54 protein-coding genes and 1 pseudogene (2 of these 55 cut by a window edge) are annotated in these 57,671 nt (G+C 36.0%); 26 read left to right on the plus strand and 29 right to left on the minus strand.

Features of this window, described 5'->3' with window-relative positions; translation table 11 throughout:
- From VUJ46_RS08575 to VUJ46_RS08630, 12 genes are all read right to left on the minus strand, one after another.
- On the minus strand, positions 1-47 hold the start of the coding sequence (locus VUJ46_RS08575) for a TonB-dependent receptor (RefSeq protein WP_326984570.1). Its footprint begins 2,200 nt before the window's first position; only the first 47 of its 2,247 coding nucleotides appear in the window; the start codon lies at positions 45-47; its stop codon lies off the left edge, out of view.
- A gap of 667 nt (positions 48-714) precedes the next feature.
- Complete coding sequence (locus VUJ46_RS08580; RefSeq protein WP_326984571.1) at positions 715-1,596, minus strand: urea transporter; 882 nt, start codon at positions 1,594-1,596, stop codon at positions 715-717.
- Positions 1,597-1,724: 128 nt separating this feature from the next.
- Positions 1,725-2,426 (minus strand): hypothetical protein, encoded by a 702-nt coding sequence (locus VUJ46_RS08585; RefSeq protein WP_326984572.1) that lies wholly within the window; start codon positions 2,424-2,426, stop codon positions 1,725-1,727.
- A gap of 114 nt (positions 2,427-2,540) precedes the next feature.
- Positions 2,541-3,329 (minus strand): urease accessory protein UreD, encoded by a 789-nt coding sequence (locus VUJ46_RS08590; protein WP_326984573.1) that lies wholly within the window; start codon positions 3,327-3,329, stop codon positions 2,541-2,543.
- The gene (ureG, locus tag VUJ46_RS08595; protein ID WP_326984574.1) at positions 3,330-3,968 is read right to left on the minus strand and encodes an urease accessory protein UreG; all 639 of its coding nucleotides are present in this window, start codon (positions 3,966-3,968) and stop codon (positions 3,330-3,332) included.
- Between the two features lie 295 nt (positions 3,969-4,263).
- Positions 4,264-4,953, minus strand: coding sequence for an urease accessory protein UreF (locus VUJ46_RS08600; protein WP_326985085.1), 690 nt, complete (start codon positions 4,951-4,953; stop codon positions 4,264-4,266).
- Between the two features lies 1 nt (position 4,954).
- Complete coding sequence (gene ureE / locus VUJ46_RS08605) at positions 4,955-5,464, minus strand: urease accessory protein UreE (RefSeq protein ID WP_326984575.1); 510 nt, start codon at positions 5,462-5,464, stop codon at positions 4,955-4,957.
- 1 nt (position 5,465) lies between these two features.
- A complete protein-coding gene (locus VUJ46_RS08610) occupies positions 5,466-6,101 on the minus strand; it encodes a hypothetical protein (protein ID WP_326984576.1) in 636 nt (211 codons plus the stop codon).
- Between the two features lie 83 nt (positions 6,102-6,184).
- A complete protein-coding gene (gene ureC, locus VUJ46_RS08615) occupies positions 6,185-7,906 on the minus strand; it encodes an urease subunit alpha (protein WP_326984577.1) in 1,722 nt (573 codons plus the stop codon).
- A gap of 2 nt (positions 7,907-7,908) precedes the next feature.
- Positions 7,909-8,277 (minus strand): urease subunit beta, encoded by a 369-nt coding sequence (ureB, locus tag VUJ46_RS08620; protein WP_326984578.1) that lies wholly within the window; start codon positions 8,275-8,277, stop codon positions 7,909-7,911.
- A 13-nt stretch (positions 8,278-8,290) separates the two neighbouring features.
- A complete protein-coding gene (ureA, locus tag VUJ46_RS08625; protein WP_326984579.1) occupies positions 8,291-8,593 on the minus strand; it encodes an urease subunit gamma in 303 nt (100 codons plus the stop codon).
- A 155-nt stretch (positions 8,594-8,748) separates the two neighbouring features.
- Positions 8,749-9,111, minus strand: a complete 363-nt coding sequence (locus VUJ46_RS08630) for a hypothetical protein (RefSeq protein WP_326984580.1) — start codon at positions 9,109-9,111, stop codon at positions 8,749-8,751.
- A gap of 407 nt (positions 9,112-9,518) precedes the next feature.
- On the opposite strand from VUJ46_RS08630, the gene pruA reads away from it, so the two are divergent.
- From pruA to VUJ46_RS08645, 3 genes are all read left to right on the plus strand, one after another.
- Positions 9,519-11,144 (plus strand): L-glutamate gamma-semialdehyde dehydrogenase, encoded by a 1,626-nt coding sequence (gene pruA, locus VUJ46_RS08635; protein ID WP_326984581.1) that lies wholly within the window; start codon positions 9,519-9,521, stop codon positions 11,142-11,144.
- A gap of 234 nt (positions 11,145-11,378) precedes the next feature.
- Complete coding sequence (locus VUJ46_RS08640; RefSeq protein WP_326984582.1) at positions 11,379-11,570, plus strand: cytochrome C551; 192 nt, start codon at positions 11,379-11,381, stop codon at positions 11,568-11,570.
- A 203-nt stretch (positions 11,571-11,773) separates the two neighbouring features.
- Positions 11,774-11,971: a hypothetical protein gene (locus VUJ46_RS08645; RefSeq protein ID WP_326984583.1), complete on the plus strand. Its 198-nt coding sequence runs from the start codon at positions 11,774-11,776 to the stop codon at positions 11,969-11,971.
- A 107-nt stretch (positions 11,972-12,078) separates the two neighbouring features.
- On the opposite strand, the gene VUJ46_RS08650 is transcribed toward VUJ46_RS08645, so the two are convergent.
- Positions 12,079-12,972, minus strand: a complete 894-nt coding sequence (locus VUJ46_RS08650) for a hypothetical protein (RefSeq protein WP_326984584.1) — start codon at positions 12,970-12,972, stop codon at positions 12,079-12,081.
- 316 nt (positions 12,973-13,288) lie between these two features.
- Positions 13,289-14,125, minus strand: coding sequence for a helix-turn-helix domain-containing protein (locus VUJ46_RS08655; protein WP_326984585.1), 837 nt, complete (start codon positions 14,123-14,125; stop codon positions 13,289-13,291).
- A gap of 225 nt (positions 14,126-14,350) precedes the next feature.
- On the opposite strand from VUJ46_RS08655, the gene VUJ46_RS08660 reads away from it, so the two are divergent.
- Positions 14,351-15,511: a thioredoxin family protein gene (locus tag VUJ46_RS08660; protein WP_326984586.1), complete on the plus strand. Its 1,161-nt coding sequence runs from the start codon at positions 14,351-14,353 to the stop codon at positions 15,509-15,511.
- A 122-nt stretch (positions 15,512-15,633) separates the two neighbouring features.
- Here VUJ46_RS08660 and VUJ46_RS08665 read toward each other — a convergent pair whose 3' ends face one another.
- Both VUJ46_RS08665 and VUJ46_RS08670 read right to left on the minus strand, forming a co-directional pair.
- Positions 15,634-16,764 carry a hypothetical protein gene (locus VUJ46_RS08665; protein WP_326984587.1) on the minus strand — a complete coding sequence of 377 codons (1,131 nt, stop codon included), beginning with the start codon at positions 16,762-16,764 and terminating at the stop codon, positions 15,634-15,636.
- Positions 16,765-18,240: 1,476 nt separating this feature from the next.
- On the minus strand, positions 18,241-19,263 hold the full coding sequence (locus VUJ46_RS08670; protein WP_326984588.1) for a 3-oxoacyl-ACP synthase III family protein: 1,023 nt from the start codon (positions 19,261-19,263) through the stop codon (positions 18,241-18,243).
- A 72-nt stretch (positions 19,264-19,335) separates the two neighbouring features.
- On the opposite strand from VUJ46_RS08670, the gene VUJ46_RS08675 reads away from it, so the two are divergent.
- The 7 genes from VUJ46_RS08675 to VUJ46_RS08705 all read left to right on the plus strand — a co-directional run bounded on the left by VUJ46_RS08675 (position 19,336) and on the right by VUJ46_RS08705 (position 26,215).
- Positions 19,336-20,235, plus strand: a complete 900-nt coding sequence (locus tag VUJ46_RS08675) for a magnesium transporter CorA family protein (protein WP_326984589.1) — start codon at positions 19,336-19,338, stop codon at positions 20,233-20,235.
- A 340-nt stretch (positions 20,236-20,575) separates the two neighbouring features.
- Positions 20,576-22,162 carry a patatin-like phospholipase family protein gene (locus tag VUJ46_RS08680; RefSeq protein WP_326984590.1) on the plus strand — a complete coding sequence of 529 codons (1,587 nt, stop codon included), beginning with the start codon at positions 20,576-20,578 and terminating at the stop codon, positions 22,160-22,162.
- Between the two features lie 34 nt (positions 22,163-22,196).
- Positions 22,197-23,087, plus strand: coding sequence for a hypothetical protein (locus VUJ46_RS08685; RefSeq protein WP_326984591.1), 891 nt, complete (start codon positions 22,197-22,199; stop codon positions 23,085-23,087).
- A 262-nt stretch (positions 23,088-23,349) separates the two neighbouring features.
- The gene (locus tag VUJ46_RS08690; RefSeq protein WP_326984592.1) at positions 23,350-24,828 is read left to right on the plus strand and encodes an FAD-binding oxidoreductase; all 1,479 of its coding nucleotides are present in this window, start codon (positions 23,350-23,352) and stop codon (positions 24,826-24,828) included.
- 3 nt (positions 24,829-24,831) lie between these two features.
- Entirely contained in the window at positions 24,832-25,332 is a 501-nt protein-coding gene (locus VUJ46_RS08695; protein ID WP_326984593.1) for a DUF2199 domain-containing protein, read from the plus strand.
- A gap of 78 nt (positions 25,333-25,410) precedes the next feature.
- Positions 25,411-25,653, plus strand: a complete 243-nt coding sequence (locus VUJ46_RS08700; protein WP_326984594.1) for a hypothetical protein — start codon at positions 25,411-25,413, stop codon at positions 25,651-25,653.
- Between the two features lie 52 nt (positions 25,654-25,705).
- The gene (locus tag VUJ46_RS08705) at positions 25,706-26,215 is read left to right on the plus strand and encodes a hypothetical protein (RefSeq protein WP_326984595.1); all 510 of its coding nucleotides are present in this window, start codon (positions 25,706-25,708) and stop codon (positions 26,213-26,215) included.
- A 175-nt stretch (positions 26,216-26,390) separates the two neighbouring features.
- Here VUJ46_RS08705 and VUJ46_RS08710 read toward each other — a convergent pair whose 3' ends face one another.
- Together VUJ46_RS08710 and VUJ46_RS08715 are read right to left on the minus strand one after the other, a co-directional pair.
- Positions 26,391-26,942: a DNA-3-methyladenine glycosylase I gene (locus VUJ46_RS08710; protein WP_326984596.1), complete on the minus strand. Its 552-nt coding sequence runs from the start codon at positions 26,940-26,942 to the stop codon at positions 26,391-26,393.
- Positions 26,939-27,259, minus strand: coding sequence for a MazG-like protein (locus tag VUJ46_RS08715; RefSeq protein WP_326984597.1), 321 nt, complete (start codon positions 27,257-27,259; stop codon positions 26,939-26,941). Before VUJ46_RS08715 ends, VUJ46_RS08710 begins: the two co-directional genes overlap by 4 nt.
- Positions 27,260-27,564: 305 nt before the next feature.
- Here VUJ46_RS08715 and VUJ46_RS08720 point away from each other — a divergent pair, with 305 nt between their 5' ends.
- The 6 genes from VUJ46_RS08720 (at position 27,565) to VUJ46_RS08745 (ending at position 33,499) form a co-directional block, all read left to right on the plus strand.
- Positions 27,565-29,172: a helix-turn-helix domain-containing protein gene (locus tag VUJ46_RS08720; protein WP_326984598.1), complete on the plus strand. Its 1,608-nt coding sequence runs from the start codon at positions 27,565-27,567 to the stop codon at positions 29,170-29,172.
- A gap of 298 nt (positions 29,173-29,470) precedes the next feature.
- Positions 29,471-30,292, plus strand: a complete 822-nt coding sequence (locus VUJ46_RS08725) for a hypothetical protein (protein WP_326984599.1) — start codon at positions 29,471-29,473, stop codon at positions 30,290-30,292.
- A gap of 39 nt (positions 30,293-30,331) precedes the next feature.
- Positions 30,332-31,186 (plus strand): hypothetical protein, encoded by an 855-nt coding sequence (locus tag VUJ46_RS08730; RefSeq protein WP_326984600.1) that lies wholly within the window; start codon positions 30,332-30,334, stop codon positions 31,184-31,186.
- Between the two features lie 186 nt (positions 31,187-31,372).
- Positions 31,373-32,047 (plus strand): hypothetical protein, encoded by a 675-nt coding sequence (locus tag VUJ46_RS08735; protein WP_326984601.1) that lies wholly within the window; start codon positions 31,373-31,375, stop codon positions 32,045-32,047.
- Between the two features lie 10 nt (positions 32,048-32,057).
- Positions 32,058-32,432 carry a hypothetical protein gene (locus VUJ46_RS08740; RefSeq protein WP_326984602.1) on the plus strand — a complete coding sequence of 125 codons (375 nt, stop codon included), beginning with the start codon at positions 32,058-32,060 and terminating at the stop codon, positions 32,430-32,432.
- 47 nt (positions 32,433-32,479) lie between these two features.
- Positions 32,480-33,499 carry a TQO small subunit DoxD gene (locus VUJ46_RS08745; RefSeq protein ID WP_326984603.1) on the plus strand — a complete coding sequence of 340 codons (1,020 nt, stop codon included), beginning with the start codon at positions 32,480-32,482 and terminating at the stop codon, positions 33,497-33,499.
- Between the two features lie 384 nt (positions 33,500-33,883).
- Here the strand turns inward: VUJ46_RS08745 and VUJ46_RS08750 are convergent, their stop codons facing one another.
- The 3 genes and pseudogenes from VUJ46_RS08750 to VUJ46_RS08760 all read right to left on the minus strand — a co-directional run.
- On the minus strand, positions 33,884-34,039 hold the full coding sequence (locus VUJ46_RS08750; protein ID WP_442784945.1) for a hypothetical protein: 156 nt from the start codon (positions 34,037-34,039) through the stop codon (positions 33,884-33,886).
- Between the two features lie 18 nt (positions 34,040-34,057).
- Positions 34,058-35,398, minus strand: coding sequence for an IS5 family transposase (locus VUJ46_RS08755; RefSeq protein WP_326981209.1), 1,341 nt, complete (start codon positions 35,396-35,398; stop codon positions 34,058-34,060).
- 121 nt (positions 35,399-35,519) lie between these two features.
- Positions 35,520-35,888: pseudogene (locus VUJ46_RS08760) on the minus strand (NAD(P)H-dependent oxidoreductase); the annotation flags it as partial.
- 89 nt (positions 35,889-35,977) lie between these two features.
- On the opposite strand from VUJ46_RS08760, the gene VUJ46_RS08765 reads away from it, so the two are divergent.
- On the plus strand, positions 35,978-36,334 hold the full coding sequence (locus tag VUJ46_RS08765) for a winged helix-turn-helix transcriptional regulator (RefSeq protein ID WP_326984604.1): 357 nt from the start codon (positions 35,978-35,980) through the stop codon (positions 36,332-36,334).
- A 224-nt stretch (positions 36,335-36,558) separates the two neighbouring features.
- Here the strand turns inward: VUJ46_RS08765 and VUJ46_RS08770 are convergent, their stop codons facing one another.
- The 5 genes from VUJ46_RS08770 to VUJ46_RS08790 form a co-directional block, all read right to left on the minus strand.
- Positions 36,559-38,133, minus strand: coding sequence for a DHA2 family efflux MFS transporter permease subunit (locus VUJ46_RS08770; protein WP_326984605.1), 1,575 nt, complete (start codon positions 38,131-38,133; stop codon positions 36,559-36,561).
- Positions 38,134-38,723: 590 nt separating this feature from the next.
- Positions 38,724-39,827, minus strand: coding sequence for an HlyD family secretion protein (locus VUJ46_RS08775; RefSeq protein WP_326984606.1), 1,104 nt, complete (start codon positions 39,825-39,827; stop codon positions 38,724-38,726).
- A 19-nt stretch (positions 39,828-39,846) separates the two neighbouring features.
- On the minus strand, positions 39,847-41,160 hold the full coding sequence (locus VUJ46_RS08780) for a TolC family protein (RefSeq protein ID WP_326984607.1): 1,314 nt from the start codon (positions 41,158-41,160) through the stop codon (positions 39,847-39,849).
- Positions 41,144-41,770 (minus strand): TetR/AcrR family transcriptional regulator, encoded by a 627-nt coding sequence (locus VUJ46_RS08785; protein ID WP_267405261.1) that lies wholly within the window; start codon positions 41,768-41,770, stop codon positions 41,144-41,146. Before VUJ46_RS08785 ends, VUJ46_RS08780 begins: the two co-directional genes overlap by 17 nt.
- Positions 41,771-42,068: 298 nt before the next feature.
- Positions 42,069-43,187 carry a DNA polymerase III subunit gene (locus tag VUJ46_RS08790; RefSeq protein WP_326984608.1) on the minus strand — a complete coding sequence of 373 codons (1,119 nt, stop codon included), beginning with the start codon at positions 43,185-43,187 and terminating at the stop codon, positions 42,069-42,071.
- Between the two features lie 261 nt (positions 43,188-43,448).
- Between VUJ46_RS08790 and mdlD the strand changes: the two genes are divergently transcribed.
- The 5 genes from mdlD to VUJ46_RS08815 all read left to right on the plus strand — a co-directional run bounded on the left by mdlD (position 43,449) and on the right by VUJ46_RS08815 (position 49,374).
- Positions 43,449-44,768 carry an NAD(P)-dependent benzaldehyde dehydrogenase MdlD gene (gene mdlD / locus VUJ46_RS08795; protein WP_326984609.1) on the plus strand — a complete coding sequence of 440 codons (1,320 nt, stop codon included), beginning with the start codon at positions 43,449-43,451 and terminating at the stop codon, positions 44,766-44,768.
- A gap of 121 nt (positions 44,769-44,889) precedes the next feature.
- A complete protein-coding gene (locus tag VUJ46_RS08800) occupies positions 44,890-46,230 on the plus strand; it encodes an IS5 family transposase (protein ID WP_326981209.1) in 1,341 nt (446 codons plus the stop codon).
- A gap of 205 nt (positions 46,231-46,435) precedes the next feature.
- Positions 46,436-47,728, plus strand: a complete 1,293-nt coding sequence (locus tag VUJ46_RS08805) for a hypothetical protein (RefSeq protein ID WP_326984610.1) — start codon at positions 46,436-46,438, stop codon at positions 47,726-47,728.
- Between the two features lie 2 nt (positions 47,729-47,730).
- The gene (lptC, locus tag VUJ46_RS08810; RefSeq protein WP_326984611.1) at positions 47,731-48,324 is read left to right on the plus strand and encodes an LPS export ABC transporter periplasmic protein LptC; all 594 of its coding nucleotides are present in this window, start codon (positions 47,731-47,733) and stop codon (positions 48,322-48,324) included.
- Positions 48,325-48,330: 6 nt separating this feature from the next.
- Entirely contained in the window at positions 48,331-49,374 is a 1,044-nt protein-coding gene (locus tag VUJ46_RS08815; RefSeq protein WP_326985086.1) for an anhydro-N-acetylmuramic acid kinase, read from the plus strand.
- 29 nt (positions 49,375-49,403) lie between these two features.
- On the opposite strand, the gene VUJ46_RS08820 is transcribed toward VUJ46_RS08815, so the two are convergent.
- Entirely contained in the window at positions 49,404-49,793 is a 390-nt protein-coding gene (locus tag VUJ46_RS08820; protein WP_326984612.1) for an SRPBCC family protein, read from the minus strand.
- A 40-nt stretch (positions 49,794-49,833) separates the two neighbouring features.
- Between VUJ46_RS08820 and VUJ46_RS08825 the strand changes: the two genes are divergently transcribed.
- Complete coding sequence (locus VUJ46_RS08825) at positions 49,834-50,445, plus strand: NUDIX hydrolase (RefSeq protein ID WP_326984613.1); 612 nt, start codon at positions 49,834-49,836, stop codon at positions 50,443-50,445.
- Here VUJ46_RS08825 and VUJ46_RS08830 read toward each other — a convergent pair.
- The gene (locus VUJ46_RS08830; protein ID WP_326984614.1) at positions 50,438-51,709 is read right to left on the minus strand and encodes a UDP-N-acetylmuramoyl-tripeptide--D-alanyl-D-alanine ligase; all 1,272 of its coding nucleotides are present in this window, start codon (positions 51,707-51,709) and stop codon (positions 50,438-50,440) included. The two genes, VUJ46_RS08825 and VUJ46_RS08830, sit on opposite strands and share 8 nt — an antisense overlap.
- A 65-nt stretch (positions 51,710-51,774) precedes the next feature.
- The gene (gene gldJ, locus VUJ46_RS08835) at positions 51,775-53,376 is read right to left on the minus strand and encodes a gliding motility lipoprotein GldJ (RefSeq protein ID WP_326984615.1); all 1,602 of its coding nucleotides are present in this window, start codon (positions 53,374-53,376) and stop codon (positions 51,775-51,777) included.
- 163 nt (positions 53,377-53,539) lie between these two features.
- On the opposite strand from gldJ, the gene porU reads away from it, so the two are divergent.
- Positions 53,540-57,442 (plus strand): type IX secretion system sortase PorU, encoded by a 3,903-nt coding sequence (gene porU / locus VUJ46_RS08840; RefSeq protein ID WP_326984616.1) that lies wholly within the window; start codon positions 53,540-53,542, stop codon positions 57,440-57,442.
- 59 nt (positions 57,443-57,501) lie between these two features.
- Positions 57,502-57,671: the start of a type IX secretion system outer membrane channel protein PorV gene (gene porV, locus VUJ46_RS08845; protein WP_326984617.1), read on the plus strand. The gene runs 994 nt beyond the window's last position; the window shows 170 of its 1,164 coding nt (coding positions 1-170); it begins with the start codon at positions 57,502-57,504; its stop codon lies off the right edge, out of view.

Genomic DNA, 57,671 nt, shown 5'->3' on the forward strand with positions numbered 1-57,671 from the left:
TGAAAGGTAAGTGCCAGAAATACGGCTGCTATTTTAGTAATTTTCATTTTTTAAAGTTTAAATTTTCTGTAAAGTTTACAGTGTTTTTTATGATCTTATTTTTTGTTTTAATCGCAAAGGCGCTAAGATTTTTTGCATTTCTTCCGTTTTTTAAGGCGCAAGGATTTTATCTGCGATAAAATTTAGCACTACACAATTTTCTAAGAATGAGTGATCCGCGATAATTAATTGTGAAATTTGTGCAAAATATTAGTGTCATTAGTGTTTAACAAACAATTTTTGGATTAAAAGTGTAAAGTTTACAGCGTATCTTATTTTATGATCTGATTTTTTGTTTTAATCGCAAAGGCGCTAAGATTTTTTATATTTCTTTCGTTTTTAAGGCGCAAGGATTTTATCTGCGATAAAATTTAGCACTACATAATTTTCTAAGAATGAGTGATCCGCGATAATTAATTGTGAAATTTGTGCAAAATATTTGTGTCATTAGTGTTTAACAAACAATTTTTGGATTAAAAGTGTAAAGTTTACAGCGTATCTTATTTTATGATCTGATTTTTTGTTTTAATCGCAAAGGCGCTAAGATTTTTTATATTTCTTTCGTTTTTAAGGCGCAAGGATTTTATCTGCGATAAAATTTAGCACTACGCAATTTTCTAAGAATGAGTGATTTGCGATAATTAATTGTGAAATTTGTGCAAAATATTTGTGTCATTAGTGTTTAACAAACAATTTTTGGATTAAAAGCGTAATCCAGGTTCCTACCACGAAAGGGAAAGTCAATACACCTCCGACAATATCCAGAACATTATTATCCACTAGAAAGTCGTCGATGGCAACCGTTATTACAACAGCAACCAATACCCAGATTCCGTCTTTCTTTTTGAATCCGGAAAAAGTAATGGCCGAAAGAACCGCATTGAAACCAAACAATCCCATGTGAATTTTATCAATCGATTCACCGTTTATATGCGAAAGATATGCACCTAAGACAGAACCTGCAAAACCATATAATGCGGCAGCCGGAGAATTGATGAATACGGCAAGAAAAAAGATAATTCCTGAAAGAACTCCACCCTGGAAAATTACTTCTCCAAAACCGTTGGTGCAAGTCAGAAAGTCATCATAATCTACATTTCCGGCCGGAGCTGCAAGCATATCTGAAGGCGGAATCTGCGTAAAATGATGCAATACAAAAATGCAAACCCACGTCACAATAATAAACGGAAATGTAAACACCGGAATTTTTCTTTTAATAAAAAAATGCTGAATGACGCTCGCCAAAGCACTTCCGATAATGATCAGAATCCAGATTAAAATCGTAGCCTGAAAAACAAAAGCCAACGCAACCCCAACCAATGCCGCACTGAAACCATACAAACCGGCATCTATTTCAGCTTTATCATATTTTAGCTTCATAGCGGTGAAAGTTCCGACTGCTGTTGAAAGTAAAACTGCTACTCCACCCTGCCAACTTCCAAGAAAAATCCCGATAATGAATAAAAGACCTGTCCATCGGTTTTCCTGAAGCATGATCTGCCCGACACCTTTTAAAACGTTATCTATAAAAGGGAATTTTTGAAAAAATTTATCCATAGTTTTATTTGTTCAATGTTTAAAATTTAATGTTCAATGTTTTGGTGTAGAAAAAGAATTGGAAAGCGTTATTTCAAAATCGGTCTTCATTCACTTCCGGCCTCTGACTTCTCTCCTCCTTTCTCAATCTACCATCCTAAAAACACCATTCCGATTCCACAAACCGTTACTACCGCTCCACTCACGACGCCCATGTATCGTTCTAATTTGTCGGTATTGAATAACGTTGAATATCCGTAACGTCCTAATAAAACCATTCCGAGCATCGTTAAAACTGTGGTTGTAGTAAATGAAGTCACCAATACCAAAATCTCTGAAGTAGAATGTTTTACCCCTGAATAAAATAACAGTGGAATTAACGGTTCGCTTGGTCCCATCACGAAAATCATGAAAAGAACAAGCGGCGTTACTTTGATTCTTTTTTGAGGCATCACCATTTCTGTGTGGTTGTGTTCATAAACGTACACATCGTCGCCCATGACATCGAAATGCTTGTGAGGTTTATTTCTGATCGCCTGAATTAATCCGTAAATCAGATAAATTCCACCAAAAGCCAGTAATGCCCAACCTGAAAAATTTCCTCTCAAATCCTGAAACCATGAAATTTTATTCAATTGCCATCCTAGAAACACTCCGACGAAACCGAGAATTAGTGAACTGAAAACGTGTCCGAATCCACAAACTACGGTAAGAATCGCGGTTTTCATGCCGCTCCATTTTTTTGATTTTGAAATCACAATGAAGGGTAAATAATGATCGGGACCCGATGCGGTGTGTATAAATGCTATTGAAACGGCACTGATTAATAGCGCCCAAACTGTACTGTCCATTTAATTTATTTTAAGTTTTGGCTAAAGCCAATCTTGAATTTTTTAAATTTTGATAAATGGGCTAAAGCCCATTCCTATTGAATAGATTCACAGAATTAATCGTGAACATATTTTTTAATTCAAATCCCAAAGGATCTCCTGAACGTGCAGGAAAAAATTATACATCACCTCACCGCCATGTCCCAAAGCTCTTACAACAAATCCGCTTTCCTCCATCGCTGAAACACCGACTTCCATTTCTTCTTTAAACTGTTCTGCGGATTGAACGATGGTTTCAATCAAATGATCTTTTTCCACATCAGATTTTGTACTGTAAAAAATCAATGTTCCCTGATGCGTGTATCCTTCGAGGTTTCCGATGCTGTTGATAGGAATTAAATCCGGTTGAATCAAGACATTATCTTTAACGATCAATTTATTTTCGTGATAAATTTCCATCAGATTCTGGAAACGTTTTAATTTAAAAACTTCTCCATAATGCTTTCTCCCGCAGGTAATGATTTCGCTGATGATAATCTGACTGTTTTTCCCAATGTGAATTTTAGCATGACTTTTAAAATTCGAATCTTCATGCGGAACAATGGGATGCGGAACGTAAGCAAAAGACGTTTCATCTTCCATCAACACATTCAGTTCCTGAACGGCTTTATCTTTCATATTGAACAATCTCTGATACGACTGCGACTGCAATTGCAGCGAAGAACCTTGCTCTAAACTGACATCCAAATGGTAATGGTCTCCATCCAAAATCCCGGGAGAAGAGCTCATCACCATCTGATACAGTTTGTTGTCTTCCTTACGCTGTCCCACAGAAACCACCCGGAACGGAAGTGAAACGTAAAGGTCTTTTACATACGACTTTCCTCCCTTGAATCCTGCAATTATACTTAGACGACTATCCATTTATCTTACCAAATTCGGTTCTTCAATATCTTCTAAAAGAGCATATTTTTTAATCCAGCCGATCACTTTCTCCAGACCTTCTTCGGTTTTCAGATTCGTAAACACGAACGGACTTCCGTTTCTCATTCTTCTCGCATCATTTTCCATCACTTCAAGGCTGGCTCCAACATGTGGCGCAAGGTCGATTTTATTGATAATCAATAAATCTGAACGCGTAATTCCGGGACCTCCTTTTCTTGGAATTTTTTCTCCTTCCGCAACATCAATGATGAAAATCGTAACATCAGCAAGGTCAGGACTGAACGTTGCAGACAGGTTATCACCTCCACTTTCGATCAATACCAATTCGATATCCGGAAAACGTGCCGCCAATTCGTCCACCGCTTCCAAATTCATACTTGCATCTTCACGAATCGCTGTGTGAGGGCAACCTCCCGTTTCTACCCCAATAATTCTATCATGAGGAAGAAGGCTGTTTTTTGCCATAAATTCAGCATCTTCTTTGGTATAAATATCATTGGTAATTACTCCCAAATCATATTTTCCGTACATTTTTCTGCTTAATCTTTCCAATAAAGCTGTTTTTCCAGAACCTACAGGTCCTGCAACCCCTACTTTTATGTATTTTCTATTTTCCATTTTTTAATTTTTTTTGTTTTTAACGCTAAGTGCGCTAAGATTTTTTTGATTTTTGTTATGAATATTTTCGTTCGCAAGGGCGTTCCACTCAGCAATGAAACAGTAAGTTGTTAAAAATTATTCTCAATCATTTTAACTTCCAGCATCCATTTCCTAACTTCCTTTCTTCAACCCTTTTCAAACCACCCCGTCAAAAATTTCTTTGAAATTTTCGCCACCCCTCCAGAGGAGGGGAATTTTTCGGTCTGTTAATTAAATTGACAATGAAGTGAATTGACGATTCGCCATTCACTTTTTATGACATATACAATCGTGAATATAATCTCTCATGTTGCATACATCTGATGTCGAAAGAGGTGTTGCATAATCCTACTAAATCTCTGTCGATTTCGATAGTTTCTGAAACCGTTTTTTCCATGACAGAATACAATGAGAATAAAATATCCTGACCGTCCAGCTGACCGAGTGGAACTAATTTTACCGCATTTGTGATCATTCCGGCAACTGACGTGTAATAAAACCCGAGCAAAGCTTCGTACAAAGGAATATTCATTAAAGCGGCATACATTCCGAACACAATACAGTAATGGGATTTGGCTTCACGATTTTTCACCGCTTTTTCGTATTGCTCTACCAAAGAAAAACTTTCTCTTCTTTTAAAGATTTTGATTAATCTTAATCCTAATTTCTGGCTTGCTCCACGAATTTCTTTTGGACATTTTAAAGCGTTGCATTCATTATCAAGATTTAATAATAATGCTAAATCTCCTTGGTGAGCCGCTTCATAAGCCATTTTCATAAAAGCTCCGTCATTGTATTTCAAATTGTACTGAAGCATATTCTGAACGAATTCTTTTGCCGTCACACGATCATGGACAATTCTCTGCTGAACAAAAGTTTCCAATCCGTTGGAATGCGTGTAACCGCCAATTGGCAACGTAGGATCGGACAAATGCAGCAGTCCTGATAAAAAGTTTAAATTCAAATTATTCATCTTTTGGGGCTGCCATTTTTAAGATTTTAGTAAATATTGTGGAACCTAAACTTCCATGTCCGTGAGGTTCTACGTTCGATTTCAAAAGATTCAGCAGCTTTACAAACTGTCTTTCCGGCTTAAAACCGCTTGCTTCCAGCCATCTGTACATCGGCATTTCGAAAGGCAGCAACACTTTATCCTCCTGAATAAAAAGTGGAATATGCTTATTCCCGATTTCATAGCAAACCGTTCCCATTTCCAGCAAAGAAGCCGGCGACATAAGAATCGCTTCTGTTTCTAAAACGTTGATAGCAATTACCTTTTCATCATCTTCAAAAAGAATATCACCTTCTCTCAAACGCTGACCTTCTCTCAGAAATTTGATGGCAATATCTGTCCCGAATCTTGTTTTTTTACGCTGAATTCTCTTCGTGGTTTCAAACCATTCCAAATCAAGAAAATCTACCGGTTTTGTGGTCGGATTCTGAGCCAGATTGCCTATTGTTTCGTTAATTATCATTTTATTTTGATTTTTTTCTGAAGTCGAAATTTTTAGAAATTCCCACTCCGAATGTTGAACCGCTGATTCCCGCGACATAGCTTTTCGTCCAGCCTTCTTTGGCTTTCGTCTGCAACATCGATAATTCTGCAAATTTGAATTTCAATGCCCAACCGCTGCCTAACAAAATTCCGATCAAAGGATAAGCACGAAGACGATATCCGTTGAAGTTTTCCATAGATTCTGCTGTTGCGGTAACCTGCTGTCCCCAAACATAATGCGCATCGATCTGAGCAATTAAGACAAAGTATTTTCCGAGCATTAATGACGGACTGTACCAGATTCCGGCTTCATTCTGTTTGTAAACAACATTGTGATCGACGGCGTTTTGTGAGTATGCATAATTCACCCCGACAAGGTCATTATTATTGATGAAATAACCCACTCCAATCGGCGCGCTTGAAACCGTACTGCTGCTGCTCGAAGGCGTCGTCACTTTTGAATAATCCAAAGAACCATACACCATAAACTGACCTTTTGGACCTTCCTCATCACTTTTAATTCTCATTCCGCCCAGAAGCTGTCCGTTCATTTTTCCTGAAAACATCGACAAGCCGGCTATTGCAAGGGAAAAAACTGCTTTATTTAATTTTTTCATTTAAATCTTACTTCTGTTGTTATTTATAATTTTCTTTGATAGAAACCTTATAGGTTTTGAAAACCTATAAGGTTTGGTTATTTTTAGAATAAATAATACAGTTGTGTAAGTGGCAGTTTTTCTGCAGGTTCACAAGTGATATATTCACCGTCAACCGTCACTTTATAATTTTCAGGATTCACTTCAATTAATGGAGTTTTATCGTTGTGAATCAAATCTTTTTTAGAAATATTTCTACAGTTTTTCACCGGAAGAATCATTTTTTCCAACTTATATTCGGCAATTGTTCCGTTGTCGATCGAAATCTGAGAAACGAAATTGGCGCAAATTCCATATTTTGCTCTTCCGTGTGCCCCGAACATATTTCTGTAAATAATTGGCTGTGGCGTTGGAATAGAAGCATTCGGATCCCCCATTTTCGCGGCGATTACGAATCCTCCTTTTACAATCATTTCAGGTTTAACTCCGAATAATGCAGGCTTCCAGATCACCAAATCCGCTAATTTTCCTTCTTCAATAGACCCTACATATTCAGAAATTCCGTGAGCGATTGCCGGATTGATCGTATATTTCGCAACATATCTTTTCGTACGGTAGTTGTCGTTATCCGTTCCTTGATCTTCCGCTAAAGCACCTCTCTGATCCTTCATTTTACTTGCCGTCTGCCAGGTTCTCGTAATCACCTCACCCGGTCTTCCCATCGCCTGAGAATCTGAACTCATGATGCTGAAAACACCCATATCGTGAAGAATATCCTCTGCTGCAATGGTTTCCGGACGAATTCTGGAATCTGCAAACGCCACATCTTCAGGAATATTTTTACTTAAATGGTGACAAACCATCAACATATCCAAGTGCTCATCGATCGTATTGACCGTATAAGGACGAGTTGGGTTTGTAGATGCCGGAAGCACGTTCGGGTACATCGCCGCTTTGATGATGTCCGGTGCGTGACCTCCACCCGCTCCTTCCGTGTGGAAAGTGTGGATTACTCTTCCGTTGATCGCTCTCATGGTATCTTCCAAGAAACCTCCTTCATTCAATGTATCGGTGTGAATGGCCACCTGAACATCGTATTTATCAGCCACTTTTAATGCAGCATCAATGGTTGCGGGTGTTGCTCCCCAATCTTCGTGAATTTTTACACCTAAAGCTCCTGCTTCCACCTGTTCTTCAAGCGGTTCTTCTGCTGAACAGTTTCCTTTTCCGAAAAAACCTAAATTCATAGGATATTCTTCAGCCGCTTCCAGCATTTTCTGCATATTGAATTTTCCCGGAGTTACAGTTGTTGCATTGGTTCCGTCATTTGGACCTGTTCCGCCACCGATCATCGTTGTGATTCCGCTGTATAAAGAAGTTTCGATTTGTTGAGGACAGATATAGTGAATGTGAGTGTCAATTCCACCTGCTGTTACAATATATCCTTTTCCGCCGTGAACTTCTGTGGAAGCTCCGATAATCATATTTGGAGTAACTCCATCCATGGTATCAGGATTTCCGGCTTTTCCAATTCCGACGATTTTACCGTCTTTGATTCCGATATCTGCTTTTACAATTCCCCAGTGATCGATGATTACGGCACCTGTGATGCAAAGATCAAGAACACCTTCGCTTCTTTTTGCCGTAACGTTTTGTCCCATCCCGTCACGAACGGTTTTTCCTCCTCCAAAAACAGCTTCATCACCGTAATGAGTGAAATCTTTTTCAATTTCAATGATGATTTCCGTGTCTCCCAGTCTGATTTTATCTCCAGCTGTCGGACCTAATATATTGGCGTATTGTTTTCTGTCTACGTGTAAGCTCATAATTACTGATTTTTAAAGTTTAACTCTTCCACTTTGGCAAGGCTGATTTTTTTCTGATCTTCAGAATCTACCTGTCCGTCTACCAAATTATTGAAGCCCATTGCTTTTTTAGTACCTCCTATTTCTACCAATTCTATTTCTTTTACCTCTCCCGGCTCGAAACGAACGGCTGTACTTGCAACGATATTTAATCTTTTTCCAAACGCCCTTTCTCTGTCGAAGCTCATGGCTTTATTTACTTCAAAAAAGTGGAAATGAGAACCCACCTGAATCGGTCTGTCTCCTGTGTTGGTTACTTTTATTTTTACAGTCTCTCTGCCTTCATTGCAGATAATTGTACCTTCTTTTACGAAAATTTCTCCTGGTATCATATCAATCAAGGTATTAGCGAATTGGATTGTGAACAGTTACAAGCTTAGTACCGTCCGGGAAAGTAGCTTCAATTTGTACGTCGTGGATCATCTCTGGAACGCCCGGCATTACATCGTCTACAGTAAGAAGATTTGCGCCTTCCTGCATAAGATCTGCTACTCTTTTTCCGTCTCTTGCGCCTTCCAGCAAAAAGTGACTGATAAGGGCTATAGATTCAGGATAGTTTAGTTTCAGCCCTCTGGCTTTTCTTTTAAGAGCCAACTCGCCTGCTAAGAACAGCATGAGTTTTTCCGTTTCTCTCGGTGTTAAATGCATAATTTTTTAATATTTAAAATTGAACATACGGTATCCTGTCTGCCTCATCGAAAAGGCAAATTTGAACTCCATGTAAAGTTGAAAAATTGGTAATGAATCTTACAGATCTGTATAGAAATACAAATCAAAAAGAATCGATAAAATAGGTGAATAGATTAGCAGCCCGCGATTTGCAGAGAATGATACAAAATGTATCTCGGAGCCGAAATGTACGTGCGGTTTTGAACGGCTGCCACCGGTTTGTGGAATAATGATTCAGCGAAGAAATAGCTTAACCAAATTTGTCCAAGAATTGAATAATCAAATTTTACTTTTTCGACATCATCCCCATCGGGTGACTCTTGGATTTCGGAAATGCTATATATTTCCGTTTGGCCGTTATTGTCTGATTTCTGTAAAAAATGATTCTTTAAAGAACTGTCAGGGTAAGAGTTGCTATGCCCCTTCTGCGTCAGAAAACTGACACACAAAGTTGCAAAAAACAACACCAATGAAAATAATAAAAATCTTTTTTTCATACCCTTTAAAAGTATGGTGTAAAATTAGAACATTCTGAAAGGGCAGCCTATCAAAAAGATTATTTAAAATGTTCAAAATCGCAACAAATGAATTTTATTGTCAACGTTTTATTAATGACAAACCTTTTAGCATTAAGGATCTATTAATATAAGCAATACTATGACAAGCCCTTGATAAATCTACTCTAAATCAACAATAAAAAGAAGCTATTTTGTATGTTTTAATTGAAATATCAGAAGGAAAACACCCTACTTACTTATATTGTGTGTCTCGAAAAATGATATTTTTTAAACATAAAATATCAATACTATTGTTTTTATATCAAGAAGCTGTATTTTTTCTTTCCTTTAATTATCGTAAATTTGTATACCAACATATTTTTAAAATTAAAATAATAAAACGTAATATGTCAAAAGCAATTTCGCAAGTACCATTTGCAGTAAATGAGCCGGTAAACTCTTATGCACCGGGAACTCCAGAAGTAAAAAGCCTTATCGCTCAATACAAAAAAATGTGGGCTGAGAAGACAGAAATCCCAATGATCATTAACGGTGAAGAAGTAAAAACCGGTGATACGGTTCAGCTTCAGTCGCCTCAGGATCATGCTCATGATTTCGGGTTTTACCACAGAGGAACAATGCAACATGTGGATGATGCCATCAACGCTGCATTGGCTGCAAAAAAAGAATGGAACGAGCTTGGTTGGGAACACCGTGCTGCTATTTTCTTAAAAGCTGCTGATCTATTGGCGGGACCTTACAGAGATGTAATCAACGCAGCTACAATGATCGGACAATCTAAAAACGTTCATCAGGCTGAAATTGATGCTGCTTGTGAGTTCATCGATTTCTTAAGATTCAACGTAGAATTCATGACGGAAATGTATTCCGAACAGCCGGTTTCTGATGCAGGAATCTGGAACAGAGTTGAATACAGACCATTAGAAGGATTCTGTTTTGCGGTAACTCCGTTCAACTTTACAGCGATTTCAGGAAACTTGCCAACTTGTATGGCAATGCTTGGAAACGTAGTGGTTTGGAAACCATCTGACAAGCAAGTATATTCTGCAAAAGTAATCATGGATGTTTTAACTGAAGCGGGTCTTCCAAAAGGGGTAATCAACATGATTTTCACGGATGGAAAAGAAACTGCTGAGAAAGTTTTGGCACACAGAGATTTCGCAGGTCTTCACTTCACAGGTTCTACAAAAGTATTCCAGGGAATGTGGAAAATGATCGGTGATAATATCCACAACTACAGAACGTACCCAAGAATCGTTGGTGAAACTGGTGGAAAAGATTTCGTGATCGCTCACCCTTCAGCAAATGTAGAAGCTGTTGCTACTGCTTTGGTAAGAGGTGCTTTCGAATATCAGGGGCAAAAATGTTCTGCGGCTTCAAGAGCTTATATTCCTCAGTCTCTTTGGGCTGATGTGAAAAAAGTAATGGAAACTCAGATCGCTTCTATTAAAATCGGTTCTCCGGAAGATCCTTCAAACTTCGTAAATGCGGTAATCGACAAAAATTCTTTCGAAAAATGTAAAGGATATATCGACAGAGCAAATGCTTCAAACGAAGCAAACGTTGTGATCGGTGGAAATGTTGATGATTCTAAAGGATGGTTTGTAAACCCAACAGTTATCGAAACGACTAATCCTCAGTACGAAAGTATGGTAGAAGAAATCTTCGGTCCAATCTTATCAATCTACGTTTATGAAGATGCAAAATGGGCTGAAACTCTACAATTGGTAGATTCTTCTTCTCCTTATTCATTAACAGGTTCAGTTTTCGCACAAGACAGATATGCTGTAAATGAGGCATTCAAAGCATTAGAAAATGCGTCTGGAAACTTCTACATCAATGACAAACCTACAGGTGCAGTTGTTGGTCAGCAGCCTTTTGGTGGTGGTAGAGCTTCTGGAACTAATGATAAAGCAGGTTCTAAAATGAACTTACTGAGATGGACTTCTGTAAGATCTATTAAAGAAACTTTTGTTTCTCCTAAAGATTATAAATACCCATATCTTGGTTAATAAGTAATTAGTAATGGGCAATGAGTAATTGTTGTTCGTAAAAATACAGCCTCGGAATTTCGGTTTCGGGGCTTTTTTGTTTTTGGTTGATAGTTGATAGTTGATAGTTGATAGTTGATAGTTGATAGTTGAAAATTAACAAATTTTAAATCACTTTATTAATATTTTAGTAATTCAATCTATCTCTTAGGAATAATAATTGAACATTTACAAAAACACCAAAAAATAAATATTATGAAAAAGTTATTAGCAGTCCTTGGATTAGGAATCATCGCAGTAAGTTGCGGAACAAAGGAATCGTCTATGTCAACAAGTAATACAGACTCAACAACTGTTATACAAAGTGCTCCCGCTACTACAGATTCAGCGGTCATGAGTACGACACCTGACACCATTAAAGCAGATTCTGCAACAACTGTTAAATAATAAAAGTTTAACCTAAAATAGAAAGTCCGTAGATGAAAGTTCTGCGGATTTTTTGGTTTAGGGTTTAGGGTTTAGGGTTTAGGGTTTAGGGTTTAGGGTTTAGGGAAATTACTTTTTACTTTTTACTTTTTACTTTTTACTTTTTACTTTTTACTTTAAATCATTATATTTGATTAATACTAAACATCAAAAATATTTAGACTATGAAAAAATTATGGATAGTTGTCATTGTAGGGCTTTTCTTTTTGGAAAGCTGCGCCGATAAAAAGGAAAACAGAGAAGAGTTTAAGGCAGAACATAATAAAGATTCTATCAGAAATAGCATGGGAGATTCGGCGGTTGCCCATTCAGAACCTATTCCTGCTGACACCGCTAAAAAAGACAGCACAAAAACGAAATAGAAATAAATCCGCAGAAAAAAATCTGCGGATTCTTACTTAAAAAAACTTGACTGAAAAATCGGGCAATCAACCCCGATTGTTGTATAGAAATTTAAATTCTATTAAAATTATTCGCCCAGATAGATAAATGTATTTACAACCAAATACGCAGATCTGTTATCCATGGCATTTCCTGTTCCTCCTGTCGGAATGGTAGCTATTCCCGCCAAAGCATGGGTATGTGCCCCTGAATTGGCCGTATTTCCCAGCATTCCCACTCCACCCCATGATGTTGGTGTTGAATTCCCCTGATAATGCCCTGAGCCATTATTTCCGATACTGGTTCCACCTAATAAAAATCCACCATCTGTGGAGGCATGATTGTGTGTTCCGGCACTTTCTGCAATACCGCTGATAACCCCTGTAAGATTAATATTCGGTAAATTTGAACGGGTAAGAACCAAACTGTTGTTTCCGCCTTCACTTCCAATCATTTCATTTCCACTTCGTGTTTTTAGAACCCTATCTGTTGCATCCGGCAGGATCGAGGTAAATCCTAAGCTCGTTGCTGAGCTTTGCGCCGTTGAGGATAAGGTTGAAACAGACCTTCCGTTGAGCAGATACCACCCATCGTGATCTGTAGTCTGTGCAGAGCTTTTAATATCGCCCCAAGACTGTACATTCAGTTTCTTGGGATCCCCGGAAATCATTTTCTGCCATGATATTCCGTCAAAATAATACAACCCTGCGGCTGTAATATTGATGGTTTTAGCACTTGATGTACTCACCGGAGCTGTTGCAAAAACAATTACTCCTGCCTGTAGGCTTGTATACCTATCATCCCCCATTCTTATCTGGTCTCCAGTAAGCCTGGGAGGTAAAATACCTTCTGCCGTGGACCCGTCAGTTTTTTTAGCCACGACATCTAAGCTCGCCACTGGGTTAGCTGTATTGATTCCGATCTGCGCATAGGCATAGTTCGACAACACAGTCGCCAGGACGATTTTTAAAGTTGTTCTCATCCGTTTAACTTGTTACTAGTTTAAAAGTAGTTTCATGGTTGATACAAAATACAGGTCAGCGCATTTTATACCCTTTAGTAGTTCTTAGTTTAGTGTTTAGGTGGTAATACAAGACATATTCTTTTAAACAAGAATAATTTTCCCGGAAAAAATGTGACAAACTGCAGAATATTGCCAGTCCCGTAAAACCTTTGCAAATATATGACAGCGAACACCTTATGAAAAACAAATGTTTATCCGTTTTCAGGAAAATGAAAAGAACAATTATTTCAGGCATCAGTAATTCTAATTATTTTCAGGAAAATGAATAACCGGATTAATGATTTTTATCCTCTAAATGTTTGATGAAAGCAGAAGGAGAGAAATCTGTAACTGCCTTAAAGACTGATGCAAACTTACTGTGTGAAGAGAAGCCACATTCATCTGCCAGGATGCTTATTTTGTACTGGCGGTACTTTTCATCACCAATCAGTTTATTTACGATATAATTTACCCTTAGACGGTTCACATAGGTCTTAAAATCTGAGCTTTTATACTGATTGATTACATAAGACAGATATTTTGTATTGGTATTAAGCTCCCCGGCAAGAAAAGGAAGCGACATGTTCTTATTATTATACAGATTTCCCTTCTCAAAATCTTCCAAAAGTTCAAGCAGTTTGGTTTCTGTTTCGGAAGTCATAAGCGACTCATTTCTCCTTTTGACATCATCGTTCTGTCCCACTTCTACAACAGAAATATTCGAAAAATCATCAATTTCCACGACTTCTTTATCATATGAAAAATTGATGCTCTTTTGATTTCTGATAATGTTTTTAAATTTAGCGAACTGTTTTTTCTGTTTAGAATTATAAAATAAATAGAGTCCGATTAGTGATGCCACTAAAATGAGAATCACCACATTTTTTATGGAATTTATCCTATTCTGTTCTTCCTGTTGAATCATAAATGTATCAAAAGTCTCTTCAATATTTCTCTGAAGATGACTTTGATTTCCCATGAGTTCAACCGAGTCATTTTTTTGAATTGGGTGAGAAGGTTTTTTCTCCTGAGATGAAATGGAGACCGTAAAAATTAATAAAAAAGTAAATTTGAGAAAATTTTTGAGCATTAATAATAAATTATTACTTTTTGTTGTATAATAATTCATCATTTTCATAGTTCTTAGTATTGTTTTTTGCAAAAATACTAATATTTTATTTTTCAGTGAAATATGTATGTTATTTAATTTTTTTTATTGTTAAAATGAAATTATAAATCAAATTTTGACATTTGACGATTCTTATATAAAAATCAACAATAGATTGTAACTATTTAAATAGATCATACGACTTATGTGTCATCTTAATTATTACATTTGTAACCATTAAAAAGTATTATGAAAAAATTAGCAATATTCTCTTCATTATTTATAGGAGCATTGGCTTTTGCACAAGGGATAAAATTTGAAGACAGCAATTTCGCAACGATCCTTGCTAAGGCAAAAAAAGAAAATAAACTGGTTTTTGTAGATGCCTACGCTTCGTGGTGCGGACCTTGTAAACTGATGGTAAAAAATATTTTCCCGCTTCAGTCAGTCGGAGATTATTACAACTCACATTTTGTGAATGCAAAAATTGATATGGAAAAAGGGGAAGGAATTGGTTTGGCGAAGAAATATAATGTGAAGGCATTTCCAACGTATCTTTTCATTAACGGCGATGGAGAGGAAGTTCACAGAACATTAGGTTATGTTGAAGAGAATGATTTCATACAATTTGCAAAAGATGCAGGAGATCCTTCAAAAAGATTAACTTCTTTAAAGCAAAAATTTGAAGATGGAGAAAAAGATCCTGAATTCTTAAAAAATCTTGCCGGTCTTACGATGTATAATGATGCTGCATTTTCAAGTAGAGTTATGGAGCGTTATTTTGCAGCAAAAACGGAATATGACCAAGATGATATCCAGATGTTATTAATGGGCGCTCAGAATATGGATAGTCCGTTATATAAAATTTTCCAGACCAAAAAAGCTGAGATTTCAAAGGTTATTACTCCTGAAAAATATGCAGATCTCGATAAAAATATCAAGATTACCAATATCTTTAAAAAGTCTTACAACACGGATACAAAAACCTGGAATGACACTTACTTTTTAACGGAAGCGCAAAAGTTTTTACCAAAAACAGAAGCTGAAACCATCTTAAAAAAGGCAAGAGCCAACAGAGCATTACGCGCGAAAGATTTTCCAACTTACGAGAAACTGACATTGGAATTGTACAAAGATACTTCTGCAAACAGTTCAGAAGAGCTGAATTCTCTGGCCTGGAATTTCTTTGAAAATATAAATACAAAATCATCTTTGGAAAAAGCGGTGGCATGGGCACAGGAATCTGTTAAAAAGAATGAAAACTATGCCAATACGGACACTTTAGCCAATCTTTACAATAAAGTAGGCGATAAGAAAAATGCCAAACTTTGGGCTGAAAAATCTATTTCTTTAGCTAAAGCAACAGGACAGGATTCTGCAGACACTGAAAAATTGCTGGAAACTTTATAGATTATTTTAGATTTTTACGACCGGCCACCAATAAAATTTAAAGAATTTCATCGTTTTCACTGAATTAAAAAAATCCGTAGATGAGGAGTCTACGGATTTCGTGTTTGTGTTTTTAGAACCTTTTAGTTATTTTTAACAATCACCTGTATTTTGGTTAGCATGGCTTCTGTATCCCCATTATAACCAGAATAAGCCGAAGGCAGATAATTCACAATCTGATTCCCTGCCCAGGAAGAATACTGTACTTTAAACTGATAAGTCCCTGAAGGCAAAGTCACCGATTTCAGAAACGTTACAGGGGTAGGTAGATTTTTCAAGCTTCCTCCATCTCCTGAACTTGTATAGGCCGATGAAATTTTAACGCCATCCTGAACCAGACCGAATGCGCCCTGTGTGGCAACCCCTGTTGCTGTTGTAGCCGAAACGGCATATCCCATAACACTGAATACAAAAGTTTGGGTAATCCCCGTTGGTACGGTGAGTGTAAGAGTTGCTCCTGGCACATCTGCCGTTGTTCCTGCATTCACCGTTTGTGCTGTCGTTCCCTGTACATAATAGACATTGGCAATATTTCCACTAGCAGAGGCTACCGACTGCCAGCTGGGAGCAGTACTGGCACCATTGGAAATAAGTACTTGTCCCGCTGTTCCTGAGCTTCCAGCTGTAGTGGCATTACCGCCTACATTAAGCTCGTTGGTGATCTGTAAACCACCGTTAACATGTAATTTTTTCTGCGGAGTTGAAGTCCCTACCCCTACACGGCTATTTAAAGCATCTACCGATAAAGTTGTTCCCGCCACAGAAAATGCATTAATGATGTCTGCATCAAAAGTAAGCGTATTACCATTATGATACACCGTTCTGTTATCCTCAAGATCACCATCTACTGTATAGATATTAGAATAATTCCCCCCACTGTTGGTCCCAAGATCAAAATTATCAGCCAGCTTGGCCCAAACACTTCCATCAAAGTAATAATAGCCGGTATCTGTAATATTTACCGCTATACCACTCGCTGAACCTGTAGCAATACTTTCCACATAGACCATCGTGGACAAAGGGATATTTAACATACTTTGAGCTCTTTCCCTATCTACTCGGGGTATTAAAAGACCATCCACCGTAGAAGCGGTTCCTGTACTCGTCTTAGCAACAACATCAAGAGTAGCTCCTGGCGTTTGTGTTCCAATCCCAACTTGAGAAAACAACCCGATAGGAACAAGGCTGACTGCAAGTAATAAATAAATTTTCATTTTTTTAAGTTTAAATTAGTTAATGATTAAAAGAATTTCCTGATAAATATACAATATTATTTAACTAAAACAAGAATACCTCTACAAATTAATCATAAATTAACACATACAAAGTGTAAATTTACAACAAAAACAGCGTATTCATAAACATTTAGCAATATTATATGAATGTTTATTTTTTTTAATATTAATTTTCAATTACTTTTTAACAAATTTCATCCTAAAAGGAAAGTGGTCTATATGAGGCTGTACAAACAGCTCGCCCCCATCCATAAAGTACCCGGTAGCTCCACCGTATCATGATCTCCCAGTCGTAATCGGGAAAGAAAAAAGCAAAGTAAAACCCATCTGCAAAAGCTTCAGCGGAAGAAGAAATTTGAAAGCCCCTAAAATTAAATTTCTAAGATCAATGACCAAATACAAGACTGATTTACCTTCATTTGTCAGCTGAAAGGGCGATCAACATTCATTATCATACAGAACTAAGATATTTTTGGATCAGTATCAAAACTTGGGGAGAAATTGTTTAGATGTGTTTTTTGCCACGAATGCACGAATATTTTTATTTCCCACAGATCGAACAGATTTTCACAGATGATGATGATAGTATTTTTTTGCTTAATCTTCGTGATCTTTTACAGGTAGAACGGTTTGGTGAGCCTTAAAGCGGTCAGTTGTACAACAGCTTCCTGCTTTGTGTTCAGATAATCAACGAATTCAATATGGCTATCATTTGCTGAGTAGAACGCCGTTGCGAACGGAAAATAATCAGCATTAAAATAATTAAATCCTAGCAACCTTGGCGTTAAAAATAACGATTAGCTACGAATGCACGAATTTTTTATTTCCCACAGATCGCGCAGATTTTCAAAGATGATATTGTTGATTTTCTTTGTTTATCTTTTCCTGTCTTTTATAGGTAGAACGGTTGGGTGAGACTTAAAACGGGAGTTGTCAAAAAACTTGTGTTGGCTTTGTATTCAATATGCAAAGTGTAAGGAAAAAATATGGACCATTTTCAAAATCTGCGAGAGCAAAAAATTCACCTTACATGATCTAAACTTTTTTGCCTAGTCCCCAACTTTTGTACTTGATTCATATTTTTAAGCAAAAATATAAACCGCAGATTAATCTGCGGTTCTTTATGTCGATACCGTATCAAAAAAATAGGCTCTTTACAGATATTCTTATTCAACAGGCTGCAGAAACAAACGTACAGTTTTATGAATTGGATATTTTGAGAGCCGGCAAAGCCTCTGTTGGAGCAGTAAGGAAAGCCCCCTTTTTATCCTGTTAATCTACAGAAATCATTAAAAAAGATGAGTTATTCTTCATTATTTAGTGAAGAACGATAAGTTAAATTTCCCTTTAATGCCTGCCAGTCAATAAATCGCTTAATTCAACATATCAGTCAATTTGTACTCAGCAGTATAGATCAAATAAAATAGTAATACACGTATAATGGTGTTCTACCTATTAATACTCAAACAGAACACTTCCCCAAGTGAAACCACTTCCGAAAGCTGAAAGAAGAACCAAATCTCCTCTTTTTACTTTTCCTGCTTCAATCGCTTCACTTAACGCAATCGGAATAGATGCTGCCGTTGTATTTCCGTATTTTTGGATGTTGTTGAAAATTTTCTCATCCGGCAGACCAAATTTCTGCTGAACGAACTGGGCAATTCTCAGATTCGCCTGGTGAGGAATGAACATATCGACATCATCGATTGTTTTTCCGGCTTTATCTAAAGCTTCCTGCATTGTTTCAGGGAATCTTGTTACCGCATGCTTGAACACAAAATTTCCGTTCATGATTGGGTAAACTTCCTTATCCGTTACATTTTCAGGATCTTTTCTCATTCTGTCGCTCCACCCGAATTTAGAACCCGGGAATTGCGTACACAAATCATCGGCATATTTTCCTTCAGAATGCATATTCATGGCTAAAATATCTCCTGCATTTTCATCTTCTGTCGCAGAAAGAACAACCGCTCCCGCCCCATCTCCGAAAATAACAGAAACACCTCTTCCTTCATCAGAAAAATCTAGTCCGAAAGAATGAACTTCGGCCCCAACCACTAAAATATTTTTATAAGTTCCCGATTTAATGAAAGCATTTGCCACACTCATCGAATACACAAAACCTGAACACTGATTTCTCACATCCAACGCTCCGATGGTATCGCAACCCAGCATATCCTGAAGCAGAACGCCACATCCAGGGAAATAGTAATCCGGAGAAAGCGTTGCGAAAATAATATAGTCGATGTCTTTTGAAGTTAAACCCGCATTAGCAATCGCTTTTTCAGCAGCTTTATATCCTAAAAAAGCACTGGTTTCCTGAGAATCATATCTATTTTTTCGGTGTCTTCTTTCTTTAATTCCCGTTCGCTCCGTGATCCATTCGTCATTGGTGGTCATTAATTTTGCTAGATCATCATTGGTAACAACATTATCCGGCACATAAAATCCGATCCCTTTTATTGTACTTTTAATCATATAGTTTTTTAATTTTGGCAAAGATAAACTTATTTAACACATAGTATTTCAAAATATTAGTATTTTTACTTTATGCCAATTGATACGATTTACAGAGATTCCCAGTGCGAATGGGTAGATGTAGAGGCTCCTACGCAGGAAGACCTGAAATTTCTTCACGAAAGATACGAGATCAACAACCTTCTTCTGGAAGATACGATGGACCCGAATCACTTACCGAAATACGAAGAAGACGGAAACGTAAAATTTTACCTTCTTCGTGAAAGCACCGAACTGGAAAGGAAAAACCTTAATACCATAAGCGATATCAGCACGAAAATCGGGATTTTTCTGATCAATAATACCATCATTACCATTCACAGGATGAAGACAAAAAGTATTGTTGAAACAAAAAAAAGACTTTCTAGTTCAAAAGGTGAAACGACCTCGCAAAATATTGCGTTGATGATGGCTTTGCTGATTATGAAAAGTTTTGATGATGAATCGGTAAGTCTTTTGGAAACGATGGATAATATTGAAAACGAAATTTTCCTGAAAAATACAAATCATACAAATCAAATCCGAAGATTGTATAAGCTGAAGCGAAAATCAGGATTAAATTCAAGAGTTTTGACGATTTCTACCGATGCGATTGATAAATTTAAACTTCTCGGTTTACAGGATTCTGAGGTCGTCGATTTAAAAGATAAACATAAAGATGTTGTTGCCGATTTTGATCATCTGAATATTCAGATTACCAACTTAATCGGGATGTTTTTGGCACTTTCAGACCAAAAAGCGAATCAGGTAATGAAAGTTTTAGCAATTTACTCAGTTTACTTTTTACCAATCACTTTTATTGCCGGCGTTTACGGAATGAATTTTGACAATATGCCGGAACTGCATACAAAACATGGCTATTTTTATACTTTAGGTCTGATGGCTTTGGTTGTGATCTGTACTTTCATTTATGCGAGGAGGAAACAGTGGTAGATGCAGATGGGTTTGAGCGTATTAGGGTGTGAGCGTATTAGGGTTTGAGCGTATTAGGGTTTGAGGGTATTATAAAGTGATGATTTAAATGAGTTTGTTTAAACTAATTTTTATTTAACCACAAAAGGAACAAAAGAAATATAAAATGCATATTATTAGATATTAAAAGTACTCAAAAGAATAAAAATCAAAGATTTTTGAAAACTTATGGGCTCTTTTTTCCAGTTCATTAATAAGCTTTAAACAGAAATACTTAAATCTTTTGGCTCTTTTGCGGTTAAATAAAAAGTTTAAATGAAAAAGTATTTCGGATAACCAAAAAAAAAGAATAAAAACAACCATGAAACCTGAAACTCTGCAATCCATTCTCGAAGAAAATACGCTTTCGACAGTATCAAAAGAGAAATTGCAGGCGCTGTATACCAATATTTCCGGCAAAGAGTTTTCTGATCTTCTGGATGCCAATGGCAATCAGTATGTAGAATTTGTGCAGGAAGGCGGTGGCGTTTGGGGAAGTGCACTCGTGGGTTATCTTTACGGACTTGAAATTTTTGGAATTCGGTTTCTGAAAGTAGCGGGAACGAGTGCAGGAGCCATTAACACCATGCTTATTGCCGCCTGTAAAACGAAGGAAGAACAGAAAAGTGACGTAATCAAAGAGATTCTTTTCAACTGGAATTTTGCAGATTTTATGGATGGTAAACCGTATGTAAGGACGACGGTTCATTCCATTTTGAATAATAAAAATTTCATTAAAATCAATAGTATTCTGGCTATTGTTCTGATGATCATTTTGGTGGCAATTCCTTTTATTACGCCTTCGGAAACTACTTTGCGCGCAAAACTGCTGTTTCTCGTTCCGTTAATTCCTGTGCTTATTGCTTTGATCTGCTTTAAAAAATTCTATAATGATTTTAGAAAACACAACAGCGGACTGAATCCCGGCAATGCTTTTCTCAACCAAATGACGGAGGTGATGAACGGTTTCGGAATCAAAACAGTTGCTGAACTAAACGAAAAATTTGTTCAAAAAGAACACAAAATGAACCTCGATTACCGTTATGGGAATCAGCAGGAATACTATAATAATGCTTTACAGAACATTGAAGAAATCAGAGAAAATAATAAAAAGCATATTGACGAAACGCGTTATAAAATTTTCTACGAAAGTATTGCCAATAATAATTATTATAAAGACAATCCGTTTTATCAGTTAAAATCAGAATATATTGTCGTAACTACAGATATTAATGCTAAAATTAAGGTTGAGTTGCCTACGATGGCCAATTTATATTGGTCTGAAGAGGAATTGAAACACATTAGTCCGGCAGAATTTGTCCGCGCCTCGATGTCGGTGCCATTCTTTTTTGAGCCGTTTCAAAAAACAATCAATAAGAATGATGATTCTGTAAAATATGCCTGGAAATTCTGGATGAATACGGAGAAAGAGAATATTTATCCGGTCGGAGTTTTTATTGATGGTGGAAGTATTTCGAATTTCCCGATCGATCTTTTTCATGACAGTGAAGTGTTTTATCCGAGAATGCCTTTGTTTGGCGTTCAATTAACAAGCAACTCTGATCTTGCTTCTGACAAAGGAAAAACCAGCGAACAAATCATGAAAACTCCATTTTCATACGCAGGAAATATCATCAATACCATGCAGGGTTTTAACGATAAATCTTTTTTAACCAAGCATACTTTTTATCATCTCTACAGCATTCAATCTGTAAATTGTGGCGACAGCAGCTGGCTGAATTTTTTCATGAAAAGAGAAGAAAAAGAAGATCTTTTTAACAGAGGATTCCAAGCTGCCCTTGATTTTCTTAATCAGTTTGATTGGCAAAAGTACAAATGCGAAAGAATGATGCTTTCTATGAAGGAGAAAAAGATTTTGAAGGAAGAGGATACGAAGACGGTGGGGTAAGGAATTTTGAGTATTTTAGCTAAAATTAATATTCATGTCATTCAAAATTTTCAGTGAACTTAGTGAAAATCAAATTGAGTCTGATATATCTTCATATTTAGGATATATTACTCCATATTGGAAAAAAAGATATAGATTAATTTCTGTAGATGAGCAAATTACTGGTGCAGATAAGCTATTTGATAGATTTGTTCCTATTTATTTTCAATTTAAAGTCTCTCAAGGACTCAAACCCAATGCCACGATCTTAGAACAATTTAAAAATAAACCTTTAGCAAAAATAATTAAATTTAGAAATGATAATAACTACATAACCGATCCAATATTATATTTTCAACTCAGAAAAAAAGCAAAAACAGCAACTGATTTACAACACAATATTTTATATAGACTGAATTCTGAATCATTTCAACATGCTGTTTATATTGCTCCTTTGACTTTAGATTCTCAAGAGTATGAAAATATGTTAAATGAAAGATGGTTTTTTAGATTCATAAACAATCCATTAATTCGGAAAGACTTATCTATCAATGATACATTAGAAAGAGTCAATTATGAATTTAGATCACTTCCATTTTTAAGGCACCATATTGCTATCCCTCCCCATAAAACAACAGATACCCATAATCATCATTATTCTTATTCTAAAAGTGGAGGTGATGTAATTTGGCATGGTGGTGAAATTCTCAACAAAGACTATAGATTATTTAATTTTTTATTAAATATTTTAAACGATTTTCATCTTAATGAGAAAAATGAGAAATCGCAAATCAACATAGGTGAATATTTAGATTATTTACAAAAAGAACTGAATGTACACTTGAATTCACCAGATAATTATTTCAAATTATTATATTTATCAGAATTTTTAAAAGAAACATATAATATTAAATTAATGTTTTTATATGATACTTTTGAATATTAATTCTAATCAAAAAAACTTTAAACATGACTATTTATCTTAACTGCGAGAAACCAGAACAACCTAATGGCAACATTAAATGTAAAACTTGTAATATCGAATATAAATTTGAATTTGATTCAATTAAAACCCCTTATAAAGAATCTGGAATTTTAAAATGCGAATGTGGAGCTGATTTAGTTAGATGGAGTTCAACTGTAGAACCTTTCTTAGTTAAAATCAATAATTAGATTTTAATTTTTCATATCAGCCGTATGTTTATCAAATGAAGAAAAAATACCTTTTAATTCTCGGAGCATTATCGGTTATAGCCCTAATCTTTCTTTCAATTCCCGTTGTCCATGTTTTTAAAACCAAATGGAGCGAATCTGATTTTCAAAAAACTGAAATTCCGAAAGGGTATACAAATGATGCAAGTCAACTGAATTTAACAAAAGTTGATACTATAATTCAGGTTCCCAAAAACAAAATAGAAATTGAAAACCAACTTCGACAGATTTTAAAATACGCCAAAGAGAAAAACCTGAAAGTTTCCTTAGCAGGCGCGCAACACAGCATGGGTGGCCACAGCATTTATCCCAACGGAATTTTGTTGAATATGCTTCCCTACAAACAAATGGAGCTCGATGAAAAAAATAATATTCTGACGATTGGTTCGGGTGCACTTTGGGAAGATGCGATCAAATTTTTAGACAAACACGGAAAATCAATTTCAGTGATGCAGGCTTTTAGTTCGTTTTCTGTGGGCGGTTCGATGAGTGTGAACGGTCACGGTTGGCAGAAAAATCTTCCGCCGATTTCTTCGAGCGTGGTATCATTTACCCTGATGAATCATAATGGCGAAATTCTAAATTGCAGCAGAGCAGAAAATCCTGAACTTTTTAAGCTGGCTATCGGTGGTTATGGACTTTTCGGGATTATACTTGATGTAAAATTAAAAGTGGTTGACAATCTTGCTCTGCAATTCAAATATGTAAGATTAAATTCTGAAAACTACGTTCAATACTATAAAAAATTCATTTCAGATAACCCGAATGTGAATCTTGTTTTTGGAAGATTAAGAATCTCTAATAAACATTTTCTGGAAGAGGCAACCATTAATTATTTTGAAAAAGTAAACGAAAAACCACTTTCTCTTCCTGCTCAAAATCTTAAAAATGAAGAGACTAAACGTCTCGTTTTCCGAAGCACTGTGAACAGTGAGTATGGAAAAAGACTTCGATGGGATCTGGAAACCGGAATGAATAAAATTAGCAAAAACACCGTATTTTCCAGAAATGAATTACTAAACGATCATGTTTCTCTAATCGAAAACAAAGATCCAAATTCAACCGATCTTTTGCAGGAATACTTTATTCCCGAGAGAAATTTTAATCAATTCATCAAAGACATTAAACCAATTCTTAAAAATTCAGAATTAGATTTGTTGAATATTACGATACGCGCCGTAAACAAAGATGAAGATAGCTACCTGAACTATGCCAAAGAAAATGTTTTCGGATTTGTATTTCTTTTTAACCAAAATAAAACTACTCAGCAGGAACAGGCGATGAAAATATTAACAAATAAATTGGTTGACATAACGATTATAAACGAAGGAACATTTTATCTTCCTTACCGTTTACATATTGACAAAGCCAAAATGAGAAAAGCTTATCCTCAGGCAAATTCATTTTTTGAATTGAAAAGAAAATATGATCCACAGGAGATTTTCGAAAATAAATTTTATCTTCACTATAAATAAAAAATGATGAAGTATATCTGCAAATGCTGCGGAGAAGAAAAAGAAGATTGGCCGGCAATAGCTTATTCCGCGCCTTATCCTTATTTTAATTTATCTGAAGAAGAAAAGGAAAATTCAGGGCTAACCTCGGATTTTTGTGTTATTAAATACAGTGATGAAACTTGTTTCTTCATTCGGGCAGTTCTTGTTCAAAAAGTGAATAACAGCTGTCAGAATCTTGAATACGGAATTTGGGTTTCTCTCAGTGAAAAAAGCTTTAATGATTACATTGAAAATTATGAAAATAAAACATTTGAAGGAGGATATTTTGGATGGCTTGCCAACTACACTCCTGATTATGATTTTAACAATAGCATTCCTACCGATGTAATGGTAAATAATGCAATAGGAAGACCCTTTATCTATCCTCATGAAAGCCATGAACATCCATTTGTATACGATTTTCACAACGGAATTTCCAAAGAAGAAGCAGAAAGAAGAATTGATATGGTATTAAACCGATGAATTGGATTATTTCAAAAACAACAATGGAATTTCATACCCATCCATTTATTTAGAAAATTTCACTAAAAAATATATCAAATGAAAAGAAAATTATTTGCCCGATACTTTCTCTTTACTGGTTTTTTAATGATTATTGTAGCCCTTTTAATGCTGATATTTGGAGTGAGCATGTTTACCTCAATAGGAAATTTCTCCAAATTTATCATTCAACTTTCAGAACTTTGCTTTATTTTTTGGCTTCCAGCACTTACCTTGGGAGTAATTTGCTGTATCCTTGGAGTAGCTTTAAAAGTATCTCAATCTAATTCAGATAAAAATTAATTTGGCATTGTCCTTTTTCGTAAATTTAATCACACCAAAAAAACAATATTCCATGAAAAACTTATTTTACGTATTCATTTTCTATATTTTCAGCACAATTACGAATTATGTCAATGCTCAAAAAATTACGGACGGTCAAACCCTTGAGGTCAATGGTATGAGTGTAACCTTTTCTATTTTAAATAAAGAAAGCATTGAAGCAGGTGGAAAGCCCTATGATCGCTATAAAGTTTCAGCTTCAGTAAAAAACACATCCGACAAATCTTATAACATCAGATTGTCATCGTTTCCGCAAATCGTTTCTAATATCGGGCTTGTAGAATTAGACTGCATCAATGCAACAGGAGCTAAACTGACCTCTAAAAAAATCCAGCTGAAAATGAAAGCTCAGATCATTAATGTTACGTATTCAGCCTATGATAAATCGGGAAAGTTTACCAATAGTATTATTCCGGTAACGGGAAGCTATTATTTTGATTCGGGAGACACTATTAATGACGATGCTATTTTCATTGTTCCGCAAGGGGAAAAACCTGATGTGACAGTAAGAAATTTAAGATAAATAAACTTCAGCTTTAAATTCCCCTCCTCTGGAGGGGTGGCGAAAATTTCAAGGAAATTTTTGACGGGGTGGTTTAAACAGGCACATCATATATTTGTCTGCATCCACTACCCCATCTTTTTGTTTTCCCATTTCAGCGAAGGAGAATTTCTGATCCCATATTGTGAAATAAAGCTTATCCTTTCATCCACATCGGCTTATGCTTCAAAACCTCATCATAAACCGGACAACTTTCATCATGACATCCTTTTAAATAACCGGTACTCATCAAAAATTCATTCACAATTTCGCCACCGGTAAACTTGAATGTTTTTTTGAATAATTTCATCCAATCCTGTAACGGTTTGGGATGATGATGCTCCAGCCATTTTTCGAAAGAACCGAATTCTTTTTGCAATTCAATAATTGTTTTTGCATTTTCAATCGCGGCATTTACCTTTAACTTATTTCGGATAATTCCGGGATCACTCAATAGTCTTTCGCGATCTTCTTCTGTGTAAGCAGCCACTTTTTCAATATTAAAATTATCGTAAGCATTTCGGAAACCCTCTTCTTTTTTGAGAATTGTTTCCCAGCTCAGTCCTGCCTGATTAATTTCCATGACCAATCTTCCGAACAGTTCATTATCATCATGAATCGGAAATCCGTAATGATTGTCATGGTAATTTTTATGAAGCGCTCTTCTGCTTTCGGGCTCCATTCCGTTGATGGCTAAACAATAACTCATTTTAAAATATGTTCTGTTTTGGTTAAAAAATTCTCTACAGCATCTTTTATATCGATGCTGGTTCGGTCTGCTAAGATAATCAACCACCAGATATTTTCGCCTAATTTATGTTCCAGTTCTTCGGCTGAGTTCTTTTTAGACCATGTTTTTTCGTGTGACATTACATTTCTCCCAATCAGTCCGGCATCGGTAAGGTAGCCTAAAGCATCTTGCTCAGCCGTCCATTCTTTTCCGTTTTGCTGAATTTCTAATTGATGATATTTTTCTCTGATTTTAAGAGAACGCTGTATTATCTGATCAAAATTATTGTTTTCCATAAGTTCTGAATTTTAATAAAATCATGCTACTTTTTAATGAATATTTCATTGAAAATAACAGCCATTTTACGTTTGAATAACAAAGATAAACCTGACTTGTGACAACTATCTGTCAGTAACAAAATTTAAACTCAAAATAAGATAAATCATCTATAAATGACATTTAAAGTAAATTAAATATCTGATTCAACATCACTTATAGTATTTAACAAAAAATTCAAACATAAAGGAAATTTTTAACCATATATTTGTTAATAATTATTTACTACAATAAATATTTCAAATTTACATTACTTAATCAAACTATGTCTAAAAAAATACTCTTACTTATCATTCTGTTTTCTACGATGATATGGGCACAAAAAGATAATAATACTTTCGATAATTTATATCGCAAAACTTTAACAGAAACAGCAAGTAAAGACATACCTCGTGCATTAAAAATAGCAGATTCATTAATTAATGCCGCAAAAACTCCGGAAATTAAAGGAAAAAGCTTGATGCTGGCTTCTCAAATTTACTTACAGAAAGTGCAGTATGAGAAGAGTATAAACTATGCAGAACAAGCCAAAGATATTTTAAATACTACCGAAAATTATGAGTTACAGGCTAAAATACGGGGGCTTCTTTCTAATGTTTATCGACAAATGTCGCTCAATCATAAATCGACAAATTACTTAAATGAAGGCTTAAAAATTGCCGATAAAATAAAAAACCAACAAAAAAGAGATCATACAAAAGCGTTATTTTTTCAGGAATTAGCTGAAATTGAAGCCAATGCCGAAAGGTATAAAGCTTCAGTAGAAAATGTGCAAAAATCTTTGAAATATCTTTCTCAAATCCCTGCTGACAGCATAGCCATTGGTAGAGATCATCAAATGTTGGGGCAATTATATGGTGATTATTTAAATAATATTGAATTGTCGGAGGCTCATTATCTCAAAGCGATACAGTTTCTTCCTGAATCGAATATGAACACAGGATTATGCTATGACGGTCTCGGAAAAATAAAACTTTTGCAGAAAGATTACAAAGAAGCCGAAAAATTTTTCTCGAAAGCATTGCAATATGCTGAAGCAAGCGACATTCCGGAAATGAAAAGGCATATGTATAGCAGCATGGCTGAATTATACGAATCTACAAATCAATATAAAAAAGCAAGTTTTTACAGAAAAAAACAAACGGAAAACATTAATAAAATTCAGGATAAATCATTGGAATTTATTGATAATGATTACAATAAAATTGAGAAAGAAAAAGAGAAATACGCAAGCATCAGCAACAAACAAAATATTATTCTGGGCATTGCCGTCCTTATTATTTTGGCACTGATCACAATGTATATCATCAACAGAAAAAAGCGTAAAGAAAAGTACAGACGATTCAAAAATATTATTAATCATTATAAGGAAAAGTCGGAATATGTGTTGGAAATAAAAGTTGACACTTCTGATGTTGATGAAAAATCTAACGAAGAAGAAATCATTTCATCAGAAATAGATTCGGAACATATGCAAGCCGATATCGCCATCAATAAAGAAACAGAGCTAAAAATTCTTGAGCAACTCGAACGGTTTGAAAAAGAAGAAACGTTTAATAATAATTACATTTCCCTTTCTTATCTCGCTACGGAATTCAATACCAACATTCGATATATTTCTTATGTCGTGAAAAAGCACAAAAATGCCGATTTCAAAAATTACATCAATAAATTAAGGATCAATTATATCATCCATAAACTGAATACTTCGGAAAAATACAGAAAGTATAAAGTAGGAGCTTTGGCGGAAGAATGCGGGTTTTCATCGCACAGTAAATTCACCACTATTTTTAAATCGATTACGGGAATTTCGCCTTCCAACTTCATTTCATTTATAGAAGAGGAAGAAGCTAAAAAAAGAGCAATCGCCTGAATTTAATTATTTATTTTTTTGCAAAGTCTGTACTCAATTTGGTGCAGGCTTTTTTAATTTTTTTATTAATTATTCATTAAAAATTGATATTTAAACCTCATCAAACCGTTTAAAAAGCCTTAACATTTTCACTAAACAAAGAATTAAAACAGTTTTTACTTAAAAATTAAACTACTGAATATAAGAATATTAAAAACAAAAAGCTTTTCATTTTTCGAAAATGGAAAGGGTATTTCTTTTATACATCGCTACTTCAGAATAATTTCGCGGAAAATTATCAAGCATATAAATTATAGACATGAAAAAAAAGTTTGTACTTTCTTTCTTTTTATTTTCTGCGATGTGGGCACAAGCTCAAGTGGGAATTCACACCGGTAATCCTCAAGGAGCATTTCATGTAGATGCGGGAAGAGACAACCCCGAAACCGGAGCTCCAAGTGCTGCGCAACAAGCCAATGATTTTATCGTAACCGCACCTTCCGGATTTGTCGGAATCGGTACCACTACCCCAACCCACAAACTGCATGTGATAGGTGACGGCGTGAGCGATCCCGTATCTTTTTCTACATTAAACACAGGGAATGTAAAGGATGATTATCTTCTGGGAATAACTTCTACAGGCGTTGTAAAATCTTTAGGTGGATTAGAAGGTCTTTCTGTGCCATTACCTGCTTTATTTGTCTTAAATAACGATATTGATGATTTTTTAAGTACACAAGCCACAGGTGAAAGTCAGGCAATCCCGATGACATCTACTAAAAACTCGATCAGTAATCTGGTGTTTACACCGGCAACCAATCAAATTACGCTGCCTTCCGGGGTTTATGAAATTTCTTTGACGTATGAAGCGGTACATGATAGTCCGGGCTGTACATTGAGCTCTTATTATGTTGATTTCCCAGGAAACACAACTCCTGTGAAAGTTCAGAATAATGCTCCTCACATTGAAGGCGGACTTGGCATTCACGGAGGAACTATTTCCTACACAACCAAACTTACCAATACCACAAATAATCTCACGATTCATTTAGGACGAGGACAAGCCGGAAATTGTACAGGAACAGGAATGAAGCTTCTGAAAAACTCTACCCACTTGTTAATCTATAAAATCGGAAACTAATCGAAAGTTTTTTCAAAATAACATTTAATGTCTCATAAAATGAAAAAAGCAGTCGTTTTATTATGCGCTTTTTATACAAGCATTACCTACGGTCAATCTATTGGGATCAAAACTCCCAACCCAAGAGGAGCCTTTCATATCGACACCCGAGGAAATAATCCCACAGGAACCACCACCCTCCGTGATCTTTTGGATGATCTTATCATAGATTTTAATGGAAATTTAAATTTTACCCCTCAGAATATTACTAGTGGAAGTTATGGAAATATCTATAACACTAAACTCTTTGTTTTTAACAGCGTTGGTGATAATGTAAGAATTGAAGGTATTTTACCCGCAGAAAATCCTGAGGAGATCAGTTTATTGGGGGCCAACAGACCTGCGCAAACACTCGCTTTTTTAAGAAGAGAAAAATCGATCAATGAATTTGGCATTCCGCAACCTGCACTTCTTACTTTAGATGCTGATGTTTCAGATTTTCTAAACGGAATCGGTCCTGGTGGTGCTCAGGATATGCCGATGACTTTGGTAAAAAACGCGATCAAAGGATTAACCTATGATCCTGCAACTCATTTCCTGTTTGTACCGGAAGGATTGTACCAGTTTACATTAATCTACAAAGCCAATCAGCCGGGATGTTCGGTGAGTTCTTATTTCTATGATTTTCCTTTTGAAAGCAACTTTACAAGAGTTCATAGCAATACGCAGCATCTTGAAACTTCAGGAGAAACAGCAACTCACGGAGGTAAAATAACGTATACTTCTCAAATTCCTGCCGGCGGAAAGTTGGTAAGAGTAAATTTAGGAAGAGGGCAAGCCGGAAATTGCACCGGAACCGGAATGACTTTGCTGCATGACGGAACTCAATTTTTAATCAAAAAAATAGGCAACTGATTCTAATAACACAAAAATATTCTATGTTTTCCAACCCTTGTTCCCCAAAGAAAAATGAAAGCATAGAAACAAAATAAACGTAAAGTCAAGCTTAATCACTCAGTCGTTACTAGCTGTTTAATTTAGTTTCGAGTATCCTTTTAAAGGGTACTCTTTTTTGTTTATTTTAGCTTCAACAAAAAATTTATGAAACTTAAACTGTCTTTTCTTTTAATTTTTTCTTTCAGCTATTTTATAGCACAAGATCAAATAACAAAAGAATTAGTAAAATTAAAAAGCAATGATTTTGATGAAGTTACTTATGCACGACAATTTCTAATACAATCGAATCCAAGAGATGTAATCCCGGAATTAATTGAAATGTTAAAAGACACCACATTGGTAAAACTTGAAAATACCGGAGATTTAATTTATCCAGGAGCTAAAGAATTTTATGGGCACGGATCTGTAGTAAAGTATGATATTGATAAAATTTATTTTCGAGCAGCATGGATACTTGAAGAATTAACATTTCAAGATTTCGGATATCTGAATGATAAATCCAACAGCTTAATCCTTTACAAGAAATCACATATGTGGTGGAAAGCAAATGAAATGACATGGTCTAGATATAGCGCATTAAAAGAAGCTCTTCAAAGCTACGAAATAGCCAGATGGGAATCAGCAATTCATTATTTAAGATTCAGTAAAGAACCAATAACAGATTTGAATTTAAAAACTTACAATAAAGATATAAAACCATTGATTGAGAGAATATACAAAAATACAAATGATGAATCATCCTCTATTCAAGCAAAGTATTTATTGGATGATGATGAAAATTATTGGTTAAAACTTAAAACAAAAAAAATAAAACCCTAGTTTTGTAAGAATGTCAGACCTCAAACTCCATTTCAAACCATACAAAGCATTCATTATCTTGCTTGTTTTGATGTTCTCTTTATCGCCATGTTCAGTGAAGAGAGATGTTTTGGGAATTTTCGACATTCAGCATCTCAGTACTTTAAACAAAGTAAAAACCACGGTAAATTCAACCAATAATTGCATTTATTCTTTTGAAAAGTCTTCAAAATTTTCAGCTTTAAAAGTTATTAAAAAGCTCGATAATCATGAGTTTATTGCTGAATTCTCTTCTAAAATTAATTCAGAAAAGAAGATTTTTACGAATCATTATTCAGGATTCACCACAGACAACAGTCCGCCGAAGTACATTTTATTTAAACGGTTAAAACTGGATATAGCTTAAAATTTTCTTTACGCTATTCTTATTTTAAATCATTTAAATATACTTCAATGAACAATAAAACAATGCATCAGCCCAATTATATGGCTGGTTTATTCACTTTATCACTCCGCCTTGTTATTGGCTGGACTTACTTTTCAGCTTTCTGGCGCCGACTCATCCTTGAAAACAAATTAATTCCCGATGAAGCAGGCTATATCGGCGAAAAATTCAATCATTTTCTACCTAATGCTTTAGGAATTAAACCTATTATTGAATATCTCGTCACGCATCCTGATGCTCTACAAACCTCAATGATGACTTTTACCATCGTAGAAGCTGTTGTCGGATTATGTCTGATCTTGGGATTATTTACCAGAACAATGAGCATCGGAGTTTTTGCATTAGCCATGGGAATTTTACTCGGTTCCGGATGGATTGGTACCACCTGTCTCGACGAATGGCAAATCGGAGTGTTGGGAATTGCAGGAGGATTTACGCTTTTCCTGACTGGAAGCAGCTACTATTCAGTCGATCAATATTTTTTAAACAAAAATTCCAGCTTTACAAAAAAGAAATGGTTCAACTATTTTGGTTCAGGCGTTTTACCAATCGTGAATCCAAAACATTTTGTCTTGATAGGTTCTTTATTGATTTTTGGACTTACCCTTTTTACCAATCAGTATTTTCATGGAGGCGTTTGGGGGAAACTGCATAATAAATCAGTAAAACCAAAGATTGAAATTTCTCATATTTCATACAATCATTCTGATTTAAGTTTCCAGATTTTTCGAACGGAAGGTGTAGATGTTTACGGTTCTTTCCTCATCGGAATTCATATATTGGATAAAGACGGAAATATTTTAAAGGAACTCAATCATTCCGAGCTTTCAAAATTCCCGAAAGAAAATATTAAAAACCATTATGTGGTTAAAGTGAAACCCGAAAAACACAGTTTGATTATTCCGCTGGGCTCAAAAGCTGATTTGAAGATTGATATGAGTGATATTTCATCAGAAAAAATACATTCTTTAAAATTGATTGATATCAGCGGAATTGAATGGCTGGGAAAAATCAATAATGCCGAGTAATTTAAATCCTTCGACAGGCTCAGGAAAACAGCAATGCGAATGATAATGGTTTTTAAAAATTAATAAAATGAATTTCAGGTTGGTTTTTCGCAAAGACGCCAAGTTATTAGCCATTATTAAGCTTTAAGACGCAAGGATTTTATCTACGATAAAATTGATCATCAACATTATAAAAGAAAATCTTTGATTTTTTCCTTGCATCTTAAAAACAGAAAACTTTTATTAAACCGTGCGCCTTTGTGTTTTTCCAATAAGCTTAAATAGGCTATAAATTACTTCAACATTGGTCATAAATACTTATTCATGTTGTCGGAACTTCCGACGAGGTGAACTAAAACTTGTTTAGCATTTCGGAAAGTCCGACGGCTTCCAATTAAATTTAGCCTAAAAATTATCTATAAATTCCAGATACATCGGAATACTTCTTTCGATCCATTCCTGTGAAGGATTTTGTTCCAAACCATAATAAATAAAAGGTTCTTTATAATCTGCTTTTACATATTCAAAAGTCAGTTCAAAAGGTCGCGTGAGCTCTTGCATTGTATATTTAGTCGCTCCTTAAAAAGCTGTTTTTTGACTTTGAAAATTATATTTGCCTAAAAAGATTCGGAGAACAAGTTCGAGCCAAAGAAGAATTTGTTGTTTGATTTGATTCAATCTCATCTTCAAATTGTATCCAATCCCTGCTAATAATGCATTATTAATATCTCCAGCCACTCCTTTCAGGAAGTTTAATCCTAAGGAGTGGTTTCTTTTTAAATGAGAGATACAAGGTTCTATGGCTGCTCTTGCCCGGAATCTTAATCTGGCTACTTGTTGCCCATATTTTGTTTTTTCTTTTTTTGCGGGAAGCAAAATTGCTGTTCCTTCCACTTCTTTGATTCCTTTAAATCCTCTGTCTGTAGTGGCTTTCGTAGGTCTTGTTCCGCCAACGGATTTTCTTACCCTCTCACTCTGTGCCAATGATTCTTCAAGAGTTTTACTATCGTGAGGATTGCCAGAAAATCTCTTTACCGAGCTGATGATCCCTGTTTTCCGACCTCTTACTACTGCTACTTTTGTCCCAAACTCGTATGCTTTTCCCGATTTTCCTTTCGCAATACACGCAACTTGTGGCTCGTGAAGACTGTAAATTTTATCTTTCGTGGTACGTTCTTGGGTGAGTGCTTTAAGGTAAATTTTAAAAACGTCTTCGTAGCCTTTCAAAACATCTTTAGGAAGTTTTCTTTCCAATTCCCGAAGAACTCTTTTACCAATCGTCCTGAGCTTTTTCCTCGCCATTTTTGCCTTCTTCTGTCTTCTGGGATGATGTCCAAAAAAAGCGTCCCGCAATAATTGTTTGCTCACTCTTCTGTAGCTTTGTCTTTGTACAACGCTCTCTTTTTCTGCTATTTTTCTACAATTGTCGATTACTTTTTTTGCTAATTTGGCATCGGTAGGAAAGGTAATGTTCTTCTCCTGAACCGTCGTATCTACCTGAACTTCATCTTCTGTTTTGGCTTTGGGATGGAGAGAAACGCTTTGTCCCAAAAGAAATTCCAAACCCTTATCTCCAATTCTTTTTCTGAAGTGTACAAAATTGCTCGGATCGAAAGGCTGCTCTGTCTGGAAAAAGGTTTCTCCGGTAAAATATTGCCAATACGCATTCTCAATCCATCTCTCTATTACACTTTCATCACTTTCTTTAAACATTTCCTTGAGCAAAAGCATTCCTGCTATTTTACGGATAGCAATAGAAGGTCTTCCGTTTTCTGAAAATAATTTCTCAAACTCTGACTCCATTTTATCCCAGGAAATCTCCCCAGCTAATTTTACCACCGGATGCTCCATATTAATAAGCTCCGTAAGCCTGGTCTTGAATAAATTCTGCTGTAAATCCTCTCTTATTTTGCCTAACATTTTGCCACTTTTTATATCCTAAAAATACAATTTATTGCAATTTTTTACAACGATTTTTTACGAAATATAAGTGCATAAAAACTGATAATCAAAATATTACTTGGTTTTTAAGGAATGACTATTTATACTTTCCTGAAGCACTAAAACCTTTATCATCAATTCCTGTAGAAACCGCCAGTGCAATCTTTTTTCCTCCTACTTTAAATCCACTTTTGCTGCCATATGCCCAACCATATAGAAGTACCTCATCAAACCATTTTTTCAACAATGGCGGACTGCTGAACCAGTAAAAAGGAAACTGAAATATAATTTTATCATAAGATTCTATCAGTTCCTGCTCTTTTTTAATATCAATCTTTTCGTCGGGATAAGCTTGATATAATTCATGTACTGTATATTTTTCAGGAAATTTATTGAGTTCTTCAATCCATCTTTTGTTGATGGAAGAGGTTTCCATGTGAGGATGGATAACGATAATTAATGTTTTCATATTTTAAATTTTCATTACAAAAATAATAGATGTAACTTACATTTCCGATAGTAACACCCCATTGTATGGTACTATAAAAAATGTAAGTAATGACTAAAATAAAGGAAACATCTACCAATTTTGCCAATAAAAAAGCCCTTGCAGACGAATGTCCGGAAGTTCATGCTTCGAATATGATCGGCGGACAATGGTCTTTAGCAATTTGCTGCTACCTGATCAATGGTAAGCTCAGATTTGGAGAATTACGAAAGAAACTCGGAAATATTACAGAACGTATGCTCACGCTGCAATTACGAAGGTTGGAAGATGATAAAATTGTTACGAGAACCGTCTACGCAGAAGTTCCTCCAAGGGTTGAGTATGAACTGACTGAGGTTGGATATCAATTAAGACCAATTATTGAGGAACTCGAAAAATGGGGGAAACTGCATAAGGAAAGTTTGTAAATCAACGGTCAAAAAATTCCCCTCCATCGGAGGGTGGCGAAAATTCAAAGAATTTTTGGCGGGGTGGTTTAAACCTGGAAACTACCCCGTCTTTTTGCTATGCAAAAATCCACCCCTTGAAAAAAAGGGGAATTTTAAACTTCAATACATCAAGTGATTTTCATAGGCTTTAACAAATAAAAACCTCCACAATTGCGGAGGTTTTATATATATTTTGAAAAGATCTAGTGTACGCCACTCAAATCTATTTTCTCTTTACTTTTTCGTTCTTTCACGAATAAGATAAACGGAATACAAATTAAGAATATCACTCCTAAATAAAGAAAAACATCCATATAAGAAAGTACCGTTGCCTGTTTCGTTACGGAGAGATCGAGCATTTTGTAAGCGGCATTCATTGCGGCATCCGGTGTCATTCCTTTTGCCATGAAGCTTCCTTTTAAAGCCTGCAATCTCTGCTGAACTGCAAAATCGGTTTCATCGAGATGGGTAATCAGATTAACTCTGTATTTCTGACTGGCATTGGCAATAAACGTTGTAATCGCCGCAATCCCGAAAGAACCTCCCAGCTGTCTCATCATCCCTGTAAAAGCAGCTCCCTGACCAATTTCCTGACCTTTTAGAGTACTTAATGATAATGAAGTGATCGGGATAAATAGCAATCCAAGTCCTGCTCCTCTTACGATCAGCATCCAGAAAAATGCATCTTTACTCGTATCCGGTGTAAGGATTTTGTAACCCCAGAAACTATATACAAAGAAGATAAATAATCCTAAGGAAACTAAAATCTGCTGCTTAGCACCTTTTGACAATAATCTACCGATAATAGGCATCATGAAGGCGGTGGTTAAGGCTGCAGGAATCATTAAAGCTCCCGACTGAAGTGCCGTCCAACCCAAAATACTCTGCGTATACAAAGGAACAATAAAGGTAGAACCGTACAAACCGAATCCTAATACAAAGGACATTATGGTACCAATCCTCAAATTACTGTTTTTCAAAACCCGCAATTCCACAATAGGATATTTGAAAGTAAGTTCTCGCCAAAGGAATAAGATGAATCCTAACACTGCCGATGCGGTAAATAAAATAATCCATCCACTTGCAAACCAGTCTTCTTCGTGTCCTCTTTCCAGAATATATTGAAGTGATCCCACAGTAATCGCCAATAAAGCAATTCCTAACCAGTCGACATCCGAAGCTTTACGTTTTTCAGCATATTTCGGACTTCTCACAAACTGAAGCGTCATTAAAGTCGCTGCAATCCCGATAGGAATATTAATATAGAAAATATACGGCCAACTGAAGTTATCTACGATATATCCTCCCAGTGGCGGACCTAATGTTGGCCCAATAATTACCCCAAGACCATAGATCGCCTGAGCCATACTTCTTTTTTCAATCGGATAAGATTCCGTAATAATAGTCTGTGAAGTTACCAAAAGGGCTCCCCCACCAATTCCCTGCATTAATCTGAAAAATACCAGCTCCCAAATATTGGTCGCGTTTCCGCATAAAAATGAAAATATGGTAAATATGATAATAGATGCAGCGAAATAGTTTCTTCGTCCAAACTGTTGAGACAGCCAGCTCGTCATCGGTACAACAATTACGTTACCGATAGCGTATGCTGTGATCACCCAGCCGACTTCTGAAAGTGTAGCTCCCAAGTTACCCTTCATTTCGTTCAGGGCAACGTTTACGATGGTGGAGTCTACAATCTCAAGCAGAGCACAAAGAATCGCCGTAATCGTAATGATTACTCTTCGGGCTCCATATTCTACTAATGAATCTTGCATAGTTTTTTTAATATTTTATTGAATTAAGAGAGGAGGATAAAACTCAGGATTAATTATTGTAAATATTTAATAATTAAAAGATTAAAAGATTAAAAGATTAAAAGATTAAAAAATCAGAGTCTGTAAATACATTAATCTTAGCCTTAACCTCTATATTTCTTAATTTAAAAAAGTGAATTGTCAGTGATCATTCAACATTATTGTCGATTATTGCTTCATTTTCAACATCATTACTGATGGTCATCTGCGCGGCCGGCATCATTTTCATCTGTCAATATATCGTCTTCATTTCCACATCTACATTGATTTCCCTCTGCATTGTCATCAACTTCATGGTAATTTTACTACTTCATTTCCACATTTCATTGATTCTGTCTGCATTTCCGGCATCTCCTTCATAATCAGTTTAGTCTTTCGGCATTTTCATCTTCATTATCGACTTGCCTCTGCAAAACTGACAATTCTCTTATACATTTAAAAAAGGTGAATTGTCAATGGTAAATCCATTTCATTCGTCAATTTCTACTCCTTCATTTTACATTTCACAATTAACTTGCTTCAGCAAAATTGACAATTCACTTATTTTTTTATTATTTTAAAGAAACTTCTGCTTTCACATTCATTCCTGTTCTTAATCTTTTTGCAATATTTTTATCAAGATTCACAAAATCAATTTTTACAGGAAGTCTCTGAACCACTTTTACGAAGTTACCACTCGCGTTATCCGGAGGAAGGATAGAGAATGTAGCACCCGTTGCAGGAGAGAAAGAGCTTACCACTCCGTCGAATTCCTGATCAGGAAATGCATCGATCTCGATTTTTACTTTCTGACCTTCAACCATTCTGTCAACCTGAGTTTCTTTGAAATTAGCCACTACCCATTTCTGGTCGTTTTTAATTAAAGCAAATAATTGCGAACCAGCCTGTAAATATTGTCCTGCCTGCGTTGGAACTTTACCAACATATCCGTCTTCAGGAGCAACAATTACAGTATATGATAAATTTAATTTTGCATTTTCTACATCTACTTCTCTTTGTTTAGCCACAGATCCTGCAACACTGATTTGTTGAGAGCTTGCCGCCGTTTGAGAAGATGCAATATTAGTTTGTTGAGCAATTTGGTTTCTTTGATCAACCAAAACCTGTAATTGCTTGTCAGCAGATTGTTTTGCTGCCAAAGCCTGCTCATATTGCTGCTCTGTAATAGAGTGGTCTTTTACCAACACAGAATATCTTTTTAAATCCTGAGCTGTTTTCCAAACGTTTACTTTTGCTGCTTCAATTTGCGCATTAGCTGTTGTTACCGCTGCTTGAGAAGAACCAATGTTTTTCGAAGTTGCCGTAGTAGAAGCTTCTGCGTTTGAAATATTACTTTTTGCTGTTACCAATGCCGCTTCTGCTTGTTGAAGAGCCATTTTCTGATCTCTGTTATCCAGAATCACCAAAGTATCTCCTTTTTTCACGAACTGGTTATCTTTTACTTTAACCTCAGTTACATACCCGGAAATTTTAGAAATTACCGGAGACAGGTTAGAAGCAATCTGCGCATCGTCTGTTTCTTCGTGCCCCTGCCCGTAAGTGTAAGCATTATATCCGTAGATTCCTCCACCGATCAAAACAACCGCCAAAATAATTGGGAACACTAAACTTTTTTTCTTTTTAGGTTCAGTCGCTTGTGTATTATTATTTTCCATTGTTGGTATTGTTCTTAATTTATTTAATTGTTAAAGTTCCTGTAGTTTGTAATAGTTTTCTGTACGCTAATGCCGCATCTGCTTTAGCATTTATTACGCCAACGTTTGCCGCAATCTGTGCTGCATCTGCATCCAGCAATTCCGTCATAGTTGCCAAACCGTTGTCGTATTTATTTTTTGTGATTCTGTAATTTTCATTCGCTTGCTCTGCAGATTTTTCAAAAACAGTGATTCTCTTTTTAGAATAATCGGTGTTTTGATATTCTCTGTTTACATCAAGCTTAATATTATCATTCAACAGTTCATTAGATGCAGAAAGTTGTTTTTCTCTCGCCTGAGACTGCTTGTATGAAGAATTTTCTTTCCAGATATTAGATAAGTTGTAAGAAACTCCAATCCCAACGTTTACGGCATTGTAAATCGTTAAGAATTTCGGAATATCTGCCGCTACATAACCTCCGGTAAATGCGATTGAAGGAAGATTTTCAGCTTTTGCTGCTTTCGTTCCCAATGCTGCTGCTTCTCTTTGTTTTCCTAAAGCCTGAAGATCTTTACGATTATCTTTCGCTTCATTTACATAGAAATCAACCGGTTTTACGTCTGAGCCTTCATCAATATAATTTTGGTCAACCTCAATTTCTGTCGTTTCAGGAATTCCCAATAGCAAATCCATGTTGATGTTAGCAATATTGTAGTTGTTTTTAGCTTCCAATAATTGTAATTCTATATTTGAAGTCTGAAGATTTGCCTTTAAACGGTCGTTTCTAGCAATCACTCCATTATTTTCAAGTTTAAGGAAAGTTTCATCTCTCTTTTGAGAAGCCGTAAGGTTTTCTTCTAAAACTTTGATGGATTGATTGGCTTTAAACAAATTATTATAAGCCTGGGCCACGTTATAAGCAATCGCTATTTTATCGTTTTCTGTGCTCAATTTTGATGCTTCCACCAAATATTTCGCAGACTGAATTCCGTATTTTATTCTTCCGCCGCTGTAAATGGGAACACTTAGATTTACTGAGCCGTAAGCCACCTGATGTACTTCAGGACCTCCAGCTCCGGAAACGCCGGGAAGTTTAATATTTACGGTAGGTTTTATTGGAAGATACATATAGCTTCCGGAAACTTTAAGGTCAGGAAGTTGTCTGTTCTTAGCCTCTAAAAGATCAGCAGTAGCCTCTTCGATCTTCGCTGCATCGATCTTCAGATTTTTGCTGTTTTGGATACCCAACTGCACAGCTTCATCAAGAGTCAATGTTTTTTTCTCCTGAGCATTTGTGTTTGCAATCCCTACGAATAGGGCCAGTGCAAGGACTGAGTTATTTATTTTCTTCATAACCTAAAAGGTCTTTTAGTAAATATTTAATATGTTTATTAAGTTCTGTGTAATACTTTTCATCAAAAGTGTCTTCATCTTCCGTATCGTTAAGGAATTCTTTATACATTTCCTTTGCGTTTGAAGCGTAAAACAATGTTCCGCTCACGGTAGAATGAAGAAGATAAATCGGAGGATTTTTAGTAAAAATTCCTTTCTTCAAGCCACTTTCTAATATTTTTGAATACATGGAAATAAATCCCATTTTTGTCTGTTTCAAAAACTCAATAATATGAGGATTCTCTGCATGTAATTGTTCTCTTTGCATAATTCTGTAGAAACATTTATGGTTTCTTACCTTACCCGCAAACTGATCAACAATTTTTTCTACTTTTTCCCACTCATTGATGTCCGTTCTTTCAATAATATCTTTCGAAAAGAATTGCCCTTCATTCATCCTGTACTCCACCAACTTCTCGTAAAGCTTTTCTTTTGAACCGAAATAATAGGAAATCATAGAAATGTTTACATTCGCTGCTTTGGCGATCTCTCTGGTAGAAGTTCCTTCAAAACCTTTCTCAGCAAAAAGCTTTTCCGCAGCATATAATATATTTTCTTCTTTTGATAACATTCTATGTTCTGTTTTCAGGGTGCAAATGTACACAAGATTCCAAATAAATCAAACGATTGATTGATTTTTTAATTTATTTTTAATATTTAAAATCACAAAACACTGAATTACAACTCATTAAAGTTTATTTATAATATTAATTAACATTATAGATTTGGTAATTTAACATAAGATTTTAAGTCAAATTTTCACCAAAATAAGCCTCAATACTGCATTTTTGGAAATTTAACCACTAAAATTAATGTTATGCTAAATTAATATTGAAGAAAAAACTCCGACTGAGTCGCCGGAGTTTATCTTATGAATTCTTATGAATATATCTTGATAATTTGATGCCCAGATCTGTCCAGACAATCTTAGGATTTCCGTTTCGGGTAAGGTGCAAATCGGCAGTACTTATTTCTTCCAGAATACTTTCAATATTCGCTCCGCTGATAAATTTTGAGAAACCAACCCAATTAAAACCATTGGCATCAATTTTTTTATAGACCAGACTTTCAGACTGATAATTCTGAAGCAAAGCGAGCCTGAAAATCTCAGAGCAATAATTTAAAAAGTTCTTTTGCTTTTCACGATTCCAGCCTGCAATTTCTCGAGCCCAAACGATAATATTTTTCAGAAACTGAGGTTTCTTTTTCACCATAAACGCATCACGAACCCACTGAACAAAAAGCTTTTCAAATTCTTCATTCTTTGTTCCCGATTGTAATAATTTAATAGCGTCATTCAGATCTCCCTGCGCTTCATGTACGATTTCTCTTACTTTTTCATCTGTAACATTGAAGTTCTTTTTTAAATAAACCTCAATATCTTCATCATTAATCCTCGGAACTTCCACCACCTGCGTTCTCGAAAGAATGGTCGGAAGAATATCATTGGTAGACTCTGCGGTAAGGAGAATAATGGTTTTCGCAGGAGGTTCTTCTAAAAATTTCAGGAATTTATTGGAAGCGGCAATATTCATTTTATCGGCTCTCCAAACGATCAGGATTTTGGTTCCGCCTTCAAAACTTTTAAGAGAAAACTTTTGATTCTGATCATCAATTTCATCTGCAGAAATGAAAAGCTGTTTATTTTCAGACTCTAAAAAAGCCGTCCAGTCGTCATAACTTGCATACGGCGAAGCCATGATCATCTCACGGAATTCTTCAAATTTATTTTTACTTAAAGAATTTTTGTTGTCTGTAAAAACCGGAAAACTGAAATGCAAATCCAGGTGATTCAAATGCTCTACTTTTGAAGCGGCATGAGGATTTTCACCCTGTAAAACCTCTTTAGCGTATGCCAAAACCATCGGCAACGTTCCATACCCTTCTTTTCCCGTGAAAAGCTGGGCGTGGCTCACTCTGTTTTCGGCGATACTGTCTCTAAGAAGCTTTTTCAGATTTTCCTGTCCGGCAATGTTCTCCCAATTCATTTCCCAAAGATAAAAAATCTTCTCTCATTTTCCTGAGTTGAACTTTAATTTAATATTTCAGAAAAGTCTTGGCATCAATTTTTAATTGTTGGCTGCAGCATATTATAGGTCATATCAATAATATTAATTGGTATAAAATTTTAATTAAATTGTGCGCAATATAATTTTCAGCAATATATTTGTAAAATCAATTCTCAAATCACTTTAAATACAACAAATTGTAGAGTTTTCAAGACTTTCAATAATTAAAAATAAATAAAAATGGATCAACAATCAGAACAGAAAATAAGAGAAATATTTGCTCAGCAGAAAGCTTTTTTCAAAACCAATAAGACCAAAGATATTGAATTCAGAAAGGCACAGTTGAGAAATTTCCGTGAAGTATTTTTAAATCATACAGATGCGCTTTGCGAAGCATTAGACATCGATTTGGGGAAAAGCAGAAAAGAAGCGGAATATGTGGAAATACAAATCGTAATCAGCGAACTGGATTATCTTTTGGAAAATATTAACGAGTGGGCAAAACCTACGGAAGTGCCGTCTAAATCTTTACCATCGGGTGCTGAAGTAATCAGCAAAATTACGTATGAACCATATGGCGTCAATTATATTATCGGGCCGTTCAATTATCCGGTTCAATTGACTTTCAGTCCGTTAATTGGCGCTTTGATCTCAGGAAACACCGCTATTATTAAACCTTCTGAAAATACACCTCACGTAGCGAAAGTTCTGGAAGATATTGTAAAAGAATCTTTTGATGAATCTTACGTTGCGGTTGTTCAGGGTGCGATTGAAGAGAATACTTTGCTATTGAGCTTACCTTTTGATTATATCTTTTTCACAGGAAGCCCGAATGTTGGGAAAATTGTGATGAAAGCTGCGGCTGAACAATTAATTCCTTTAACTTTAGAATTAGGTGGAAAATCACCAACCATCGTTCATAAAGATGCTGATCTTGACAAAGCTGTTGCAAGAATTTCTTATGGAAAATGGATTAATTGCGGGCAAACCTGTGTAGCGCCGGATTATATTTATATTCATGAATCGGTGAAAGATGAATTTATTGAAAAATTCAAAACCTATCTAAAAAATACGTACGACGATCAAACGCTTGGAAAAATCGGAAAAATTGTAAGTCAGCAACAAATCAAAAATCTTGCAGGATATGTAGAGGCTTCTCCCGAGAAAGTAATCTACGGTGGAAATTACAACTTGGAAACCCGTCATTTCGAGGCTACGTTAATGGATAACGTAACTTGGGATGATAAAGTAATGCAGCAGGAAATCTTTGGTCCAATCCTTCCGATCATGACTTATAATGATATTGATGAGGCTTTGGAAGAAATTAACAATCGTCCGAAACCTCTGGCACTGTATGTTTTTACTGAAGATCAGGAATTTGCACAGGATGTTTTACACAGGACCACAAGCGGTGACGCAGAGATCAACAGCGCGATTGTACATGTGGGTTCTCATTTTTTACCTTTTGGTGGTGTAGGCACTTCGGGAATGGGGAAATACCATGGTAAATTCAGTTTTGAAAATTTCAGCCATACAAGATCTGTGATGCAGGTAAAATAATTAGTCATTCCTTAAAAACCAAGTAATATTTTGATTATCAGTTTTATGCACTTATATTTCGTAAAAAATCGTTGTAAAAAATTGCAATAAATTGTATTTTTAGGATATAAAAAGTGGCAAAATGTTAGGCAAAATAAGAGAGGATTTACAGCAGAATTTATTCAAGACCAGGCTTACGGAGCTTATTAATATGGAGCATCCGGTGGTAAAATTAGCTGGGGAGATTTCCTGGGATAAAATGGAGTCAGAGTTTGAGAAATTATTTTCAGAAAACGGAAGACCTTCTATTGCTATCCGTAAAATAGCAGGAATGCTTTTGCTCAAGGAAATGTTTAAAGAAAGTGATGAAAGTGTAATAGAGAGATGGATTGAGAATGCGTATTGGCAATATTTTACCGGAGAAACCTTTTTCCAGACAGAGCAGCCTTTCGATCCGAGCAATTTTGTACACTTCAGAAAAAGAATTGGAGATAAGGGTTTGGAATTTCTTTTGGGACAAAGCGTTTCTCTCCATCCCAAAGCCAAAACAGAAGATGAAGTTCAGGTAGATACGACGGTTCAGGAGAAGAACATTACCTTTCCTACCGATGCCAAATTAGCAAAAAAAGTAATCGACAATTGTAGAAAAATAGCAGAAAAAGAGAGCGTTGTACAAAGACAAAGCTACAGAAGAGTGAGCAAACAATTATTGCGGGACGCTTTTTTTGGACATCATCCCAGAAGACAGAAGAAGGCAAAAATGGCGAGGAAAAAGCTCAGGACGATTGGTAAAAGAGTTCTTCGGGAATTGGAAAGAAAACTTCCTAAAGATGTTTTGAAAGGCTACGAAGACGTTTTTAAAATTTACCTTAAAGCACTCACCCAAGAACGTACCACGAAAGATAAAATTTACAGTCTTCACGAGCCACAAGTTGCGTGTATTGCGAAAGGAAAATCGGGAAAAGCATACGAGTTTGGGACAAAAGTAGCAGTAGTAAGAGGTCGGAAAACAGGGATCATCAGCTCGGTAAAGAGATTTTCTGGCAATCCTCACGATAGTAAAACTCTTGAAGAATCATTGGCACAGAGTGAGAGGGTAAGAAAATCCGTTGGCGGAACAAGACCTACGAAAGCCACTACAGACAGAGGATTTAAAGGAATCAAAGAAGTGGAAGGAACAGCAATTTTGCTTCCCGCAAAAAAAGAAAAAACAAAATATGGGCAACAAGTAGCCAGATTAAGATTCCGGGCAAGAGCAGCCATAGAACCTTGTATCTCTCATTTAAAAAGAAACCACTCCTTAGGATTAAACTTCCTGAAAGGAGTGGCTGGAGATATTAATAATGCATTATTAGCAGGGATTGGATACAATTTGAAGATGAGATTGAATCAAATCAAACAACAAATTCTTCTTTGGCTCGAACTTGTTCTCCGAATCTTTTTAGGCAAATATAATTTTCAAAGTCAAAAAACAGCTTTTTAAGGAGCGACTAATTATTTCTCTGTAAAAATGATATAAAAGTCTCATCAATCACTATGTGAGACTTTTTTTATATAAATTAACCTATTTTATTATAGAAAAATCATGATTTCAGCCTAAAGATAAGCCCTTAACAAACTTTAACCTCGTTAAACTTTTACAATTCATTAATATTTAAGATATTTGCGCATTGTTTTAAAAATAAAGAATGAAAAAAATCTTTGTACTATCATTTATATCCGTTGGGTATTTCCTTAATGCGCAAAATTTGAGTAACTCACCTTATGCCACTTACGGAATTGGGGATGTAAAATATGATAATACGATTGAGACTTCCTCTATGGGAGGTATATCAACTGCTTTTATTAGTGATTTCACCAGTAATTTTAACTTTGCCAACCCGGCTAACAATGCTAATTTCGAGCTTACCAGTATTAAGCTGGAAGCTACCAACGAAAACAATTACTTCAAAACGAACTTTAATAATACGAAGTCAACCAAGCATTCCACCTATCTGTCTAATATATCTTTGGCTTTCCCTATCTCATCCAAAATAAAAATGGGATTATCGTATCAGCCTTACAGCTCAAAAAGCTATGATATTCTTACTTCGGAAACAAGAACAGATAGTGAGGGGAATAGTTATATCGCATCCAACCGTTTTAAGGGAAGCGGGACATTGAACACGGCTTTGGTTGCCCTATCCTATAAGATTAGTCCGGAATTCTCTGCTGGTTTAAGAGCCAATTTATATTTCGGAACTCTGTACGATACCAATGAACTGGCGTACTCCAATGCTGACCTGGTTAACGGTTATGAAACCAAGAACAGCATCAGAAATTTTAACTTTACACTGGGCGCATCTTATCAGAAAACCAACCCATCTACAGATCACAAGTTAACTATAGGTGCGACAACAACCTTTGGGAATACCAATGGGAATATGACGACGGACTATACCAACAGTACGTATTACTATTCCGCAGCAGATGTAAAAGCGGGAGAATCGATTATTGAACAAAAAAGTACAAAATCTAAAAATCTTCTTCCACTCCAGGCATCTTTAGGGGTTGGATACGGGGATGAAAACCACTGGTTTTTATCTACCCAGCTGGATTATAAAAAAGGGGAAACTGTTTCCTACTTTGGCAGCACCTTCAGTTTTCAGGACTCTTACCGCGTTGCTGTCGGAGGATGGTATCTTCCTAACTACAATAACTTCAGAAGCTATTTCTCAAGAGTAGTCTATAGATACGGAGCCTTTTATGAAAAAGGAAATATTCAGCTGGCAGGAAATAACATCAACAAATTCGGAATTTCCGCAGGGGTGATGTTACCATTCAAAAACAGCAGTATCACAAGAATGAGCGGCCTTGAACTTGGAATAGAGCTTGGAAAAAGAGGAACGCTTAAGGATAATCTCATCAATCAGAATTTCATTAACTTCAGAGTCGGCTTCAATTTTGCTGACAAGTGGTTCAGAAAAACCCTATACAACTAAGAATGGAGCTGAGACTCATCCCATCATATAAAAAAATTATAGCATGCCTTTTTAGTTGTGCTATATTTTTTATATTGACCTCCTGTGAAGAAGATGTTACGAAAAACAACGCTAAACAAAGTAAAAACTTCCCTTCACAGATCATTAATAACGCTAACATTATCCAGAGAGATTCAGGATTTGTAACATTGAGAGCCACTGCTCCTCTGATTGAAAAATATGAACTTATTGATACGCCTTATGTGGTTGCTACAAAAGGGATCAATATTCAGTTTTTTGATAAAAAGAAGCCTAAAGTTCCCGGTAAAATTACCGCCAAATATGCCAGAATTTTTGAATCTAAAAAATTCTACGAAGCCAAAGGCAATGTGAGAATTACCACCAGCGAAGGACAACGCTTCGCTATGCAAAGTCTTTACTGGGACCAGCCCAAAAGGAGAATCTATACCCATGATACTGTTTATGTAACAATGGAAGACGGTTCCACATTAGTGGGAGCCAAAGGAATGACTGCAAAAGACGATTTTTCAGAATATACATTCTATAAAAATACCGGAGATTTCAGTTCTGCAAAGATCTCTGAATCTAAAAGATAACCGATGATGATTTTGCAGGCTATTGGTTTGATGTCCGGAACGAGCCTTGATGGCTTGGATATTTGTTTTGCAAAATTTGAAAAGCAAGAATCCTGGTCTTTCGAGATTCTTAAGGCAGAAACAATTCCTTATCCTAAAAACTGGGAAGAAAAACTTAGAAACTCTATTCAGCTTTCTGCAGAAGATCTATTGGAATTAAATTCCGAATACGGCTTCTATTTGGGAGAATTGGTAAATGATTTCATCAAAAAAAATCAGTTGCAAAACATTGATTTGATTGCCTCTCACGGTCATACGGTTTTTCATCAGCCTCAGAAAAAATTCACTTTACAGATTGGCGACGGAAGAGCAATTAAGCTTACAACCCATCTTCCTGTTATTTATGATTTCAGAACTCAGGATGTCTTAATGGGTGGAAACGGAGCTCCACTTGTTCCTATTGGCGACGAAATTCTTTTTTCACAATATGATGCTTGTTTGAATTTGGGTGGTTTTTCTAATATTTCATTGAAAATTAAGGATCAAAGAATCGCTTTTGATATTGCTCCTGTGAATATTGTTTTAAATAAACTGGTTCAAAAATTTAATAAAAATTTCGACGACAACGGAGATTTGGCGAAAACAGGAAATATCAACGAAGAACTTTTATCTAAACTTAATTCATTAGACTTTTACCAGCAATCTCATCCAAAATCATTGGGAATTGAATGGTGTAACGAAAATATTTTTCCTCTATTCGAAAATATTGAAACTCTCGATATTTTGGCAACCTTTACAGAGCATGCAAGCCAGCAAATCGCAAATGTCATCAATGAATATCAATTAAAAAATATTCTATTTACAGGGGGCGGAACTTACAATACCTTTCTAATTGATAAAATAAAAGCTAAAACTTCCGCTAAAATCATTATTCCGAATAAAGACATCATTGATTACAAAGAAGCTCTTATTTTCGCTTTTATGGGCATTCTAAGATGGAACAATGATATTAATGTTCTCGCTTCGGCAACGGGAAGTTACGCAGATCACAGTTCAGGAATTATGGCATAAAAAAACCTTCATTCCTGAAGGTTTCCATTTTATTTATAAGCTTCGATCTTATCCGTCAAAGTATTAATGAAATTCTGAAGAGGCTTTTCAACCATCATTTTAATAAAAGGATTAAACTTTCCTTCGAATAACATTTGTACCTCAGTCTGGTTTTCGTTTAAAGGATTCAGCGTTGCAGTAAGTGAAAAATCCAAGCTAGAACTTGCAGACTTCAAAACTGCTTTCTGATCGTTTACTTCATCTATTTTAAGGGCTATTTCCGGCATTCCCTGTAGCCCGAATTTAAATCCATCTTCTCTCGTTTCAAATTTCTGAAGACCATCCGGCATAAATTCTTTATAATTTTCAGGAGTTTTTAATATTTCAGTAAGCTCCTTAGATGATTTATTGACAATAATCTTTCGTCCTTCTAAATTCATTTTTTATTTTTGTATTTAAATTCTTAATTCTTACAAATATATGTATAAAGTTTTTGTGAACGAAAAAAAATTGCTACTGTCTAAGCAATCTGAAAACTTAGAAAAATCGCTTAGCTATGAAAGCTTCACAACTTTAGAAATGGCTTTGGATCTGCTGGAGAATACTTCAGCCAACGAACTGAACGTATATGGTGAAAATATTGATGAGATCTGGGCAGAGTTTCAGAAACTTTTCAGAATCATTGAAGCGGCAGGCGGAATTGTAAATAATGAAAATAGTGAAATCCTCTTCATCAAAAGACTAGGAAAATGGGATCTTCCGAAAGGAAAAATGGAAAAAGGAGAATCTCGAGAGGAGTCGGCCGTTCGAGAAATTGAAGAAGAAACAGGTTTAAAAGATGTTGAATTGGTGAAATTCATTAATACAACGTATCACATTTATATCGAAAGAAACGGTGATAAAATCCTGAAATGCACGCATTGGTTTGAAATGAATTTTGATGGTGAAGACACTTCAAAACCGCAAATAGAAGAAGGAATTACTGAAGTTGCCTGGAAAAACAACACCCAAATTGAGGCTGAAGTTTTTCCAAACACTTTCCAAAATATTAAATTGATCTTAAAAGAATTCTGGAGCAATAGATCTAAATAAAGTCTATTGCTTTTTCCAGCGCAATTCCTCTGGAGCCTTTTAATAATACGTTTTCTGACTGAATTTTATTCGACTTTAAATATTCTGTCAGGTCTGCTGTATTTTCAAAAGATGTTTCAGATGAATTGATGCTTTTAAAGTTTTTGCCTACTGTAAAAATTTCATTAAAACCTAAATTTTTAGCTAAATTTAAGATGTTTTGATGCTCTTTTTCACTCTCTTCTCCCAATTCTAGCATATCACCAATAATAATGGTTTTAGAACCTTCAAAAGTGATGAAATTATGCAACGAAGCAGTCATAGAACTTGGATTGGCATTATAAGTATCCAGTACCAACGTTTTACCTTCTTTTTTTACCACCTGAGAACGCATATTGGTTGGCGTGTAATTCTCAATGGCATGTTTAATCTTATCGAAATCAATTCCAAAGTGTAAGCCTAAACTTGCCGCTGCACAAAGATTGGTAAAATTGTACTCCCCTGTTAATTTAGAAACAGCTTTTTCATTTTGATAAACTACACCTACAAAATGTTCTTCAGAAAAAGCTTCAAAATTATAATCGGAAGCCTCTTTACCAAAAGTAATTGTTGGCGAATAGCTGCCAGTCTTTTCAATCTGAATCGGATCGTTTTCATTGATCAAAATAGTCTGACCATGAGTTTTCAAATAATCATATAATTCAGATTTACCTTTAATTACTCCTTCGAAACCTCCGAAACCTTCAAGATGAGCTTTACCAAAGTTAGTGATATAGCCATAATTTGGCTCAGCGATATTCGAAAGTAATTCGATTTCCTTCTGATGATTGGCTCCCATTTCAATAACTGCCATTTCATGCTCTGGTTTAATGGAAAGCAGCGTTAAGGGAACCCCGATGTGATTATTCAGATTTCCGAAAGTATACTGCACATTGTATTTTTCTGAGAGAACCGCATGAATCAACTCTTTTGTAGTGGTTTTACCATTGCTGCCCGTTAATCCGATAATAGGAATCTGAAGCTGATTTCTATGATGAATGGCAAGCTGCTGCAGAAACTCTAACGTTGATGGAACATAGAAAATATTTTTCGCTTCGTTTTCAAAATTCTTTTGCTCAACAATTACGGCTAAAGCACCTTCATCAATAGCTTTTTCAGCCAATGTTGCTGCATTGAAATTATCTCCTGAAAAAGCGAAAAAAATATCATTCGCTCCTACTTTTCTGCTATCGATGGTTACCTTATTCGATTGTAAAAATAAAGCATAAAACTGTTCTATATTCATAGTTCAAAAATAAAAAAACCTTCCAAAAATTCGGAAGGTTTTTTAAAAATATTTTTTGATCAATATTATCTTCTAGTTCTACTCTTATCACTGGCTCTTGCATCCTGTGCTACACGGAATCCAATCCAGCCATAAGCTTTGTTTTCAGTCTTATATCTTCTCTGTCCCGGATCCAGCCAATATGCTGTATCCTGCCATGATCCTCCTTTTACAACACGGATATCATTAGACATTCCTGAAGTTCTGTCTCTGGTATCTTTTTCCATTTTTACTCTTCCAGAAGCATCTACGATGAATCGTTGTTTTGGAGAGTTGTACATATCGTAAGATGAAGCAGAATCAGCAGCTCTGTAATATTCAAGCGATGACTGTCTGTCGCCGTCTCTGAAGTTTCTGTAGTCTGCTACGGTTTGTCTTTCAAACTGCCCCGGTAAACTTCTGTATACCAGTCTACCGTCTGCAAGTGTATCATATTTAATCGTTGTCTCGTCCACCATTTTGTAAGTTCCGTCACCGTTTCTTACAATAGACTGAGGCATATTTCCTCTGTAATAGTTGAAATCACTGAAGTCTTCATCAATAATCGGTCTGTATACATCCGCTGTCCATTCTGCCACATTTCCGTACATTCCGTAAATACCAAGATCATTTGAAGGATATTGTCTTACGTCCGAAGTTTGTGCAGAACCGTCATTTTTCCAACCTGCAATACCTGAATAATCACCTCTTCCCATTTTGAAGTTTTCAAGGAACATTCCTTTATCTCTTCCTTTGGTACCTCTCAATCTTTCGATCTGTGGTTTTTTTCCTAAGTACTGGTTGTACTCTCTTGTTTTAGCCATACCCAGTGCTGCATATTCCCATTCAACCTCCGTAGGAAGTCTGAATTTCTGAACCATTGCACCGTTAGGAGCTCTGTTAGCAGCCAATAATCTTTGGTTCGTTGTTTTCAAACCTGTTTTTTGCTGCATTCTCTGCTCATTGATATACCCTTGCATTTCAGGATCATTCGCTTTGAATTTATCCATGTTAAATGCTGTTCCTCCCTGGTTGTTAGATTCGTTGATATACAAATCCTTAGCAATGATACCAGCTTGCATTAAAGCTTTCTCATTGGCTCTGTCTGATAACCATTCGCAATATCTGTTGGCTTGTGTCCATGAAACACCCACCACAGGATAGTAGTCGAATTCAGGAGAACGGAAATAAGTTTCGTTATAATCGTTTCTGGATAATTTGTTGTCCCATAATAAGGTATCCGGCAGTGCACCGTTGTAGATTTCCTTAAAACTTGGGTCACTTGGAGGGAATACATACTTCAACCATGTCAGGTATTCGCGGTATTCGTAGTTAGTAATTTCTGTTTCTCCGATAAAGAATGAACTTACCTGCATTCTGCGTGGTGAGTTATTCCAATCGTGCATGACATCATCTTTCACTAATCCCATTGTAAAAGTTCCACCTTCTACATATACCATCCCCGGCCAACCTTTTTGTTTTTGTTGCTTTCCTGCAAAAAACCAACCTTGTTTCTCGTTTGGTTTCCAACCTGTTTTGCTGACAAATTTTTTAGTACCGCCGCCTTTGCTAGTACCTGATCCACCACAACTGGTTAATGCAAGTGTAGAACTTAATGCTATTAATGAAAACAACTTTAGTTTTTTCATAGTCGATATAAATATTTTCAAAGTACAAAGAAAAAATAAATTATTCAATAAATCAAGTAAAGATTGATTTTTTTGAAAAACGATAACAAATTAATTTTATTGTATCGCAAATTAATTATAAAATTTTCATTTATTTTGTAATTCAGAAATTTGAATAATAAACATGAGAAAAAAAATCACGGTTTTATTTCTATTAGCCTCTACATCAATGTATTGGGCACAAAGAGTGAATATAGAATGGAGCGGCTCTAAAATTCAAGACTTCGGGGAAACAAAAATTAATCTTCCCAACTTCAAAAATGAAGGTTTTTCTTACAGCCAAAATAACGTTTTCATCACTACAAAACAAAAAATAGGAGAAAAGCAGTTAAAAATCTCTAATCTTTCTTGGGAAGCTGTTTCCAACAATGAACTGTTTGAACTGAATAAGCAACTGATCAGCCCCCGTGAAGTAAAAGACATATCTTATTTCTATTATGAAGGAGAAAGATATGCAACAACTTCCGTGTCCTTATTTAAGTATGAAAGAGGGAGAGTCTTGAGACTGGTCTCCTACGATGTTTCAGAAGGAGGTTCCATAATTTCTCAGAACAGCGGGAATGCGAATAAAGTGGGATCTACCTCTAATCCTCTGGCGAGTGGAGGTTTTTACAAAATAAAAGTTGATAAATCAGGAATTTTTAAAATTACCACCCAGTTTTTAAAAGACAACGGGATTAATCCGTCATCCGTGAATCCCAGGAATTTTCGAATTTACGGAAACGGAGGGATCATGCTTCCTGAGCATAATCAAAATACCCGATACAGTGCTTTACAGGAAAATGCAATACAGGTTGTAGGGGAAGATGACGGCATATGGAACGATGAAGATTACGCTCTTTTCTATGCACAGGGACCCAACGGATACAATCTTTATGATACCGGAAACGGAAACGGATTCAAGAGAAATGAAACCCGTTCGGACATGAGCAATAACCTGAAAAATATTTATGACGATTTTTCATATTATTATATCAACTTCGACAAAGGTGCCGGAAAAAGAGTGCAGACGGCAGACATTGCTCTTCCCTCAACGCCACTCATCACCCGATATGACGATTATCAGGTCATTAACAATGATCAGAAGAACCTTTTAAAGGTAGGACGAATTTGGGTCGAAGACAGCCCCTTTACTACCGATAAGGAAATTACCCTGAACACAAAATCTCCGATACAGGGTGGTGATGTGATTAAATACAGGACTCAGGTGGTGGGTTATCACTCTCAACAGAATTCGGTTACATTTGATATCAACAGCCAAAATCCTGTGCCGTTCAACGTTCCCCCCAATTCCGCCAATGTAGGATATGATTTTTTTCCGTTAAACTATAACGGTACGGTATCCAACCTGAGTGGTACACAGATTAAATTTAATTATAAGCCCAATATTTCTACAAACCCCAACGGGAATTTCTATTTTGATTATGTAGAGGTGCAGTATAAAGAAGATCTTAGATTCAACGGTACCCAGATGAATTTCAGAGATTTCTCGCTGAGCAGCGGAACCAATACCGCCTACGGATTTAGTATTGCGAACACGGCTGCCATGGAGCAGGTATGGGATGTAACCGATATCACCAATGCCACAAGAAGGGTGAATAAAGCTGGGGGTAGCGGTATTTTCAGTTTCGGATATACCACATCGGATCCTAATTTCAATAATGAATTTGTTGCTTTTCGTGCAGAATCGGCTTATTCTCCTCAGTTTGTCGAAAGAATTGCCAATCAAAACCTTTCTGAACTCCAGAATATAGATTATCTCATCCTCACGACTCCACAAATGATGGCGCAGGCTCAGAGGATGGCGAACTATCATGAGTCGAGAAACAATTACAATGTCCAGATTGTTGATATTAATAAAATTTATAATGAATTCAGCAGTGGCAGCAGAGATCTGACAGCGATCAGAGATTTTGTTACTAAACTGAATAGCCCGATAGGTCGTCTGAAATATGTACTGATCCTGGGAGATGGATCTTATGATTATAAAGACCGTATTTCAGGGAATACCAATATTGTTCCGAGTTATGAAAGTGAGCGGTCGGCCGATTTTATCAGCTCATTTGTTACGGATGACTATATTGTAATGAATCAGCCTCAGACCGCTGATTACCTTGACTATATCCTTCCGGACATTCCTGTGGGAAGAATTCCTGCAGCTAATGTAACGGAAGCTGCGAATATGATTGACAAAATTCTCGCTTACAACAATGCTCTTCCCGGCCAGTCAACCCCTTTTGGAGAATGGCGTATGAAACTAGACTTTGTAGTGGATGATGACAATGACGGCGGAACCCCATTTCATACTGTAATGAATAATTCTTTGGTGAATGTTTTTGAACAGAACAATACCAATCTGAAAGAATACAATGTAAGAAAACTTTATCTGGATGCTTTCCAGCAACAAAGTTCTGCGGGAGGCCCAAGATATCCGCAAGTCAACCAGGCTATTGCGAACGATGTAGGCAACAGTCTCTATCTTTTCTATTTCGGACATGGAGGAATCAATGGATGGGCTCAGGAGCGGGTTCTTTCTGTAGATGAAGTTCAGAACTTCAACAATTTTTCCAATGTCTACAGCCGCCTTCCTTTTGTATCCACCATTACCTGCGAATTTACACTTTGGGATGATCCTGAAACCAGCTCAGTGGGGGAACAGTTTATCAAGCTGAAACAGGGAGGAACCTCAGCAATGATCACCTCCAGCCGTGCTGTAGGCGTAGGTTACGGTATTGATTTTACCAATATTCTTACCCAGAATCTCTTCAAACTTGATAATGATGACTTTGCGACCTTAGGGACAGCCCATTTGAATGCTAAAAAACAGAAGGGAGCCTATTCAGACCACCTGAAAGTAAACTTTCTGGGTGATCCCGCGACAAAATTAAGCCGTCCGAAAAGGTTGTTAACCATTGATAATATTGAAACTCCGGTTCCCGGACTGATCCGAGGACTGGATTTCGTGAAAATAACAGGTCGTGTGACCAACCCAAATGGTTCTACCAATACGACTTTTAACGGGCGCGTGGTCATTAATATTTTTGATAAAAAATTAAATAAATCCACACTCAATAATGATGGTGTTTTAACGCCTATTCTTCAGTATACCGAAGAAGGCAGCGCCATCGTGAAAGCCTCGGGAACGGCTGTGAACGGAGTATTTACCGTAGAATTCTATGTTCCAAAAGATATTAATTATGCGGTAGGAACCGGAAGAATTCTTGGGTATGCTGACAACAAAGCCACTGATGTTTTTAATAATCAGGCTGTGCAGGTGGGTGATCTTAATCCTAACGGAATTAATGACAATGAGCCGCCAAAAGTAAGATTATATATGAATAACACCAATTTTGCCGATGGAGGGATTACGGATCAAAACCCGATGCTGCTGGCCTGCGTTACGGATGATACGGGGATCAATTCCACCGGTTCAGGGGTTGGCCATGACATTACGGTATACCTGGATGGTCAGATTATCAATACGATTGTTTTGAATGACTTTTATGCCTCCGGTGAGGGAAATGGCTGTGTAAACCCAAGTTTGGCAGACTATCAAAAAGGTAATGTAACCTACCCTTTCCGAAATTTGGCATTAGGTCAACATCAATTAACATTTAAAGTTTGGGATATAAACAATAATTCTACAACTTCTACGTTGAATTTTGAGGTTAAAGATGAAGCTGATCAGCATCTGATTATTAACAGACCGCTAAACTGGCCGAATCCGTTCACCAATAAAACGTATGTTCAGTTTGAGCATAACTGTGATGATATCCTTGATGTCAACGTTCAAATTTACACCATTACAGGAAAATTGGTTAAAACAATTTCGCAGACTGTAATGGCAGAACCATTCCTGCAAGGCTTCAGAACGCCACGTCAGGCCATTGAATGGGATGGAAGGGATGATTTTGGTGCCACTGTAGCAAAAGGTACGTATATTTTTAAGATATTTGCAAAAAGTCAGAATCAAGAAAAATGCAAAGGAAGTGCTACAGCTGTAGAAAAAATGGTACTTTTGAAATAATTTAAAATAATAATTGTAACAATATTTATAAAAAACTGATAATATATAAAAGACAATATATGAATTTAACGACTAAGCTGTTTTTGGGGATTGGTTTAAGTGCCGGTTTTTTAGGATACTCGCAGGACCTAAGTAAAGTAAACCCGGTACTCACGGGAGCTCCTTTTCTGAGGATTGCACCCGATGCGAGAGCCGGAGGTATGGGTGATCAAGGTGTTGTGACCTCACC

It is taken from the genome of Chryseobacterium sp. MYb264 (genome assembly GCF_035974275.1).
In the GTDB taxonomy this organism is placed as follows: Bacteria; Bacteroidota; Bacteroidia; order Flavobacteriales; family Weeksellaceae; genus Chryseobacterium.

Bases quoted from the DNA above. Each gene is read 5' to 3' on its own strand.
- VUJ46_RS08640 (WP_326984582.1), top strand. From the start codon at position 11,379: ATGAAAAAGTTATTAGCAGTCCTTGGATTAGGAATCATCGCAGTAAGT.
- VUJ46_RS08745 (WP_326984603.1), top strand. From the start codon at position 32,480: ATGAACAATAAAACAATGCATCAGCCCAATTATATGGCTGGTTTATTC.
- VUJ46_RS08715 (WP_326984597.1), bottom strand. From the start codon at position 27,259: ATGGAAAACAATAATTTTGATCAGATAATACAGCGTTCTCTTAAAATC.
- VUJ46_RS08740 (WP_326984602.1), top strand. From the start codon at position 32,058: ATGTCAGACCTCAAACTCCATTTCAAACCATACAAAGCATTCATTATC.
- VUJ46_RS08805 (WP_326984610.1), top strand. From the start codon at position 46,436: ATGAAAAAAATCTTTGTACTATCATTTATATCCGTTGGGTATTTCCTT.
- VUJ46_RS08775 (WP_326984606.1), bottom strand. From the start codon at position 39,827: ATGGAAAATAATAATACACAAGCGACTGAACCTAAAAAGAAAAAAAGT.
- VUJ46_RS08665 (WP_326984587.1), bottom strand. From the start codon at position 16,764: ATGAAAATTTATTTATTACTTGCAGTCAGCCTTGTTCCTATCGGGTTG.
- VUJ46_RS08800 (WP_326981209.1), top strand. From the start codon at position 44,890: ATGTTAGGCAAAATAAGAGAGGATTTACAGCAGAATTTATTCAAGACC.
- VUJ46_RS08690 (WP_326984592.1), top strand. From the start codon at position 23,350: ATGAAGAAAAAATACCTTTTAATTCTCGGAGCATTATCGGTTATAGCC.
- ureE (WP_326984575.1), bottom strand. From the start codon at position 5,464: ATGATAATTAACGAAACAATAGGCAATCTGGCTCAGAATCCGACCACA.
- VUJ46_RS08610 (WP_326984576.1), bottom strand. From the start codon at position 6,101: ATGAAAAAATTAAATAAAGCAGTTTTTTCCCTTGCAATAGCCGGCTTG.
- VUJ46_RS08675 (WP_326984589.1), top strand. From the start codon at position 19,336: ATGCCAATTGATACGATTTACAGAGATTCCCAGTGCGAATGGGTAGAT.
- VUJ46_RS08815 (WP_326985086.1), top strand. From the start codon at position 48,331: ATGATTTTGCAGGCTATTGGTTTGATGTCCGGAACGAGCCTTGATGGC.
- VUJ46_RS08695 (WP_326984593.1), top strand. From the start codon at position 24,832: ATGATGAAGTATATCTGCAAATGCTGCGGAGAAGAAAAAGAAGATTGG.
- lptC (WP_326984611.1), top strand. From the start codon at position 47,731: ATGGAGCTGAGACTCATCCCATCATATAAAAAAATTATAGCATGCCTT.
- VUJ46_RS08650 (WP_326984584.1), bottom strand. From the start codon at position 12,972: ATGAGAACAACTTTAAAAATCGTCCTGGCGACTGTGTTGTCGAACTAT.
- VUJ46_RS08750 (WP_442784945.1), bottom strand. From the start codon at position 34,039: ATGCAAGAGCTCACGCGACCTTTTGAACTGACTTTTGAATATGTAAAA.
- VUJ46_RS08755 (WP_326981209.1), bottom strand. From the start codon at position 35,398: ATGTTAGGCAAAATAAGAGAGGATTTACAGCAGAATTTATTCAAGACC.
- VUJ46_RS08660 (WP_326984586.1), top strand. From the start codon at position 14,351: ATGAAAAAATTAGCAATATTCTCTTCATTATTTATAGGAGCATTGGCT.
- VUJ46_RS08580 (WP_326984571.1), bottom strand. From the start codon at position 1,596: ATGGATAAATTTTTTCAAAAATTCCCTTTTATAGATAACGTTTTAAAA.
- VUJ46_RS08770 (WP_326984605.1), bottom strand. From the start codon at position 38,133: ATGCAAGATTCATTAGTAGAATATGGAGCCCGAAGAGTAATCATTACG.
- VUJ46_RS08765 (WP_326984604.1), top strand. From the start codon at position 35,978: ATGACTAAAATAAAGGAAACATCTACCAATTTTGCCAATAAAAAAGCC.
- VUJ46_RS08785 (WP_267405261.1), bottom strand. From the start codon at position 41,770: ATGTTATCAAAAGAAGAAAATATATTATATGCTGCGGAAAAGCTTTTT.
- VUJ46_RS08820 (WP_326984612.1), bottom strand. From the start codon at position 49,793: ATGAATTTAGAAGGACGAAAGATTATTGTCAATAAATCATCTAAGGAG.
- VUJ46_RS08725 (WP_326984599.1), top strand. From the start codon at position 29,471: ATGAAAAAAAAGTTTGTACTTTCTTTCTTTTTATTTTCTGCGATGTGG.
- gldJ (WP_326984615.1), bottom strand. From the start codon at position 53,376: ATGAAAAAACTAAAGTTGTTTTCATTAATAGCATTAAGTTCTACACTT.
- porU (WP_326984616.1), top strand. From the start codon at position 53,540: ATGAGAAAAAAAATCACGGTTTTATTTCTATTAGCCTCTACATCAATG.
- VUJ46_RS08790 (WP_326984608.1), bottom strand. From the start codon at position 43,187: ATGAATTGGGAGAACATTGCCGGACAGGAAAATCTGAAAAAGCTTCTT.
- ureB (WP_326984578.1), bottom strand. From the start codon at position 8,277: ATGATACCAGGAGAAATTTTCGTAAAAGAAGGTACAATTATCTGCAAT.
- ureC (WP_326984577.1), bottom strand. From the start codon at position 7,906: ATGAGCTTACACGTAGACAGAAAACAATACGCCAATATATTAGGTCCG.
- ureG (WP_326984574.1), bottom strand. From the start codon at position 3,968: ATGGAAAATAGAAAATACATAAAAGTAGGGGTTGCAGGACCTGTAGGT.
- VUJ46_RS08590 (WP_326984573.1), bottom strand. From the start codon at position 3,329: ATGGATAGTCGTCTAAGTATAATTGCAGGATTCAAGGGAGGAAAGTCG.
- pruA (WP_326984581.1), top strand. From the start codon at position 9,519: ATGTCAAAAGCAATTTCGCAAGTACCATTTGCAGTAAATGAGCCGGTA.
- VUJ46_RS08830 (WP_326984614.1), bottom strand. From the start codon at position 51,709: ATGAATATAGAACAGTTTTATGCTTTATTTTTACAATCGAATAAGGTA.
- VUJ46_RS08700 (WP_326984594.1), top strand. From the start codon at position 25,411: ATGAAAAGAAAATTATTTGCCCGATACTTTCTCTTTACTGGTTTTTTA.
- VUJ46_RS08825 (WP_326984613.1), top strand. From the start codon at position 49,834: ATGTATAAAGTTTTTGTGAACGAAAAAAAATTGCTACTGTCTAAGCAA.
- ureA (WP_326984579.1), bottom strand. From the start codon at position 8,593: ATGCATTTAACACCGAGAGAAACGGAAAAACTCATGCTGTTCTTAGCA.
- VUJ46_RS08645 (WP_326984583.1), top strand. From the start codon at position 11,774: ATGAAAAAATTATGGATAGTTGTCATTGTAGGGCTTTTCTTTTTGGAA.
- VUJ46_RS08685 (WP_326984591.1), top strand. From the start codon at position 22,197: ATGTCATTCAAAATTTTCAGTGAACTTAGTGAAAATCAAATTGAGTCT.
- VUJ46_RS08585 (WP_326984572.1), bottom strand. From the start codon at position 2,426: ATGGACAGTACAGTTTGGGCGCTATTAATCAGTGCCGTTTCAATAGCA.
- VUJ46_RS08655 (WP_326984585.1), bottom strand. From the start codon at position 14,125: ATGATGAATTATTATACAACAAAAAGTAATAATTTATTATTAATGCTC.
- VUJ46_RS08705 (WP_326984595.1), top strand. From the start codon at position 25,706: ATGAAAAACTTATTTTACGTATTCATTTTCTATATTTTCAGCACAATT.
- VUJ46_RS08780 (WP_326984607.1), bottom strand. From the start codon at position 41,160: ATGAAGAAAATAAATAACTCAGTCCTTGCACTGGCCCTATTCGTAGGG.
- VUJ46_RS08630 (WP_326984580.1), bottom strand. From the start codon at position 9,111: ATGAAAAAAAGATTTTTATTATTTTCATTGGTGTTGTTTTTTGCAACT.
- mdlD (WP_326984609.1), top strand. From the start codon at position 43,449: ATGGATCAACAATCAGAACAGAAAATAAGAGAAATATTTGCTCAGCAG.
- VUJ46_RS08680 (WP_326984590.1), top strand. From the start codon at position 20,576: ATGAAACCTGAAACTCTGCAATCCATTCTCGAAGAAAATACGCTTTCG.
- VUJ46_RS08720 (WP_326984598.1), top strand. From the start codon at position 27,565: ATGTCTAAAAAAATACTCTTACTTATCATTCTGTTTTCTACGATGATA.
- VUJ46_RS08730 (WP_326984600.1), top strand. From the start codon at position 30,332: ATGAAAAAAGCAGTCGTTTTATTATGCGCTTTTTATACAAGCATTACC.
- VUJ46_RS08735 (WP_326984601.1), top strand. From the start codon at position 31,373: ATGAAACTTAAACTGTCTTTTCTTTTAATTTTTTCTTTCAGCTATTTT.
- VUJ46_RS08710 (WP_326984596.1), bottom strand. From the start codon at position 26,942: ATGAGTTATTGTTTAGCCATCAACGGAATGGAGCCCGAAAGCAGAAGA.
- VUJ46_RS08670 (WP_326984588.1), bottom strand. From the start codon at position 19,263: ATGATTAAAAGTACAATAAAAGGGATCGGATTTTATGTGCCGGATAAT.